61 protein-coding genes and 1 pseudogene (1 of these 62 cut by a window edge) are annotated in these 57,213 nt (G+C 37.7%); 13 read left to right on the top strand and 49 right to left on the bottom strand.

Features of this window, described 5'->3' with window-relative positions:
- Positions 1–255 precede the first annotated feature (255 nt).
- The 4 genes from MUW56_RS22630 to MUW56_RS22615 all read left to right on the top strand — a co-directional run bounded on the left by MUW56_RS22630 (position 256) and on the right by MUW56_RS22615 (position 4,596).
- Entirely contained in the window at positions 256–1,197 is a 942-nt protein-coding gene (locus MUW56_RS22630) for a type VI secretion system baseplate subunit TssG (protein WP_292015332.1), read from the top strand.
- 54 nt (positions 1,198–1,251) lie between these two features.
- Positions 1,252–2,154, top strand: a complete 903-nt coding sequence (locus MUW56_RS22625) for a TssN family type VI secretion system protein (protein WP_292015331.1) — start codon at positions 1,252–1,254, stop codon at positions 2,152–2,154.
- Positions 2,155–2,181: 27 nt separating this feature from the next.
- Complete coding sequence (locus MUW56_RS22620) at positions 2,182–3,321, top strand: hypothetical protein (protein ID WP_292015330.1); 1,140 nt, start codon at positions 2,182–2,184, stop codon at positions 3,319–3,321.
- Positions 3,322–3,429: 108 nt separating this feature from the next.
- Positions 3,430–4,596 (top strand): aminotransferase class V-fold PLP-dependent enzyme, encoded by a 1,167-nt coding sequence (locus MUW56_RS22615; RefSeq protein WP_292015329.1) that lies wholly within the window; start codon positions 3,430–3,432, stop codon positions 4,594–4,596.
- A 66-nt stretch (positions 4,597–4,662) separates the two neighbouring features.
- Here MUW56_RS22615 and blaIND read toward each other — a convergent pair whose 3' ends face one another.
- Complete coding sequence (gene blaIND, locus MUW56_RS22610) at positions 4,663–5,388, bottom strand: IND family subclass B1 metallo-beta-lactamase (protein WP_292015328.1); 726 nt, start codon at positions 5,386–5,388, stop codon at positions 4,663–4,665.
- Between the two features lie 273 nt (positions 5,389–5,661).
- A complete protein-coding gene (locus MUW56_RS22605) occupies positions 5,662–6,315 on the bottom strand; it encodes a metal-dependent transcriptional regulator (RefSeq protein ID WP_292015327.1) in 654 nt (217 codons plus the stop codon).
- 85 nt (positions 6,316–6,400) lie between these two features.
- On the opposite strand from MUW56_RS22605, the gene MUW56_RS22600 reads away from it, so the two are divergent.
- Positions 6,401–7,432 (top strand): aminotransferase class V-fold PLP-dependent enzyme, encoded by a 1,032-nt coding sequence (locus tag MUW56_RS22600; protein ID WP_292015326.1) that lies wholly within the window; start codon positions 6,401–6,403, stop codon positions 7,430–7,432.
- A gap of 57 nt (positions 7,433–7,489) precedes the next feature.
- Here MUW56_RS22600 and MUW56_RS22595 read toward each other — a convergent pair whose 3' ends face one another.
- The 8 genes from MUW56_RS22595 to MUW56_RS22560 form a co-directional block, all read right to left on the bottom strand.
- Entirely contained in the window at positions 7,490–7,990 is a 501-nt protein-coding gene (locus tag MUW56_RS22595) for a hypothetical protein (RefSeq protein ID WP_292015325.1), read from the bottom strand.
- 1,362 nt (positions 7,991–9,352) lie between these two features.
- Positions 9,353–9,910, bottom strand: coding sequence for a DUF4256 domain-containing protein (locus tag MUW56_RS22590; RefSeq protein WP_292015324.1), 558 nt, complete (start codon positions 9,908–9,910; stop codon positions 9,353–9,355).
- Between the two features lie 303 nt (positions 9,911–10,213).
- Entirely contained in the window at positions 10,214–10,615 is a 402-nt protein-coding gene (locus MUW56_RS22585; RefSeq protein WP_292015323.1) for a DoxX family protein, read from the bottom strand.
- Positions 10,616–10,632: 17 nt separating this feature from the next.
- Positions 10,633–11,211 (bottom strand): YdeI family protein, encoded by a 579-nt coding sequence (locus tag MUW56_RS22580; protein WP_292015322.1) that lies wholly within the window; start codon positions 11,209–11,211, stop codon positions 10,633–10,635.
- Positions 11,212–11,284: 73 nt separating this feature from the next.
- Positions 11,285–11,755, bottom strand: coding sequence for an SRPBCC domain-containing protein (locus MUW56_RS22575; protein ID WP_292015321.1), 471 nt, complete (start codon positions 11,753–11,755; stop codon positions 11,285–11,287).
- Between the two features lie 92 nt (positions 11,756–11,847).
- Complete coding sequence (locus tag MUW56_RS22570; RefSeq protein WP_292015320.1) at positions 11,848–12,180, bottom strand: helix-turn-helix transcriptional regulator; 333 nt, start codon at positions 12,178–12,180, stop codon at positions 11,848–11,850.
- A gap of 586 nt (positions 12,181–12,766) precedes the next feature.
- Positions 12,767–13,192, bottom strand: coding sequence for a DUF6265 family protein (locus tag MUW56_RS22565; protein ID WP_292015319.1), 426 nt, complete (start codon positions 13,190–13,192; stop codon positions 12,767–12,769).
- Between the two features lie 65 nt (positions 13,193–13,257).
- A complete protein-coding gene (locus MUW56_RS22560) occupies positions 13,258–14,070 on the bottom strand; it encodes a helix-turn-helix domain-containing protein (protein WP_292015318.1) in 813 nt (270 codons plus the stop codon).
- 187 nt (positions 14,071–14,257) lie between these two features.
- Here MUW56_RS22560 and MUW56_RS22555 point away from each other — a divergent pair, with 187 nt between their 5' ends.
- Positions 14,258–15,040 (top strand): YdcF family protein, encoded by a 783-nt coding sequence (locus MUW56_RS22555; RefSeq protein ID WP_292015317.1) that lies wholly within the window; start codon positions 14,258–14,260, stop codon positions 15,038–15,040.
- Between the two features lie 98 nt (positions 15,041–15,138).
- Here MUW56_RS22555 and MUW56_RS22550 read toward each other — a convergent pair whose 3' ends face one another.
- Both MUW56_RS22550 and MUW56_RS22545 read right to left on the bottom strand, forming a co-directional pair.
- Entirely contained in the window at positions 15,139–16,008 is an 870-nt protein-coding gene (locus tag MUW56_RS22550) for a DMT family transporter (RefSeq protein ID WP_292015316.1), read from the bottom strand.
- A gap of 197 nt (positions 16,009–16,205) precedes the next feature.
- Positions 16,206–16,601 carry a VOC family protein gene (locus MUW56_RS22545; RefSeq protein ID WP_292015315.1) on the bottom strand — a complete coding sequence of 132 codons (396 nt, stop codon included), beginning with the start codon at positions 16,599–16,601 and terminating at the stop codon, positions 16,206–16,208.
- A gap of 210 nt (positions 16,602–16,811) precedes the next feature.
- Between MUW56_RS22545 and MUW56_RS22540 the strand changes: the two genes are divergently transcribed.
- Both MUW56_RS22540 and MUW56_RS22535 read left to right on the top strand, forming a co-directional pair.
- Positions 16,812–17,015 carry a hypothetical protein gene (locus MUW56_RS22540; protein WP_292015314.1) on the top strand — a complete coding sequence of 68 codons (204 nt, stop codon included), beginning with the start codon at positions 16,812–16,814 and terminating at the stop codon, positions 17,013–17,015.
- A gap of 81 nt (positions 17,016–17,096) precedes the next feature.
- Positions 17,097–17,291: a hypothetical protein gene (locus MUW56_RS22535; RefSeq protein WP_292015313.1), complete on the top strand. Its 195-nt coding sequence runs from the start codon at positions 17,097–17,099 to the stop codon at positions 17,289–17,291.
- Between the two features lie 293 nt (positions 17,292–17,584).
- On the opposite strand, the gene MUW56_RS22530 is transcribed toward MUW56_RS22535, so the two are convergent.
- From MUW56_RS22530 to MUW56_RS22935, 11 genes are all read right to left on the bottom strand, one after another.
- Complete coding sequence (locus tag MUW56_RS22530; RefSeq protein ID WP_292015312.1) at positions 17,585–18,145, bottom strand: hypothetical protein; 561 nt, start codon at positions 18,143–18,145, stop codon at positions 17,585–17,587.
- Between the two features lie 287 nt (positions 18,146–18,432).
- Positions 18,433–19,374, bottom strand: a complete 942-nt coding sequence (locus MUW56_RS22525) for an alpha/beta hydrolase (protein WP_292015311.1) — start codon at positions 19,372–19,374, stop codon at positions 18,433–18,435.
- A 347-nt stretch (positions 19,375–19,721) separates the two neighbouring features.
- The gene (locus tag MUW56_RS22520) at positions 19,722–20,138 is read right to left on the bottom strand and encodes an EamA family transporter (RefSeq protein ID WP_292015310.1); all 417 of its coding nucleotides are present in this window, start codon (positions 20,136–20,138) and stop codon (positions 19,722–19,724) included.
- A gap of 19 nt (positions 20,139–20,157) precedes the next feature.
- Positions 20,158–20,952: a phosphatase PAP2 family protein gene (locus MUW56_RS22515; RefSeq protein ID WP_292015309.1), complete on the bottom strand. Its 795-nt coding sequence runs from the start codon at positions 20,950–20,952 to the stop codon at positions 20,158–20,160.
- Positions 20,953–20,964: 12 nt separating this feature from the next.
- Complete coding sequence (locus tag MUW56_RS22510) at positions 20,965–21,195, bottom strand: hypothetical protein (protein ID WP_292015308.1); 231 nt, start codon at positions 21,193–21,195, stop codon at positions 20,965–20,967.
- A gap of 13 nt (positions 21,196–21,208) precedes the next feature.
- Positions 21,209–23,632 carry a TonB-dependent receptor gene (locus tag MUW56_RS22505; RefSeq protein WP_292015307.1) on the bottom strand — a complete coding sequence of 808 codons (2,424 nt, stop codon included), beginning with the start codon at positions 23,630–23,632 and terminating at the stop codon, positions 21,209–21,211.
- A 134-nt stretch (positions 23,633–23,766) separates the two neighbouring features.
- Positions 23,767–24,201, bottom strand: coding sequence for a hypothetical protein (locus MUW56_RS22500; protein WP_292015306.1), 435 nt, complete (start codon positions 24,199–24,201; stop codon positions 23,767–23,769).
- A gap of 80 nt (positions 24,202–24,281) precedes the next feature.
- The gene (locus tag MUW56_RS22495; RefSeq protein WP_292015305.1) at positions 24,282–25,541 is read right to left on the bottom strand and encodes a HAMP domain-containing sensor histidine kinase; all 1,260 of its coding nucleotides are present in this window, start codon (positions 25,539–25,541) and stop codon (positions 24,282–24,284) included.
- Between the two features lies 1 nt (position 25,542).
- Complete coding sequence (locus MUW56_RS22490) at positions 25,543–26,217, bottom strand: response regulator transcription factor (protein WP_292015304.1); 675 nt, start codon at positions 26,215–26,217, stop codon at positions 25,543–25,545.
- Between the two features lie 293 nt (positions 26,218–26,510).
- Positions 26,511–28,031 carry a phosphoethanolamine--lipid A transferase EptA gene (gene eptA / locus MUW56_RS22485; RefSeq protein WP_292015303.1) on the bottom strand — a complete coding sequence of 507 codons (1,521 nt, stop codon included), beginning with the start codon at positions 28,029–28,031 and terminating at the stop codon, positions 26,511–26,513.
- A complete protein-coding gene (locus MUW56_RS22935; protein WP_367118576.1) occupies positions 28,018–28,539 on the bottom strand; it encodes a phosphatase PAP2 family protein in 522 nt (173 codons plus the stop codon). Before MUW56_RS22935 ends, eptA begins: the two co-directional genes overlap by 14 nt.
- Between MUW56_RS22935 and MUW56_RS22930 the strand changes: the two genes are divergently transcribed.
- The gene (locus MUW56_RS22930) at positions 28,460–28,696 is read left to right on the top strand and encodes a hypothetical protein (protein WP_367118577.1); all 237 of its coding nucleotides are present in this window, start codon (positions 28,460–28,462) and stop codon (positions 28,694–28,696) included. The two genes, MUW56_RS22935 and MUW56_RS22930, sit on opposite strands and share 80 nt — an antisense overlap.
- A 155-nt stretch (positions 28,697–28,851) precedes the next feature.
- Here MUW56_RS22930 and MUW56_RS22475 read toward each other — a convergent pair whose 3' ends face one another.
- The 15 genes from MUW56_RS22475 to dapB form a co-directional block, all read right to left on the bottom strand.
- Positions 28,852–31,890 (bottom strand): efflux RND transporter permease subunit, encoded by a 3,039-nt coding sequence (locus MUW56_RS22475; RefSeq protein ID WP_292015301.1) that lies wholly within the window; start codon positions 31,888–31,890, stop codon positions 28,852–28,854.
- A 4-nt stretch (positions 31,891–31,894) separates the two neighbouring features.
- Positions 31,895–32,818, bottom strand: a complete 924-nt coding sequence (locus tag MUW56_RS22470) for an efflux RND transporter periplasmic adaptor subunit (RefSeq protein WP_292015300.1) — start codon at positions 32,816–32,818, stop codon at positions 31,895–31,897.
- 3 nt (positions 32,819–32,821) lie between these two features.
- Positions 32,822–34,084, bottom strand: a complete 1,263-nt coding sequence (locus tag MUW56_RS22465; protein ID WP_292015299.1) for a TolC family protein — start codon at positions 34,082–34,084, stop codon at positions 32,822–32,824.
- 53 nt (positions 34,085–34,137) lie between these two features.
- Entirely contained in the window at positions 34,138–34,803 is a 666-nt protein-coding gene (locus MUW56_RS22460; RefSeq protein WP_292015298.1) for a phosphatase PAP2 family protein, read from the bottom strand.
- A gap of 174 nt (positions 34,804–34,977) precedes the next feature.
- Positions 34,978–35,175: an outer membrane beta-barrel protein gene (locus MUW56_RS22455; RefSeq protein ID WP_292015297.1), complete on the bottom strand. Its 198-nt coding sequence runs from the start codon at positions 35,173–35,175 to the stop codon at positions 34,978–34,980.
- Positions 35,176–35,365: 190 nt separating this feature from the next.
- On the bottom strand, positions 35,366–36,166 hold the full coding sequence (locus MUW56_RS22450) for a type II CAAX endopeptidase family protein (protein ID WP_292015296.1): 801 nt from the start codon (positions 36,164–36,166) through the stop codon (positions 35,366–35,368).
- 199 nt (positions 36,167–36,365) lie between these two features.
- Complete coding sequence (locus MUW56_RS22445) at positions 36,366–37,652, bottom strand: HAMP domain-containing sensor histidine kinase (protein ID WP_292015295.1); 1,287 nt, start codon at positions 37,650–37,652, stop codon at positions 36,366–36,368.
- Between the two features lie 10 nt (positions 37,653–37,662).
- Positions 37,663–38,340, bottom strand: coding sequence for a response regulator transcription factor (locus MUW56_RS22440; protein ID WP_292015294.1), 678 nt, complete (start codon positions 38,338–38,340; stop codon positions 37,663–37,665).
- 222 nt (positions 38,341–38,562) lie between these two features.
- Positions 38,563–38,967 carry a hypothetical protein gene (locus MUW56_RS22435; protein WP_292015293.1) on the bottom strand — a complete coding sequence of 135 codons (405 nt, stop codon included), beginning with the start codon at positions 38,965–38,967 and terminating at the stop codon, positions 38,563–38,565.
- Positions 38,960–39,202, bottom strand: a complete 243-nt coding sequence (locus tag MUW56_RS22430) for a hypothetical protein (RefSeq protein ID WP_292015292.1) — start codon at positions 39,200–39,202, stop codon at positions 38,960–38,962. Before MUW56_RS22430 ends, MUW56_RS22435 begins: the two co-directional genes overlap by 8 nt.
- 124 nt (positions 39,203–39,326) lie before the next feature.
- A complete protein-coding gene (arsB, locus tag MUW56_RS22425; protein WP_292015291.1) occupies positions 39,327–40,358 on the bottom strand; it encodes an ACR3 family arsenite efflux transporter in 1,032 nt (343 codons plus the stop codon).
- A gap of 4 nt (positions 40,359–40,362) precedes the next feature.
- The gene (locus MUW56_RS22420) at positions 40,363–40,971 is read right to left on the bottom strand and encodes a protein-tyrosine-phosphatase (RefSeq protein WP_292015468.1); all 609 of its coding nucleotides are present in this window, start codon (positions 40,969–40,971) and stop codon (positions 40,363–40,365) included.
- Positions 40,972–41,001: 30 nt separating this feature from the next.
- Complete coding sequence (locus MUW56_RS22415; protein WP_292015290.1) at positions 41,002–41,475, bottom strand: DUF6428 family protein; 474 nt, start codon at positions 41,473–41,475, stop codon at positions 41,002–41,004.
- Between the two features lie 53 nt (positions 41,476–41,528).
- Complete coding sequence (locus MUW56_RS22410; RefSeq protein ID WP_292015289.1) at positions 41,529–41,852, bottom strand: helix-turn-helix transcriptional regulator; 324 nt, start codon at positions 41,850–41,852, stop codon at positions 41,529–41,531.
- A gap of 177 nt (positions 41,853–42,029) precedes the next feature.
- Positions 42,030–42,830: a 4-hydroxy-tetrahydrodipicolinate reductase gene (gene dapB / locus MUW56_RS22405; protein ID WP_292015288.1), complete on the bottom strand. Its 801-nt coding sequence runs from the start codon at positions 42,828–42,830 to the stop codon at positions 42,030–42,032.
- A 286-nt stretch (positions 42,831–43,116) separates the two neighbouring features.
- Between dapB and MUW56_RS22400 the strand changes: the two genes are divergently transcribed.
- Positions 43,117–43,722, top strand: coding sequence for an alpha-ketoglutarate-dependent dioxygenase AlkB (locus tag MUW56_RS22400; RefSeq protein ID WP_292015287.1), 606 nt, complete (start codon positions 43,117–43,119; stop codon positions 43,720–43,722).
- A 63-nt stretch (positions 43,723–43,785) separates the two neighbouring features.
- On the opposite strand, the gene MUW56_RS22395 is transcribed toward MUW56_RS22400, so the two are convergent.
- The 3 genes from MUW56_RS22395 to MUW56_RS22385 all read right to left on the bottom strand — a co-directional run bounded on the left by MUW56_RS22395 (position 43,786) and on the right by MUW56_RS22385 (position 47,099).
- On the bottom strand, positions 43,786–46,194 hold the full coding sequence (locus tag MUW56_RS22395; RefSeq protein ID WP_292015286.1) for a TonB-dependent receptor: 2,409 nt from the start codon (positions 46,192–46,194) through the stop codon (positions 43,786–43,788).
- A gap of 216 nt (positions 46,195–46,410) precedes the next feature.
- On the bottom strand, positions 46,411–46,695 hold the full coding sequence (locus MUW56_RS22390) for a hypothetical protein (protein ID WP_292015285.1): 285 nt from the start codon (positions 46,693–46,695) through the stop codon (positions 46,411–46,413).
- A gap of 263 nt (positions 46,696–46,958) precedes the next feature.
- On the bottom strand, positions 46,959–47,099 hold the full coding sequence (locus MUW56_RS22385; protein ID WP_292015284.1) for a hypothetical protein: 141 nt from the start codon (positions 47,097–47,099) through the stop codon (positions 46,959–46,961).
- Positions 47,100–47,130: 31 nt separating this feature from the next.
- On the opposite strand from MUW56_RS22385, the gene MUW56_RS22380 reads away from it, so the two are divergent.
- The gene (locus tag MUW56_RS22380; RefSeq protein WP_292015283.1) at positions 47,131–47,916 is read left to right on the top strand and encodes a LexA family transcriptional regulator; all 786 of its coding nucleotides are present in this window, start codon (positions 47,131–47,133) and stop codon (positions 47,914–47,916) included.
- An 88-nt stretch (positions 47,917–48,004) separates the two neighbouring features.
- On the opposite strand, the gene xth is transcribed toward MUW56_RS22380, so the two are convergent.
- The 5 genes from xth to msrB form a co-directional block, all read right to left on the bottom strand.
- Positions 48,005–48,781, bottom strand: coding sequence for an exodeoxyribonuclease III (gene xth / locus MUW56_RS22375; RefSeq protein WP_292015282.1), 777 nt, complete (start codon positions 48,779–48,781; stop codon positions 48,005–48,007).
- 431 nt (positions 48,782–49,212) lie between these two features.
- Positions 49,213–50,025 (bottom strand): ferritin-like domain-containing protein, encoded by an 813-nt coding sequence (locus MUW56_RS22370; RefSeq protein WP_292015281.1) that lies wholly within the window; start codon positions 50,023–50,025, stop codon positions 49,213–49,215.
- 24 nt (positions 50,026–50,049) lie between these two features.
- Positions 50,050–50,763 carry a ferritin-like domain-containing protein gene (locus tag MUW56_RS22365; protein WP_292015280.1) on the bottom strand — a complete coding sequence of 238 codons (714 nt, stop codon included), beginning with the start codon at positions 50,761–50,763 and terminating at the stop codon, positions 50,050–50,052.
- An 84-nt stretch (positions 50,764–50,847) separates the two neighbouring features.
- The gene (locus MUW56_RS22360; protein ID WP_292015279.1) at positions 50,848–51,417 is read right to left on the bottom strand and encodes a fasciclin domain-containing protein; all 570 of its coding nucleotides are present in this window, start codon (positions 51,415–51,417) and stop codon (positions 50,848–50,850) included.
- A gap of 118 nt (positions 51,418–51,535) precedes the next feature.
- Positions 51,536–52,006 (bottom strand): peptide-methionine (R)-S-oxide reductase MsrB, encoded by a 471-nt coding sequence (msrB, locus tag MUW56_RS22355; RefSeq protein WP_292015467.1) that lies wholly within the window; start codon positions 52,004–52,006, stop codon positions 51,536–51,538.
- A 135-nt stretch (positions 52,007–52,141) separates the two neighbouring features.
- Between msrB and MUW56_RS22350 the strand changes: the two genes are divergently transcribed.
- Together MUW56_RS22350 and MUW56_RS22345 are read left to right on the top strand one after the other, a co-directional pair.
- Positions 52,142–52,711: a sigma-70 family RNA polymerase sigma factor gene (locus MUW56_RS22350; protein ID WP_292015278.1), complete on the top strand. Its 570-nt coding sequence runs from the start codon at positions 52,142–52,144 to the stop codon at positions 52,709–52,711.
- A 1-nt stretch (position 52,712) separates the two neighbouring features.
- Entirely contained in the window at positions 52,713–53,534 is an 822-nt protein-coding gene (locus MUW56_RS22345) for an anti-sigma factor (RefSeq protein WP_292015277.1), read from the top strand.
- A 108-nt stretch (positions 53,535–53,642) separates the two neighbouring features.
- Here the strand turns inward: MUW56_RS22345 and MUW56_RS22340 are convergent, their stop codons facing one another.
- From MUW56_RS22340 to MUW56_RS22330, 3 genes and pseudogenes are all read right to left on the bottom strand, one after another.
- Positions 53,643–54,803 (bottom strand): phosphatidylserine decarboxylase family protein, encoded by a 1,161-nt coding sequence (locus tag MUW56_RS22340; RefSeq protein ID WP_292015276.1) that lies wholly within the window; start codon positions 54,801–54,803, stop codon positions 53,643–53,645.
- A gap of 394 nt (positions 54,804–55,197) precedes the next feature.
- Positions 55,198–56,592: pseudogene (locus tag MUW56_RS22335) on the bottom strand (alkaline phosphatase).
- A gap of 77 nt (positions 56,593–56,669) precedes the next feature.
- Positions 56,670–57,213: the 3' end of a GTP-binding protein gene (locus MUW56_RS22330; protein ID WP_292015275.1), read on the bottom strand. Its footprint extends 659 nt past the window's final position; 544 of the gene's 1,203 nt are visible here — the last part of the coding sequence; its start codon lies off the right edge, out of view; the stop codon is at positions 56,670–56,672.

The following is a 57,213-nucleotide window of genomic DNA, read 5'->3' as shown; positions in this document are numbered from 1 at the left end:
ATTTGACTTGAATTTACTATAAAACGCTTAATATGTCAGTACAGGGCAATATGTTTTAATGATTTGATTTTGAGTACTAAATTTTACATATGACCGTTGTACAGCTTGTTTTTTACCGTATTTTTACGGAATTTGAATGGAAGTATTCTTTTTAGTGTCAATAAATTAGTATTTTTAGAATAAAATTATTGTTAAAATATTTTTTCAAACTTATGAGAAATATTATCTTTACAAGTCATAATCACAGGAAACACTATGTATGAGAATAATATTGTAGATATGCATTACAATAAGCTGCAGACAGACTTTAAGGCTGAGGCTGTAGCGGTTAATCTTTTAAAATATCACCGGGCAGTAAGCAATATATTTATTGAACGGATTGGCGTGAACGACCGTGCTTACCTTAAAGATATCAAAAGTATTTCGAGCAGTTATTTAGGGTTTGACGAGGAAGTATTCACTATTGAAAGTTACAGAGAAGGAATTTATGATTACCTTCCTGAAGGACTGTTTCATCCGCCGTCACTTGGAGCTTCCAGGAAAAACGTAGATACTGTGGTAAGAGAGATCCGTAAACAGAAAAGAGTAGAGGATGATGCACGGAAGTTTTTCCGCCCTTTTGAGCTTGAAGTATTCTTTACCGAAATCAGTGCCCTGCTTAAAGAATCTGAATTTGATATTACAAGTAATACGGATGCACTGCTGGAAACACTAAGTGAGCTTTGGCCGCTGATCAATATGCTTGACAGGCAGAATGCCTATATTTTCATGCATATCTTACCTTTTTTCCACCAGATCAGAGGGAGTAAGAAATGGTTTGAAAGATGCATGACTGCTTTTTTACAGGTCCCTGTTGAAGTTACTTTTTCTCCTAATATTATTGAAGGAATAGAAAAGAATGACGATTCAATGCTATTGGGGAATTCGAGATTGGGGGTTACCTATATTCCAAGCGGAAGGCATATAGACGGGCAGAGGAACTGGGTGGTCAATATCGGTCCTATTCCTTACAGGGAAATGAAAAAATATATTCCCGGAAGTCCGTTCAGAAAAGTGCTGCAGGCTCTTTATGATTATTTCCTACCCGTAACGGTAGATGTAGAAGAGAACTTCGTTACAGAAAAACAGGAGTATTCATTCAGTCTTGAAGATGAAGAAAGAAATGCCAGCCGCCTTGGATACTCTACCTTCCTCTAAATTATTTTATTATATTTACAACTACCAACAAAGTATAAATTCGAAAAGAAACAAATGGAAATTTCTTCAGTAAAGGGTATTTTTTTAAGGTATATCTTAATGCCTTTAATCGCAGTTATTATGATGGTTATACTAGGGATCATCAGACGAAATAAACCTGCGATAAAAATTAAAGTAATTATCGTATATGTCCTTCTATGCAGTTTATGCCTGGCTATTCCCGGATTTTTTGGGTTTGCCGGCAATCTTTTTAACCCGTACTGGTATCTGATCGCACAGGTTATTTACCTTATTTTTGGGATTATTCATGTTAATCTACTGCATAAATATTTTAAAAAGCATATCGATTCTCTGGCGATGAGCATTCTGTTTGAATCTATACTTTCATTGACTTGTATCGCTTTCGGAGGATATCTGTTCACGTTGATTTTCAACTGGATGAGCAAAGGAACAGGGTATGCTGTAATGGCCGCTACAAGTATGGTGGTCTTTATCGTACCCATGGTATTTTATTACTGTTATATCCAGCTGATCAGTATTCCTTTTGATATTTATAAAACCTGGAGGTATTCTCCTGAGCAGAAGCTGCCTGACTTTGAAGGCGCTGATTTTGACAGATTAATGGTATTGAATGTTGAATTGAGTAAGAATTTAGAAGATACCAACCGATTCAGAATTAAAGCTAAAACACTTCCTACAGGAGTAACTTTTGGAGATTGGTTCTATAGAGTAGTGGATGATTACAACCATAAAAATCCAGGCTCTGTTATTCACCTTTCAGATCAGGATAAGGAACCTTATTATTGGATCTTTTACACTAAGAAATCATTTTTCAGCTTTAGAAAATATATTGATTTTGACCAGGATATTTCCACAAACAGCATTTCTGAGAATGAAGTGGTGATTTGTAAAAGAGTCATTCAGCATGAAGAGGAAGGGGTTTCAAGAAAATCATAATCACAGAAAATTTAAAAAGTATTTAACATGATACAGCCTATTAAACATTTTGCAATCAATTGGGTGGATGGGATGAAAGTTTCCCAGAGACACCTTAATGATCAGGATAATTTCTTAATTGATACCATCAGAGATTCCAATTCCCTTGGGATTACTACATATAATTACGGACTTCTGCCAATCTCTGCTGAGTTTACAGACCGTACTATTTTTGATGTTCACAATACAGCAACCAATGACGTACAGCTGGTGATCAAGCGATGCAGCGCTGTGACGATGGCGGGATACCGTATTGAACTGACCGACAGAAGAATCAGCGTAAAATCATTGGCGAAATCAATGAATGAAGAGCAGGCAGATGGAGACTATTATATTTTAATTTCTGTAAATCCATTTGATAAAGTGCCTTTCGGAGATATTGATCCGGAAGAGATTCCGCCACGCCATCCTAATGCACAGCCGAACCACCATATTGAATTGCTTCCTGTGACTTCGCTTAACAGCAGCTACTCAGGAGGGAATTACCTGATCATTGGTAAAGTGGACTTAAAAGGGAATATAGCGCAGGTAGATTCCAACTTTATTCCGCCTTGTGCATCTGTTCAGAGCCATCCGGCATTAGTAGATTATTATGGCAGCTTTGCAAAGTCTATTGGTAATTTGCAGCAGTATGCTTTTAAAATCATTCAGAAAACCTCTCATAAAAATCAAAATACGGCATTGGCACAAAACGTTAAGTTCCTGTGCAGTACTATGGTGAATACCTTTGGAGATATGTATTTCCAGTTCAGAAATATTACGCCTTGGCAGCCGCCTGTATTTTTGATCGAATCTTTTGCAAAACTGGCCCTTCATTTATACAATTCAACCCAGCTTCTCGTTCCTGCCGAACTGGAAGAAATGCTGAACTATAGTCTGGAGTGGAGTGAAATTGCGCCTCACACTTTATTGAACCAGCTTTCCATTGTGGCAGAAACCAATTATGATCATCATAATTGCGGGGAGCCGTTGCTTTATATCCAGCAGATGCTGAGAAGTCTGGAAACGATCTTCTCCAAGCTGAGCGAACTGGATTATATCGGTCAGAGAAAAGAGAATATCATTGTTAATGAGCAGGAGGTTTCTTCCAATACGAATCCGAAAAGAGGATGGAGCGTTTTAGATTAATATAACGTATTACAATATAGTCCCGGATGAAAATTCGGGATTTTTTATTAATATTAATGGATCATATTAAATGAAAATTGGCTTAATAAGCCTTAAGATCAATAGAAAATGAACTTGGATTTGATAAGACAGGACACGATCGGATGTTCTGATAAAATATTTTTAAACAGTGCCGGATCATCGCTGATGCCTAAGGTTGTCGTAGAAACTATTGTTGATTACCTGCATGAAGAACAACAATTCGGAGGATATGCAACAGCAGGCAGAAACTCCGGTACAATCAATCAGTTTTATGAAGAAGCGGCGAAGCTGATCAATACTCAACCCTCTAATATAGCTTTTACCAATAGCTCTACCGATGGGTATTTCAGGGCATTGTCCTGTATTTCTTTTAAGGAGGGTGATTCTATCATTACGACCAATGATGATTATATATCGAATCAGATCGCTTTTATTTCCTTACAGAAGAGATGTAATATTGAAATTATCAGAGTGGGGAACCTGGAAGACCATGAGCTGGATCTCGATGATTTTGAACGGTTAATTAAAAAGCATGCCCCTAAATTAATTGCCGTAACCCATATCCCAACGAACTCCGGTTTGGTTCAGAATGTAGAAGGAGTGGGAAGGCTCTGCCGGCAGTATGATATTCTTTACCTGGTAGATGCCTGCCAGTCGGTAGGTCAGATGGTTGTGGATGTTACAGCGATCAATTGCGACTTTTTAACGGCAACGGGCAGGAAGTTTATGAGAGGGCCGAGGGGAACCGGCTTTTTATATGTTTCAGACCGTGTTTTAGAGCAGGGTATGGCTCCTTTGCCTGTAGACAGTAACGGAGCCCAATGGACGGAATTTAATGATTATCAGTTAAATGAAACGGCAAAAAGGTTTGAGCTTTTTGAAAGATCTACAGCCTCATTGCTGGGGTTTAAAGAAGCGTTGCAATACGCCAACACCATAGGAATGCATCATATTGAAAATTACAATCGGGGATTGGCAGAAAAATTGAGGGACGGCCTTCAGAATCAAGGTTTCAGAATATTGGATAAAGGCAATAAATTAAGCAGTATCGTCACGTTCTGCCAGCAGGATGGCAAGATTGAATCCGCTTATAAAATACTGACGGAGCATAATGTATTTTTTACAGTAAGCAATAAAAACAATGCTTTAATCGATTTTACCTTAAAGAATGTAGATCATGCCATTCGTTTGTCACCTCATTATTTCAATACCCCGGACGAAATAGAAAAAATAATTCAGTTGTTGGCCCAATAAGAAGCTGCTGAGTGTTAAAATAGAAAAAGGCCTGACAATTTTATCAGGCCTTTTTCTATTGAGATTCTATTTTTTATTCTTGTTCAAAAGCTCAAGGGTATGTTCTACATGCCCGCCGCCTTTCCATTCATCGTGGCCTGGGATGACCAGGGCTGCCCGGGCATATTTGGATTTCAGTTTTTCCATGGTTTGCGGCCATTGTGCAACGTTAGCTTCTCCGGTATACCCCAGATCGGTTGCGGTTCTGCTTTTTACCAGGCATCCGCCATCCAATATGTTATATTTTGGAAACCATACCACTACATTATCAACAGTGTGGCCTTCTCCTAAAAAGTCTACTATAAATTCTTCACCACCAATACGGTAAGGTTTTCCCGTTTTGATGATTTCCGTAGAAGTGGCTTTTCCTTCTTTTTTCAATAGCTCATTGGTTTTGGCTGTTGCATAGGTTTTAATTCCCTTGTTATTATAAAAGCTGAGGTCTCCGGCTCTGTCCTCATGTGAATGGGTGGCAAATACAGCAATCACCGGCAAATTGTGGCGTTTTTTTATGGTATCCATCAGGCTTTGGTACTGTGTTTTCTGCCATGGTACATCAAATAGAACGACTCCCTTTTTAGTAATAAGATATGCTGCATTGGTAGAATATTCTTTACCTCCGAACACTCCAAACGTTTTGTAAATATAGAAGTTGGGCTTAATTGGGGGTTCAATCACAAAATCTCTGACCTGAGCACCGGCAAGAGGACTTAACAGCATCGAAACAATAAAAAACTGAAGGCTTTTTTTCATAATTTTTTTTGGTAATAATTAAAGTTAGTATTTGTCGGAAAGACAAAGTCTGTGGAAAGTTTGCAAACCTAGTTAAAAATAAATTTTCAGATATTTCAGGAAATGGAGTTTAACCGTTTTTTAACAGTTATAGAATAACAGGTCATTCATTTTTTTGAATGAGACCGGAATCTTACTTGAAAAGGCTCAGAATGACAAAGGTTTAATTTTTTCACTTTTGAGACGGCCTCCTTTTTGCAGGTCAATTATTACTCATGTAATGGTGTTTACCTTTTATTTCTTAACCAATATCTTCTCAGTTGCTTTTTTACTTAAAATTTCTGTTGTACCATCGATCTCTATGGTCATTGATTTATCAAAATTTTCGATTTTGGTTACTTTTACCTTGGTATTGAGAAGAAGTTTCCTGTCATTTAAATAACTTAAAAAAGCGTCGTCAGAGAGCGTTACTGAAGCAAAAACAACGGTTTCTCCAACCTCACAATTGCTTAATCTCTGCAGATCCTGTGCGATGATATTTCCATCTTTGTCGGGGATAGGCTCTCCGTGAGGATCAAATTTAGGATAATTCAGGATTTCATCCATCTTATCAAAGAAAATCTGGGAGTGTACATGTTCCAGCTGTTCCGCGATCTCATGAACATTTTCCCAGCCAAAATTCATTTTTTTAACCAAAAACATTTCGGTTAGTCGGTGCTTGCGGACGACCAGAGCTGCTTCGCGTCTACCGCTTTCTGTAACGATCAAAGGTTTGTAGGTTTCATAAATGACCCACTTTTTTTCTGCAAATTTCTTCATCATGTTATTGACACTCGGCATTTTTACATTTAAAAATTTGCTGAGCTCATTAATCGTCACCTTTCCTTCATTGTCAACTAAATGAAACAAAGCTTTCAGGTAATTTTCTTCTGTTAGGGTTGTTCTCAAAATGTTAGATGATTTTCTATACAAATCTAACAAAATAAAATGGAAAGTTGGCTCTTGTTATTTTAAGTTTTTTTAATTTTACTCTATGAAATTTTCATTTAAAAACGACTATTCCGAGGGATGTCACCCGAATATATTACAGGCCCTTTTACAAAATAATACAGATCAGCAGGCCGGCTATGGTGAAGATGAGTATTCTTTAAAAGCAAAAGAACAGATCAAAACAAAAATGAACAAAGCAGATTCAGATATCTACTTTGTTTCCGGAGGCACACAGGCCAACCTGATTGTGATTTCTTCTGTCTTAAAGCCTTATCAATGTGCCGTTTCTGCTGCTTCAGGGCATATTCTCAACAACGAAACCGGAGCTATTGAAGCCACAGGCCATAAAGTCCTGAGTATCGAAACCGGAGACGGCAAACTGAGGCCGTCAGATATTATTCCGGTGCTTGAAAATCATAAAAATGTACCGCATCAGGTGATGCCAAAGCTGGTCTACATTTCAAATTCTACAGAGCTGGGAACAATTTATCAGGCAAAAGAATTGGAGGAACTTTCGGATTTCTGTAAGCAGAATAACTTATATCTGTTTATGGATGGAGCAAGGCTGGGGCACGGACTGACTGCTGAGATCAGCGATCTTACCCTGGAAAGAGTAGCGGAACTGACAGATATATTGTATCTGGGAGGAACCAAAAACGGAGCGCTGATAGGAGAGGCCATTGTGATTAATCATCCTGCTCTTCAGGAAGATTTCGCTTTTAATATCAAGCAAAAAGGCGCACTGCTGGCCAAAGGAAGACTGTTAGGAATACAGTTTTCAGAACTGATGAAAGATGATCTGTATTTTGATCTGGCCAAACATGCCAATCAGCAGGCCATGAAAATCAAACATGCCCTACAGAAAAAAGGAGTACAGTTTCTTTCAGATACGCATACCAATCAAATCTTTCCCATTTTAAGCAATAAGGTGATAGAAATCTTGTCTGAAAATTTTGAATTTTATGTCTGGAAAAAAATAGACGATCAATCTTCTGCTATCCGTCTTATTACTTCCTGGAACACAGGCGATGATCCGGTAAACCGGTTTATTGAAATTATTGAAAAAGAATTATAATGCATAAAAAAACAGCCTTTACAACAGGCTGTTTTATTTTTTAAACCGCAGATCAGTTTACTTTAAAGCTTTATTGACCGTTTTACAATCTGCTGTGTTCAGCTTTTGCCCGTCTTTATAGCTGATCTTTTTTTCGTCTGCATATCTTGATTGTCCGTCTTCCTCTTTGTGATCGCCAATTCCTTCTGTTAAAGTGTTGTCTTTCTGAAGGAAATAAATATCTCTCTTGCTTTTTTTGCCTTCAGAGGCAAATTCATAAGTCAGTTTCAGGGTGTCACCGGATTTAAAACCTGTTACATCGCCTTTTGAGCTGTCTTTTTCACTGTTTTTATACGATAATTTTCCGGTAATCGTGCCCAAATTATCATCAATAGATGCAAAAACACTGTCTTTTCCTGTAACTCCTATGTAGCAGAATGATTTGGGTCCCAGCGTATCTACCACAGGTTCGGCAACAGCTATAGTGTCAGCTTCAACTTTCGGAGCCGGAGTTTCAGTTTTTTTGTTACAGTTGATCAGAAAAGCTGATACAGCGCCCAGTAAGATTAATTTTTTCATATCCTTAATTGTTAGAATCAAATTTCTTTGCTGCTAAATTAATAATAGTATTTGTATATTGAAAATAGGATGTGAACAGATCATGATTTTATGATATAAATTAATTTTTAAACTGGGGTTTTTGACCACAAAAGTTATAAATACTTAAGTAAAAATGAAGGTATATGCTAACTGGGTAGAAATACGCATAAGTTTTTACGATCAACCACAAAAGTCACAAAAGCTGTAAACAATTAAGTAAAAATGAAGTTACATGCTAACTGGGTAGAAGTACACCTAAGTTTTTAAAAATCTCTGATTTTCTTACGATTACTTTTACAATTTCAAATTGTTTTTCTCTGAGAGTTCAAATGGGGATATTTTATTTCAAATGTTTTAATTGCTGCGGAATGAGGATGAACCACAAAAGTCACAAAAGTTGTAAGCACTTAAGTAAAAATAAAGGTATATGCTAACTGGGTAGAAGTATGCATAAGTATTTACGATCAACCACAAAAGTCACAAAAGCTGTAACCACTTAAGTAAAAATGAAGTTAAGTGCTAACTGCGTAGAAGTACACCTAAGTTTTTGAAAATCTCTAATTTTCTTATTATTTTCAAATTGTTTTTCTCTGAGAGTTCAAATGGGGATATTTTATTTCAAATGTTTGAATTGCTGCGGAATGAGGATGAACCACAAAAGTCACAAAAGTTATAAGCACTTAAGTAAAAATGAAGGTATATGCTAACTGGGTAGAAGTACGCATAAGTATTTACGATCAACCACAAAAGTCACAAAAGTTATAAACACTTAAGTAAAAATGAAGGTATATGCTAACTGGGTAGAAGTACGCATAAGTTTTTACAATCAACCACAAAAGTCACAAAAGTTGTAAGCACTTAAGTAAAAATAAAGGTATATGCTAATTGGGTAGAAGTACACCTAAGTTTTTACGATCAACCACAAAAGTCACAAAAGCTGTAAACACTTAAGTAAAAATGAAGTTACATGCTAACTGGGTAGAAGTACGCATAAGTTTTTACGATCAACCACAAAAGTCACAAAAGCTGTAAACACTTAAGTAAAAATGAAGTTAAGTGCTAACTGGGTAGAAGTACACCTAAGTTTTTGAAAATCTCTGATTTTCTTACGATTACTTTTACTATTTCAAATTGTTTTTCTCTGAGAGTTCAAATGGGGATATTTTATTTCAAATGTTTGAATTGCTGCGGAATGAGGATGAACGACAAAAGTCACAAAAGTTGTAAGCACTTAAGTAAAAATAAAGGTATATGCTAACTGGGTAGAAGTACGCATAAGTTTTTTGAAAAATCAAAGATTTTCACTCTCAAACGCTCAAACTCACAGACTCTCAAACTTTTTTATACCTTCAGCATTCCCCTAAATCCTCTCGCCGCATAATAAGAATCGGCGCCGTTATGGTACATAAAGACCGTATTGTAACGCCTGTCGCAGAATATCGCACCGCCAAGTTCTCGGATAGATGCCGGGGTATGTACCCAGCTTGATGTTTTCTGATCAAATTTTCCCAATTCCTGGAGCTTACGGTATTGCTCTTCAGTTAAAAGTTCGATGCCCATTTCGGCGGCCTTGTCGATGACGTTACTTTCCGGCTTGTTGGCCTTCCGGGCATCCCAGGCGTGATAGTCGTAGCAAAGGCTTCTGCGTTTAGGACTTTCAGGCGAACAGTCGAAGAAGAGGTATTCATCTGTTTTTTTATCATAATCTACCACATCGGGTTCACCTTCCGTTTCTTCCATTTCATGCAAAGACCGGAGTTTTTCAGGCTGGGCTTCCAGTTTGGCCTGTATTTTTTCCCATTTCAGGTCTTTGTGGCGGTTTATATTTTTTTCAAAGCGGCTTTTTAATACTTTTAAAAGGGCTTCGCTTTGCTCTGGTGTTAATGGTTTCTTTTTCATATTACATTTTGTTTTATCAGGAAGACTGTTTTTATAGTTGGTCAATTGCAAAGAGGCACATTATGAACTTATTTAAATTTTTTACAGATTTCCAATCCGTAAACATCATTAAATTAATGAAACTTTTTATTTTAAAACACTTAAGCTCACTTTAGTAAGTTTAAAATAAGAGCGGATCATAAGTTTATTCAAGAGAAAGATTTTTTTAAACTTAAGTGCTCTTATTATGCATATCACCCGTCTCTTAAGCTCACTTAAGTGCCTGGTCTTTTCAAAAAAGTATACATAATTCCAAGAGTAAGATTAATAATTAGTCATAGAAATCTTTCTGTCAGCAGGTCTGAAATACCATGAAATGATAACCAGAGCAAATAATAATACGGCCGGGAAAGTTCTGCTGGCTGTGTCTCCAACAATAAGGTGAGAAATGACGGCTCCCGACATGACGAAGAAAAACCCGGCATAGGCCCATTCTTTTAACAGCAGACGCTTAGGGATCAGTATGGCTGTAACTCCCAGGAGTTTCCAAACCCCGAGAATGCTCATCAGATAGGCGGGGTAGCCCAGATTGGCAAAGTTGGCGAGTTCGTCCTTATTTTTTATGAGCTGGACAATGGCTGTGGAAACCATTCCCAAAGACATCCATAATGTGAAGATCCAATAGATGATCTTTCTTGTTTTCTCTGATTTATTTTGTGTTGACATGTTGGTGGTTTTTAGGATTAATCATTGAGTCCTTTTCCGGTAAGGATGTACGGGATGTATTTTTCAATTCTTGCTTCCCTGGTTTTAGGCTGTTTGGCTGAAGAGAAATGGAGCAGGTAAGCTCTCTGGCGTCCCGGTGTTAAAGCTTCAAAGGCTTCTTTCAATACCGGGTCCTCATCGAGTTTATTCTGAAATTCTTCAGGCATTTCAAATTCTTTGGTCTTTTTCATAGGAACTTTCACTCCTGATTTTTCTACTTCTACCGCTTCATATACATAGGTTTTGATCACTTTTTCCAGGTCTGTGATTTCTTTCAGGCTGGTAAAACGGATTTGCCGGGCAGCCTGTACATTTTCGGTCTGCTGGATCAAGATCTGTCCGCTGTCCTGTAATAAAGCACCTTTGAAGAACAGGAGCGCACAATATTCCTTAAATCCATGGATCAGCACAATATTCCTGTCATGATAGGTGTAGCAGGGGCATCCCCATTTCAGGTCTTCTTCCAGTCCTGTATCAAGGAGGACCGTTCTTAATTTTTCAAATTCTTTCTGCCATTGTCTGGCTTTATCAAAGAAAAAATCAGTTTTTGGATTCATATTTTGAATTTGAGGGTTTTGAGAGTATGAGCATGGGAGAGTATATCAACTTCTAACTTCCATTATCTGACATCTAACCTTTACCTTCTTTAAAAATCTCCTGCAAGCGGTTGTGTGCCATGTTAAGTCCCTGTGCAAATGGGAGTTTCAGCATCTGGTCTCTGAAGTCGACCGATTTGTAAACGGTTTGAATGGTAATTTTGCTGGTGGTATCCGTTAATTTTTCAAATTCCAAGAAATCCATCTGAACGGGAAAAGGAGTATTTTCCATTTGAAAAGTTCTTACGATTCTCTGTTCAGGAACGAATTCATGAATGGTTCCGTTGGCTCTGAAAACAATGTCTCCCTGCGGATTAGTAGTTTCAAACTGATAACCGCCGTGCTGTTTGTTTTCAAGCTTCAGTACCTTGGTTCCCATCCATTGTTCTACCAATTCAGGTTCTGTATACGCTTTGAAAAGTAATGCTACGGGAAGGTCAAATTCTCTGGTGATAAAGATTTCCTGTTGTCCGTCTTCAGCATTGATTTTTGTTTTGAGTTCCATATTTTGGGTATTTGGGTGTTTCTTAAGTTTGAGAGGAGTAGAGTGGGGAGAGTTTTAGGGTTTTAGAGTATAAAATTAGTACGTATTGCCCGTTACTCATTACTGATCTTTTTCTGATAGGCTTTCATGACGCTTTCCAGCTTGTTGAATTTATCATCCCACATTTTGCGGAAAGGTTCTATAAAATCGGCTATTTCTTTCATTTTATTGGGATTAAGGTGATATGTAATTTCACGGCCGTTTTGTTCGGATCTCAGCAGTTCACATTCTGTAAGGATCTGAAGATGTTTGGAAACGGTAGGCCTTGCCGTATCAAAATTGGAGGCAATGGCTCCCGCCGTCATCGACTGTGCCGCCACCAGCATCAATATAGATCTTCTCGTAGGATCTGCTATCGCCTGAAATACATCTCTTCTTAAATTCATTGTGTAGTTATTTGACTACAAATATATGTGTAGTTATTTAGCTACGCAAGTTTTTTGTGAGAAAATTTTATTGAACTAGATTTAAATATTGATTGTTAACGAACAGGTGGAGAACTTAATATTCTCCATTTCAATTATCAAAATATAGCTTTTGTTTGTTTTTAATATGATTATAAAAAGAAGTTAATTTTAGAAAAAGAGATGATTTATGAGTGAATATTGCTAAAGAGCAGTTTTAAACGGTCTATGGTATTTGCAAGTACATAAAATTTGTGATATCGATGGAATCTGCGCGAGAAGCAGCTTAAAAAAGGTATAATTTCCCACAGATCTCGCAGATTTCACAGATTATTGAAGATATGGAAGAGTAAAAATTTTGGAAGCCTTATATTCTGAGGAGCTGAGAGCGCAAATGAACTTGCCTGCTAAAGTGGAATGGATAGTTTCGGCGGCCGGAGGCCGCCGAAACCCTGTTATTTTAAGTTAAGAAATATTATGTTTATTGATGGAAATAAAGATAAATAATCCTCATTAAAACTCTATTTTATTTTTCTCATAGGGAATCCCTGTCTTGACATTTTTCCGTTCATGATGCCGGAAATTTCTGCAAATAAAGAATCTTTACCCACTTTTTGTAGGTAATAACTTGTGGGAAGTCATGCTGCAGGTTTTCAAATACTACGGAGGCAGGTTCTTTCACCATCTTGGAAACAAAATCTACGGGAAGTTCGTTATTATGTTTCTTCACGGAAACGATATAGTGCAGCTTTTTATCTTTTTCAACCAACCGGACAGATTCAAAAAGGAGGGTATCTTTTTTGTTGAGATAGTAGCTTTTTCCCTGAAATTCCGTATTGCTTTTTCTGGTCCAGGTTTCATAAAGGCTTCCTTTGGAGGTTTTGGTTTCCCAGGTTCCGAGAAGCCATTCCAGTCTGCTGATTTCGCTTTGCTTTTGGGCCCAGCTGCCTGCAAGGAAAATGCTGATAAGGGCAAAAATTAGTTTTGTTTTCATTGTGGTCTATTTTATTTCCGCAAAGTTCAACAGATCGGCAAAGTCAAAATTGTAAAAATGCGACATCAGGAGCCTTTTCCGTAAAAGAGGAACGACATTTGAAGGTTGTCCCCATAAAACTCTTTGGGGGTAAGCCCGGTAAATTCCTTGAAATCTTTAATAAAATGGGCCTGGTCGTAATACTCAGATTCGTGGGCGAGGGTAGTAAGGCTGGTATATTCTTTATTGAGAAGATGTTTGAGCGTAGCTTGGAGGCGGATTGTTTTGGAAAGCTGTTTGGGACTTAAGCCAATAGCCGAAGAGAAGCGGCGTTCCAATTGCCGGCGGTTGATATTGGTTTGTGCAGACAGTTCATGTACAGATATTTGTCCGTTTACCTTCAGCAGGAGGTCTACCGTGGACTGTACGATCCTGTCAATGGTTTCGGTATTGAGTCTTTCCAGTAAAAATGCTTCCACAAAATCTATTTTCTCTTGTACCGTGGAGGCATAGAATACATTTTCTTCCAGCTCGGTTCCGGTAATTCCGAAGAGTTTTTCAAGCGGGACAGCTTTATCATCCATCTCTTTAATAGGAATGGAGGCAAATGGAACAAAGCCATCGTGATGGAAACGGACAGAAAAAATACCCGTAATTCCTGTTGGCTCAATCTTTAAAGGTTGGGTAAGCTGTCCGAAAACACAGCTTCTGGGCTGTACAACGGCTTTTCCGTCAATATATTGATGGTAAAGATCGCCATAATGAAAAATCATTTCCATGCAGCCATCCGGAACAATGGTTTGTACCTGCGGAGTAGCCTCCCTGGGGCTGTCCAGAGTCCAGTAACATTTTATAAAAGGGGCCAGATCCGCACTAGGCTGAAATGTTTGGTAATCCATGGTGTATCAATATTCTGATCCTATAAAATTATTAAATAAAAAATGAAATAATAGAGTATTGCAGAGAGAAAGAAAAAGCAATTTCATCTCAGGCAGATCGTTGAAATGTATTGGGAAAAGCAATACTTAGGGAAATTCTTTATCTTTGCGGATCCGATGTTTTCTACATTAATCAATATTATCATAGATGAAATTTTTACTTGACCTTTTATTTCGTGCTTTACAGCTTTTTACAGAACCTTATTTCTTATTATTTCTTGCGATCGTTATAATAACCTTGTTGAAAAGAAAAAATAAACGTAGAAATCTGAGAACAGGAATTGGCATAGCGGTAGTTTTAATCACGATCTTCATTGGAAATGGTTTTCTGGGTAAATTAACTTCCGGATATCTGCAGAAAAGTTATGTTAATACTCAAGTGAGTAAGAATACGGCTTCTCAAAATCCTGTTATTGTCGTGCTGGGCGGCGGGGTTGTAGATTTTGACCATACCGAAAAGCTGCATACAATGTCTTATTCCAGGATGGTTACAGCCTATCAGCTGTATTATGAGTACAGGAAAAATAACCAGCCTTGTAAAATATTAATTTCCGGAAAGGGAAGAGGGCATACAAGTGAAGCAGAATTATTCAGTGAAAACTTTAAACGGATGGGCGTATCTGAAGCTGATATTATTAAAGAAGATAAAAGCATGAATACGTATGAAAATGCAAAATTCTCAAGTCCGATATTAAAAAAGATGGCACCCACCAGTGTTTATTTAGTGACTTCCGGTTTTCATATGAAAAGATCTGTTGCTCTTTTTCAGACCTTTGGATTAAAACCTGTTCCACAGGCTTCAGATTTTATAGATACTGAAATAACAGTATTTCCCAACAGCTATAATGCCGCATTTACTTTTGTGATGCTTAAAGAGGTATTGGGAATATGGCAGGTGCAGTTGTATAACAGTTTGGGAATGAATAAGTAGGATTTTTATTTTGTTCTGAACTTACAATAAAAAAAACCGGACCCTTAAGCTAGCCTAAGGGTCCGGGTTTGATTTAAATAAAACGGTTCAAACCATTATTATTTTGCTTTCTTCAGCGAAATGAATGTCTGTAAAACTACAGAAGTAATAATAAATGTCAATCCTATATAAAACGAAAGATTAACTTCTTTGCTTTCATCGAAAAATAAAAAGGCAATAATAATAGCATATACCGGCTCCAGATTGAAGGTTAAATTAACCGTAAAAGCCGGAATTTTCTTTAAAACTTCTGCAAATATCACGTATAAGCCTACCGTACAGAAAAGCGATAAGAGCCCCAAATAAGCCGTGTCTTTTAATCCAGGAACTATGCTATCTACTTTGAAATAGAGGAGGTATACGGGCAAAATTGCTCCAAGGCATACAGTACCGGCTAGCATCTGATAATAGTTGATAATAATGCTGTCAAAACGCTGAACCAGACGCTCGTTATAAATGGTATAGAGCGCTGCAACAGCAGAAGAAAATACTCCCAGAATAATTCCCAGCTGGTAAGACGCATCAAAGTGGAAGATAAGACTGATTCCTAAAAGCGTCAAAGTACTGAGTCCCAATTCTGATAATCTGAATTTCTGCCGGTCAATAAGGGGTTTCAGTAAAGCCGTAAAAAAGCTGGTGAGACAATAGCATACCACCCCAATGGATATATTGGAATATTTGATACTTGCATAGAACAGCACCCAATGTAAGGTAATAAGAAGTCCTGCCCGGGCGATTTTCAGTTTTTCTTTTCCTGAAGCGGTATTTGGAATTTTAACTATTTTCAGGATAAAAAATAGAATAATAAAGGAAAACAGAACTCTGTACCAGGTTAAAAGCCCTTCATTAAGCGATATCAATTTTCCGAATACACCCGTAAATCCAGCCAGTATGACGGCCAGATGCAATAATAAATATGATTTTTTCATTGATAATGAACTGTAAAGATTTGAATTAATATTTTTGTTAAAATGAGAAGCATAACAATTTGGGCCGTTAATGAGTTAACGGCATAAGTACACTTCAGATTAAATTGAAAATATTAAGGTACCGGAGGAGGCAGACAGTTCGCGCGGTTCATATGTATCTGTTGAATATCAAATATAGGGAAAAATATTCTTTACACCTACATGCAAAATACATTAAACTTGTGTCCGTCAGGATCTGCGAATACAAAACCGTAATAGTTTTCTCCAAAACTTTCAGGTTCTGAAACAATGGTTCCGCCTGCATTTTTTACTTCTTCAGCCCATTCATCTGCCTGTTCTTTGCTTTCTGCAGAAAGGGTAAATATAATCTCATTCCTGTGTTGAGAATCCCCGAATGTAACGTTCTTTACATTGCTTTCTATGACGTTTTTTAAGAAGAAGTGAATGATCAATTCATTTCCCGCTGCAAAAAAACTCACCAGTTCATTAGAACTATGGGGATTATTGGGTTTGAATCCCAGTTCTGTATAGAATTTCTGTGTGCGCTTAAGGTCGGCTACGGCCAGATTGGCCCAGATCATTTTAGGTTTCATATTATTTTATTTTTGGTTAGGATAAAGGTATTCAGTTTCATTATTATAAAAGCTGTCATGGGGCAAGATTTTGTATTTTTAAAATGGAAATAAAGATTTACAGCCTAAATCAAAATGAGATCGCATAATGATCCATTTATGAATTTAACATAATATAAGTGGAATTATAAATAATGCATGAAAATATGGTTAAGAAAATCAATAAGTTAGGTGGCAACAAAGCTGTACGTATTGACAAAAATTTTGCTTAAAACTGGCAGAGCATCAGATTTGATCATCATCTTTGACAAAGATTGGGAGGTCTGCGGCATTGATCAGTTTTATGAGAATAATAAAACGCTGTATACGGATGATAAAGAAAAATTTTACAGTAAATTGCTTGACCATTATTTTTTTGATCATGAGCTGCTGTAAGGGCAATATTTTTTCAGAGAATGGATGTTTACGCCATTTAAAGAAATACAGCAGATTACGGAGAGCCTGAAGGGTTTGTAGATGAACAAGACGCTAAAGAAATTGTACAAGGCTCAGAAATCGAGTTTATCTGTCTGTTTTATTTTTATGAATATCCTGTTTTTTGATGAGGTCGAAAATAAAGGAAGCCTGGAAGACGTTCCGGACAGGGTTATGACCAGGGAGAAGTTCTTAGAAACGGTTAAAGAATATCTATTCGGAAAATGGGGAGAATAAAGGAATCTCATGGATTAGGGCCTCTATTCTCAGGATTATTATTTGTCCTATAATTTATATTATGTTAAATTGTATATGATTGCATAATTAGATTCATTCTCTTCATATATTCCAGAAAACGTTTTCCCTTTTTCATTTATTAAGTATATAATTTCGCCATATTTTAAATTATAGCTCTCTACAAGTATATGGATTCATATTTTATTATTTAATTTCTTCATTTGCATGATATTGTAGCACTACATATATTTGGATAAATATATATAGTCCAATGTCCTGTTGTATACAGTACATTAATAAGAAATAGTAATAAATTGTCCAACAATCTTCATTGCATCATTTGCAACATTACTAATGTGATTAAAGACCGTGTAGTCTTGTTGAAAACCTGCACAAGTTGGATATACCTTTATTGAATTAATCCGATCAACAATCTCTTGTGATAGTGTAACCCTTGAAACAAATACTTCTTCTCTAAATCCTCCCGGCATCTTTCCTCCTATACCCATTGTGTTAGTAGTTAGTTTATCAAAAGATTTTCCGTCACTTCCCAAAAGGTATACTTCAGCATAACCCATAGGTCCAGCATGTGTAGCATCTGTTTCAAGTTGTAAGTAAACTGAAATTGTTCGGGTTCCTCGATCCAATTCAGCTTTTGCCCTTACCCAACTTTCCGGATAATTGCTACAATACATATATGAACAATAACCTCTATCCCAACCTGGCTTTTTTTCATCATCTCTGTAACCACCAATGCATCCAACAATTTGACCACTTACTTGCCAAGAAGTAAAAAAAGTAATAATCATGCACATAACTTGAGTTGTTAATCTGGAAATAAATAAATTTTTCATGGTAATTTTTTTTAAATTTAAAAATATCTATACAAATAAAAAATCACCCATATGGGTGATTTTAAAACCTCTTTAGTACAATAAGTTGACACTATCTTAATCAATATTTCTTTTCACGATCGTTTTTTGAGATTTAGTTATATCTATTATTAATGTTTTTCGGCTTGGCGATGTGGCGGATAAGAAAGTAAAGACTTTCAATAATCACAAAATCGTTTTAAGAGGAGATAAACTTCGATTTAGCACTAAACCTGCCATATTGCCAAACCGATGTTAGCAGTAGTTTTTCACCTATTTTTAGTTGAAGATAGGCAATTTTCATATGTTTCAATTAATGCATCTGCTACAATTTTTGGATCTTGTTGATGGATTCCATGACTGTAAAGTGGCAATAAAATCAATCTACTGTGTTGGTTATTTTTTATCATTTCCGCATAATGATCAATTCTAAGATAATCTAATTCTTTCCACCAAGGAATTAGATTGATACCCAAGTTCAAATTTTTATTCATTTCTATTTCGTAATCTTCTATATGCTTATTATAAGAAATCATTATTGTTACGGGAATATCTTTGAGTGGTGATAAAGATTTGTATCTTTTAAAGAATACAGGTGTACTTTCATTCTTTTCCCTTTCAACTTCAAATCTAAATCCATTTGAGATTGAAGTGTCTTTTAGTATATAATCGTAATTTTTTATAAATAATTCTCTGTATCCCGACTTGCTCAAAGTATTTAATTTTACTCTATCATCTTCTCCCTGCGTTAGCATAAAATCTGTTGGATCTATGAAGAACAAACCACAGACATCATTCGGATAAATTGAAGCATATAAACGAATAAAAGGTCCGCCAATGGAATGACCGACCAATAAATAAGGCGGCTTAATTTCTAATTTTGTTAATAAATCGTGAAGTCTTTTCATTACGTCTGCATCAGTTTTTAGGGAAGTATCGATTTCAGAGTCTGCAATTCCGTTTCTATCATAAACAATACCCGCAAATCTTTTTTGAACAAATGAAAGTAAACCGCCATAACCCCCACCACCAGAACCAAGTCCTGCTTCAAAAACTACAACTGGCTCATTGCCTTTTCTATTTTCAAGACCGAAAGTTTTATATGCAATTTTTTTATTGTTAATTGATACAAATTTTCTTTCAGACGTTTGCGAAAAGACCAAGTTATTTGAAAAGGAAATTATGGATATAAAAATTATTATTGATTTCATCACTTTTTATTACTAATGTCTGTTTTTAAAATTACCGCTAACGTCCAAATTTAGGCAATGCGCAAATATGAACTATACATAATTGCGCTAATGTTGTTTTAATTTCAATTAAAATTTACTAATCATTAAGTTAAAATTTGTCATATTTGGATAAAAGCATAAATTTAAATTAGAATTGAAATAGTTAATTTTAGTTCATACAATAAATATAGCTAAGAATTAAGTTATTCATTCTAAGCTAAAAATCTTATTTAGCCCCGCGTTTTTACGTAGAAAAATGCCCCAAAAAGTCAACCCTTTTTGGAGCAGTCCAATTCGTATCTTTTTTATTGATCATTCAGTCCAATTCATTTTATGGCAAACAATATCGTTCCGCTAATGATCAGCAAAGCTCCTATCGCCGTTTTCAATGTTAAGGTTTCTTTAAAAAACAAGACCGACAATAAGATGGCAATGGCGACACTAAGTTTATCTACAGCCGCCACCTGAGAAACCTTCCCGACTTGTAGGGCTTTAAAATAAAACAGCCACGACAATCCTGTTGCAACGCCCGAAAGAACCAGAAAGATAATATTCAGCTTCGATAATGAACGGATATCTTTGGCCTCTCCCTGTACAAAAACAATACTCCAAACCAGCACCAGAATGATAATGGTTCTGATTCCTGTAGCAAGATTGGAACTGACATTTGAAACGCCTATTTTAGCAAAAATAGCGGTAAATGCCGCAAATAAAGCCGATAGTAAGGCATAGTAGAACCACATATTTATTTTCCGGTATTAATTAAAAGTTTTTAACAAAGCCTATTCCCACACTCTTGTTCTGATAAAAAGGCATTACCATGGCTGCAGAATTTTTGTTTTTCCCTCCTAAAAGCTTATTAATTTTAGGATATAACCAATAGGCCAATTCTGTAGAAAGAATCCCAAAACCGGCCCCACCTACAACATCTCCGAACCAATGCTTATCATTTAACATTCTGTAAACTCCTGTAAAAATAGCAAAAGAATACCCTGAAATTCCTAATAAAAAGTTGGTATCCTTGTATTCTCTGAACATAAATTGCGCAGAAGCAAAAGCAATTGCAGTATGGCCGGAAGGAAATGAAAGATTATTGGACTGATCCGGTCTTTCTTCTTTTACCATATGTTTCAAAGGAACTACAAACGCGGATGTTATCAGCATCGAGGTTCCATAGATTATTGTTCTGTCTCTGAAATTATGCTTTCCTTCCACTCCCAATGCATTTAATCCATATACCAAAGCGGCGGGTGCGAATTGTGTATAATTATCAAGGTTGATATGATCCGGCTTGTGTTCATTAATTTCGTCTCTGGTAGAGAAGTTCAAATCCTTCAGGCCTTTCACGCTTAAACTTGCCACTCCGTAACCTATAAGAGCCGCAGGAATGATTAACTTTTTATAGTTTAACGTATTTTTTTCTGTATATACAACAGCTGTACTATCTTGTTTAAATTCCTGAACCTGGATGGTATCAGTATTTTGAGCTGCAACTTTCCCGAAGACTGATGCCAAGATGAAAAGGCTCACTGCAGTTTTTTGATGGTAATTTGACATTTTGTTTGTGTATTAAAATTTGTGGGAACAATTCAGTAGCCGGACATTCGCCTCCTTACATTTTGCGAGGCTATTTTTCCCGGATTCTGTAAAAGTAAGTTCGGGATATTTTTCGAACTTTAGTCTTAGAGCTTTTTCATACTTAGATACAATTATTTCCTCTTCAGAAGGATACTGATCAGAAAGAATTTCCGAAAGAAATAATATCCCATCATTATTAACAGCTTCTATTAAATTATTCACGATTATTATATTTTTAAAATTTATAGCTATATCCTAATCTTACAACCTGAGTTTCGTAATAGTCATCACTTGTGTAAGCGAACCCGTTCCCCTGAATTTTCTTTTTAATGACCATTGTATTCAGCAAATCGGTAGCATTCAGGAATATTTCGCCTTTTCCGTTTTGAATTGATTTTTTCACGCCCAGATCCACTGAAAACCTCGACCTTATTTTCCCTTGCGGAATAATATCCGGAGCCAGGTAAACGGCTGTTAATTGAGCATCAAATCCTTTAGAAAGTTTGAATGTATTGTTCACTTTTACATTTCCTGAAACGCCTGTTTCCCGATCGGCAGAAAATATATTGGGTTGTGGATACAGGTTGGCTACCGAAAATGCACTGATCTGATTTCTGTAGATATTTCCGTTGATATTAAAGGAATATACTTTTGAAACTTTCTGATTCCAGATCATTTCCAACCCTGAATTGTAACTTTTTCCGGCATTTTGAAATACAGCATAAATCAGTGTGCTTTCAGGAACAATACTTGAAATTCTGGTAATCGTTCCGTTAGCAAAACGATGATAAAGAGCAGAATACAGATAGCCGTTATCCCAGTTATACTTGTGTCCCAGTTCAATCGAATTGGTAAACTGAGGTCTTAATTGCGGATTCCCGACTTTTATAATTTCTGCGTCATCATATTTCGGGAAAATCCGGATATCAACTTCATTCGGACGGTCCACTCTCCTGTTGTAAAATACGGATAACTTATTGTGATCGTTCAGTTTATAAGCTATCCTCAGATTCGGAAACGGCTGTGTATAATTGTAGCGGTCACTTTTATAGATCGGATGATCCGGATTGACAGCATATTGAACTTTCACGTATTCCAGTCTCACCCCAAGCTCCGCTTCCCATTTTTCATTTTCGAAAACATAATTTCCATACACCGCAGGGATCAATTCTTTATACGTTGCCCAGCCCCCTGCATGGGCATCTAAAACAGAATTTACCCCGGGAATAAAATTCATATCCGTAGGAATGCTTCTGTTTCTCAGTTTAATTCCTGTCTCAATTCTCCCATATTTTAAAGGTTTTATATAATCAATAGTAAAATCATACACCTGCTCATCCGATAATAATTTAAAAGCATCGGTTCCTGTTGAAGCCGGTAAATAATTGTCGTAGAAATATTTTTCATCTTCTCTGTGGAAAGTATAATTGAATCCGATATTCAATACATGTCCTGCATCTTTGAATTTATGCTGATAAGAAGCCGTTCCCATGATCGTGGTTTTCAGCTCATCTTCCAAAAACTGCCAGAGACGAAGGCGTTGAGACCGATCTCCGTTAAAAAATGGCTGATCTCCGCGGTCAATAATTTTCTCACTTCCGTAAAGCCCTGAAATAGTCAAGGTATTCTGAGGATCAATATTCCAGTCGATTCCGGCTTTTGTGGTAAGATAATTCGTATTTCTGTTTCTTTTTAACTGTGAATTAATAATTGTTCCGTTGTCATAGGTCCGGGTTACAAATTCATTTTTATTCAGTGTTTCCGTATATAAATTATCAGCCTGAAGGAAAATATTGACTTTCTCTTTTCTGTAATTGAGAGATACGGATGGATTTATTTTTGGCGTAATCGTATATTGAGGTCTTATGGTCGGCAGATTTTCTTTTCTTACCCAATAGGAACCCGTACCATAAGTAAAGCCGATTTTTCCGTTCCAGCCGTTCTGCTTGTTTTTTTTCATCATAATATTGATGATTCCGGCATTTCCGTTGGCATCATATTTTGAAGAAGGATTGTTGATGATCTCGATCTTATCAATAGCAGAAGCCGGAATAGTATCCAGTCCGGACTGGCTTCCAAAACCTGTAAGGGCAGTTTGTTTCCCATCAATTAAAACCGTCACTTTATCGTTACCGCGCAGCTGTACTTTTCCGTCCTGAACAGTAATTCCCGGAAGATTTTGCATGCTTTGCAGGACAGAGCCTCCGCTTTGGCTGATATTATCAGCGACCGAATAGGTTTTTTTATCCAACCGATTGCTGAGTTCATTTTTTTTGGAAGAGGTCAGAATAACTTCTCCAATTTTTGTTTCCTGAGCTGATTCCGGCTCAAGTTCTATGGGTGGGATCTCCAAAAATTCAGATAAGCTTCCCACAAAAAGGAGCTGCGTTTGCCTTCGAAATCCTGAGAGCGAAAATTCCAACTGATAATTTCCCGGTGTAATTCCGGTTAACGAGAATCTGCCATCTTCATTGGTAATCGTTCCGGCAACAAATGCAGTATCTTTTTCAGTTTTCGCCAAAATATTTGCATATGACAAAGCCAGCTTGTTAGATTTATTTTTGATCATACCGGAAATGGTTACTCCCTTTACCTGCGCAAAAGACATTCCGGGAAATATGATTGAAATAGAAAAAAATAACAGTCCCACTCTATTCATTACTTTAATTTTTAAACAAAATTCTGTAATGATTTAGAAGAAATTTAGAATTTACCGGATCATCCGTTTTTTTTCTGTAAAAAAAGCCACCTTAATTCGTGGCTTTCTCTAATCATTCTTACTTCTATGCAGATTTAATCTTTCTGCAGTTTCACAAAATTGCCATGGGCATCAAACAGAGCGTCTCCGCTGGCCACTTCGGCTTCATACATGACCGTCCCGTTGGCTTTGGTGATTTTAGAGGCTTCTTTAATTTTACCTAACTGTTTTTTTGCCACATACGAGGAAGCCAGAGACGGAAGCTGGCTCACTTTGATCTCCATTTCTTTTTCTTCCAAAACACCCTGCGCATTATAAAGAATGCTCATTTCCTGTCCTTTGTATGTGAAGCCTGCTTCATAGTTGCCATCTTCATTTTCCCATTCAGCTTTTACATTCGGATAAGCTTTCTGGAAAGCTTTTTGTACCACTGCAGGCACTTCAGTATCTTTTTCCTTACTTTCTTTTTTTTGAGAATAAGCCAGGGTACTTAGGCATACTAAAGACATTGCTAACAATAATTTTTTCATTTTTAAATAATTTTAGATTAATAGGGTAAAGTTGAAACCTGATTCTGTAGAGATGTTGAATTTTAGCGCTGAAATAAAAATTATTTGAAATAAATGGTAAAAAAATGCCGATTGTCTGCAAAGTCATACCCAATTTTATAATGATACAGATCAGCTATTTTTTTACAGATTTCCAGCCCCAATCCGAGACTGCTGCTGTCATTCGACTGTTTCTTAAAACGCTGAAACAGGTCTGATTCTGCAAGTCTTCCGGCACCGTTCAGAGATTCATTACTTACACAAACCGAATGATCGGACAGGTCTACTTTTATTGGGTTCTTTTCTTCTGTGTACTTGAAAGCGTTTGATAAAAGGTTTCCGAATAAGATATCAATCAGAATAGGATTTGCGGTAATTTCGGGCTCAGTGTGAGAAGAAATTTCCAGGCTCACATTTTTTCTGAGTAAGATGGTCTGATATTGTGTGATAAGGTTGGCAAAAACTTTTTTTACGGCTATTTTTTCGGTATCCGGAAACTGATTATTCTCGATTTTTGTCAACAATAATAACGTTCTGTTGATTCTCTGCATCCTTTCACCCGATAAGAAGAGTTCTTCTATCAAACCGGCCTGTTCTTCGGAGATGGGTGCGGTCTGCATCAGCAGCTCCAGCTTGCTATGAAAAACAGCGATCGGCGTTTGCAGCTCGTGGGAGGCATTTTCCGTAAATTCTTTCTGTGATCTGTACAATGTATTATTGCGGTCTACCAGTTCACTTATTGAATTTTCCAAATCTTTGAACTCTATAATGTTGGTCGGCATAAAATGAAGCCCGGCAGAAATATCAACACGGTAGTTCTTCATTTTTTTTACGATATCGTTAAATGGAAGCCACAATTTTTTTGATATCGAAAAATTGATCAGTCCTAAACCGAGAATCAGGAAAAAGATAAAGACCAGCTGCAGCATCAGGATACTTTTAAGAAGATCTTCATCCTCAATCATTGATTTCTGAATGCGGACCGTGTAATTCTTACCGTTGACAGTCATATTGGAAAGCAAAACCCGATGCATAACAACTTCCTGATCAGTCTCTACAAATACCGGTTCACTGAAAAAAACATCTGATTTTTTTGAGCTTTTAGAGAGCGTTACCGTTACATTATTCTCAAAAGAAATGAAATCTTTCGGAGAAACTTTGTTTAATTTCTTTTCTATCCAGTTCTTTTGCTGTTTCATTTCTTCATCCAGGCCTTTCAGCAGCAGATGCTGCAATGACAGATAAAACAAGGGAACCGCAATGATCGAAATAATTGCGGAGTACATAATATATCGCCCGGATAGGTAGTGAATCAGTTTCATTTCAGATTTCAAATTTGTAGCCCATTCCGTACACTGATTTTAAATAATCATCAGCTCCGGCTTTTGACATTTTCTTTTTAAGATTCTTGATATGGGCATAGATAAAATCGTAAGTATCGTGTAAATAGGCATCTTCGCCGGATAAATGCTCCGCAATTGCAGCTTTGGAAAGGACACGGTTTTTGTTCACTGCGAAATAAAGAAGCAGGTCATATTCTGTTCTTGTCAAATCTGCAAATTGATGATCTACAGCAACCGTTTTTGCGACAATATCAATGGTAATTTCCTTGAGGATCAAAATGTTTTCCCCATTAAACCTTCTTCTGCGAATGACCGCAGCAATCCTGGCGCTGAGCTCTGAAAGATGAAAAGGTTTCGGCAGATAATCGTCAGCACCGAGTTTTAATCCTTCAATTTTATCTTCGATAGAATTTTTAGCTGAAATAATAATAACTCCTTCTGTTTTATTGTTTTCTTTTAAAAATTTTAATACCGACAGGCCGTTTCCGTCAGGCAGAGAGATATCAAGAAGTACACAATCATAATCATAAGAATCCACCTTTTCAATAGCGTCATTGAAACTGCCGGATACCTCACAAAGGTAATTTTCAGACTTTAGATAGCTGACCATACTTTTGCTTAAAGCCCATTCGTCTTCTATAATAAGTATTTTCATATTTCTTATTAAATTAAATGCCTTCACTGCAAAGCCTGTGGAAAACAAAAGGATCTTACAAAAAAGCATTATTATTCAGTAAAGATCAAATATAATTTTGTAGAAATTCTGAATTGATTAAGGATCTTACCTGCTGCTGGAACCTGTATTTAAAACGACAACCGGAGAACAAATTGATATTCATAAAAATAAAATGATGGGCTGAAATTGGGATAACCTAAATGGTATATTGCAAAGAAGCAATAGCCTCAGGTCACTTCTTTGCTGGGCGCACAGGATGCAAGCGGCGGCATTTATTTGAAAATATTCATTTTTTCGTCATAAACAGGACTTTGTAGGCCCAAAAAATTTAAAACACTGTGAAACACATGATGCTGAGACAATATTTTATTGGGTTTAAGCTGTTTTGAACCATCAGATACCCAAACGATAAAAGGAATCTCGTATTGTTCTTTAGGAGCCATACTTAAAGGTAATCCATGCATATATAGATTTTTTTCTCCTAAAGATTCTCCGTGGTCTGAAACAAAGATCATGGCACTGTTATACTCTTTGAGTTGTTTTAAATCATCAATTACCTCAGATAAAATATAATCGGTATAAACGATGGTATTGTCATATGCATTGACCAATTCTGTCCGGGAACAGTTTCCCAGTTCAACGCTGTTACAAACGGGTTTAAAAGTCTCGAATCGAGCCGGATATTTCTTGCTGTATGTAGGTCCGTGACTGGTGCTGGTGTGTAATATGACAAGTATTTTATTTTTTTTACTGGCTGCTATCTGGTCCTTTAGCCCGGTCAAAAGAATTTCATCATAATTACATCCTTCGCCTTTGCAGTTTGGCATTAAAAACTCCCTGTTCTGATAATTTTTTATATGAACTGGCGGCTCTCCCCAGTTTGTGGTTCTCCAAATAACCTCTACATTATTTCTTTCTAAATAATTCGGCAAGATTTCATACAGGTCACCGGTATTTTTATATTCCAGAATACTCTTGACGCCTGCGGTGGTATAGGTGGCATCAGAGGTAGCATCAAAATGAAATACATGCGGTATTTTGGAAAGCAGCGGATTTGTATTCTTCCTGTATCCATAGAGAGAAAAATTCTGGCTTCTTGCAGATTCTCCGATAACCAATACCATTACCGACTTCTTGTTGTCTCTTATCGCTGCATCGGGTAATAAAATTTCTTTTTCATTTTTTTGGCTTTTATGAATATAGAACAGAGAGATATTCACTGAATATGACCAGGGCATCGCAAGTCCGCCTAATGTTTTTGAATTTTTATCAATCCACAGCCAATGGCTTGCATTGGCAAATACCATAGTGAGCATAAATAACAGGCTAAGCGAAATGGTGATTAAAAACCTCTTCAAAGGTACAGTGGCGACTTTAGTTTTAATGATGTAAATACCTGGAAGAATACCGAGCACAATGATGTATACTATCAATTTGACGGAAAAAAAACTGCTGGATTCTGAATAATTGGTATTGAGCACATTACCGATCATACTTTCGTCTATGACGACACTGTATGTATTGATAAAGTAAACGGCAATTGCATTGATGATAAAAGTTAAAACCAATAAAAATTTTCCTACAAAACGCGACAGAAAATAAAAAAGGTAGAATGCAAAGGCATTGGCCACCAACATTAGAATCATTAAACTCATAATGAGGATAATGCCGTTCAGACTTTTATAATCGACATTTTTAAAGACAAAACTGTAAAAGGGAAAATGAAACAATAACAAAGTAAGAAAACTCATCAGCAAAACAAAATGAGTTAGTTTTATATCATTTTTTAACATACAGCGCAATAATTTTATAAAGTGAAACAACTAAGCTAATAAATGCCAGATAAAATATGGTCAAATTTTCATTAATTATTTTGTTGAGTATTGCAACACCACAAATCAGAAATAACAAAATAAAAATGGGATAGTATTTTTTATGATTAATCCAGGACCAAATTCTGTATTTTCGGCTGAGAAAGATCCCCGTAAGCCCGGAAATATACCCCACGATACCGCCAATAATGACATCAAGCGGATAATGTGCTCCTATACCTACTCTCGTCAACACAAGAATCAGCCCGGTAACGAGTACGAAAAAAATCCATATTATTTTGCAGATCAGCTTTTGGGGGCTAAAGGCAAACATGAGAACTGTAAGTACCGCCAAAACTGTAATCGAATGTCCTGATGGTACACTGTTGTGTCCGGACAATGTTTTTCCGATGATCACAAAACTATTGTTATCAAATACTGCAGCAGGTCTGGGTACGGCAAATATTTTTTTAAGTACATTAGAAAACAAACATGATACAAGAGAAGCTGATAGTAAAGATTCCCACATTTTAGGGGCATATACAATGAAAATGGTTAAGAATGATAAAAAAACCAGCGCATCTCCCAGCTGGGTAAGATTATACTGTATATCTGGAAATTGTGACAATTCTGAATTTAAAAAATAGAAACAGTTCTTCTGGTTCTGTATATATTTATCAGCAGATAAGGCGTCTTGATAATAGAGATATAAAAAAATTATCATCAAACAAGACAGCGGTAAAAAAAATAAAGAAAGCCTGAGCTTTGAATAATGATTAATAACATTTGTGTTCATTGTGTTTTATTGATTATTTGTTTCTTTTTGTTTTAAATTGATTGTATTGAGCAATGTCGGCAAGACAATGAGCAGAAGCGGTAATGCAACGATAAAACCACCGATAACAGCGATGGCTAAAGGCTGATGCATTTGAGCTCCCGTTCCGATTCCCAATGCTAAGGGCAGTAATGCGATGATAGCTCCCAAAGCGGTCATTAATTTCGGACGAAGCCTTGTACTGATGGCATAAATGACAGCCTGTTCCTTGGTTTTCGTTGCCAGACTTTCGTGGAATTGCAGATAGGTAAAAATGGCATTTTCCCCGATGATTCCCACCATCATAATGAGTCCTGTATAACTTCCGACATTCAATGGAGTGTTTGTCACATACAGTAACAGAATACCTCCCGAAAGTCCCAGAACTGAAACAAATAAAATGATTAAAGCCACCAGAACATTCCTGAACAAAAACAGCATCACCGAAAATACCAGCAAGCTGGAAACCACCAAAATAATCAGCAGTTCTTTAAATGATTGCTGCTGTTCTGCATATGCACCGCCATACACCACAGAATATCCCACCGGCAGTTTCATTTTCTGATTCATTTGTTTCTGAATTTCCTGGATTGTTCCCCCCAGATTTCCATTATCTAATCTTGCGGTTACGATACCTAACGTCTGCAGGTCCTCTCTGTTTATTTCGGCAGAACCGGAGATTACATTTACGGTTGCAAATTCGCTCAGTGGTTTCAAAGTCCCATTGGGTAAAGCAATCATACTGTTGCTGATGTCACTTAGAGACTGGTTGCTTTTCTCGTTGTACAATAACCGTATCGGCGTGTACTGAACGTTATCAAAAATATTTCCGGCTACGTTCCCGTCCAAATTGGCCTGCAGCTGGTTCTGAAAATCAGGTAAAGAAATAGTATACTGTGCCAAAACAGGCAGCTTAGGATGGACAACCATTGAGGGGCCGGCAATGACAATTCCATCGAATACATCGGCTGTACCATTGACTTTTCTTACAATGTCCGCGATTTTCCTTGAGTAACTTTCTATTACTTTCTGATCTGTTCCGAAAACTTTAATTTCAATGGGCTGTACACTGCTCATCAGATCACCGAGCATGTCGGTAATCACCTGTCCAAAATCTACGGTTAAAGGTAACCCTGAGGCATCAATTTTCGCCCGGATATCATCTGTAACTTCATTAGTCGTTTTACTTCTGTTCTTCTTTAGCTGAATCAAATAATCTCCCCTATTCGGTTCCGTGATAAAGAACCCCATTTGGGTTCCTGTTCTTCGGCTGTAGGCCTGGACTTCAGGAGTTGAAGTGATGATTTTTTCAACCTCTTTCAGTTCTCTGTCGGTTTCTTCCAGTGAAGTTCCCGGTGGTGAATTATAGTCTAAAACAATACTGCCTTCATCCATATCAGGCAGAAATCCGGTACTGATATTGGGGAGAATTATCGCCGTTACAACCATAAGGATTCCTATGAATACATAGCTGTATAAAGGTCTTTTAATGAAGAATCCCACCCATTTCCTTTCTTTTACATCGTGATGCTGAAGATTTTTTTCTTTTTGTTTTCCTGACGATAAGAATAAGTAAACGATAGGCAATAATATCCATGTCGCCAAAAATGAACAGACCAGAGTGATAATCATGGTGTCCGTCATCACTTTAAAATAAGCTCCCGCAACACCACTCATCAGCATAAAAGGTAAAAAAATGACAATTGTACTGAGTGATGAGCCGACCATGGCTTTCAGAAGATAATTAATCGCTTTTTGTACTAAAGTTTTTGAAGATTCCTCGGGATGTTCCTCGTGGGTTCTATGGATTTGTTCAACCACCACAATCGCATCATCAATGATTAATCCTATTGCAGCGGCAATGGCTCCCAACGTCATAATATTGAATGTTTGTCCCATTGTATACAAAACAAGCATCGTAAGACTTAAGGTGATCGGAATCGTGATTAAAATCACGGCACTCGCCTTCCACGAACGGAGGAAAATGATAGCAACAATGATGGCCAAAACCAATCCGATCCATAAAGCATCGGTAACACTTTTTATAGAATCATTCACAAAATCTGCCTGGACATAATATGGTTTTAAAACCAGATCTTTCGGTAACGTTTTTTGCAGTTCGGCAATTTTTGCTTCCATTGCTTTGCTCAGATCAACTACATTCGCATTGGGTTGCTGTATGATCGCAATGAGGATACTTTCCTGTCCGTTGGCATTCACTTTAATATATTGTTTCGCATTGTGAACATTGATCTGGGCAATATCACTCAATAAAACGATGCGGTTTCCGTTATTGCTTAACACAAGATTCTTCAGCTGGCCTTCATTGCGGATCTGGGCATCGGTAAGCGTTAAATAGAGATACCGGAAATCTGAAGAATAACCATTGGATTTAATGAAATTGGAATTATTAATTGCCTGTTCAACCGAAGCGGGTGTAATTCCCAATCTTGCCATTATCGCCTGATTCATGACCACCCGGAATTCCTTGTCCTGTCCGCCGATAATTCTCACCTCACTAACTCCCGGAACCTGTGAAAGAAAAGGTTTGATGGTATAAAGTGCCAATTGTTTCAGCTCAATAGGATCTTTTGAGCCGGAATTTAAAGAATACCCCATCACCGGAAGAATTGAAGGGTTCATTTTTTCAACAGAAATATTCACATCTGTCGGTAGCTGGTTTCTTACTTCATTGATACTGCTTTCGATCTGCTGTTTGGCTAAATCTACATTTACATTCCAATCCATAAATGCGGAAATTTCGCAACTTCCTCTGCTGGTTGTGCTTTTTAAAACCTGCAGATCCGGAACTTTTTTCACGGCACCTTCCAAAACTTTGGTTACGCCTACTGTCATTTGATTCACAGGCTGCTGTCCCGCATCTGCAATGATCTTTATTTTCGGAAAAGTGATCTGCGGAAATAAAGCCGACTGAATCTCAGTATAAGAATAGATTCCGCTTGCCAATATCAAGAAAATCAACACCAGCAAAGGACTTTTATAGGTTACAAAAAATGATTTTTTCATAACGTTATGGTTTTTGTATTTTCACTGTTGCTGTATCGCTCAACCCGAAATTTCCGGAGATAATAACCCGGTCTTTTGTCGTCAAATTCCCGGATTTTATCTGGATATACTGATCCGTTTCTATCCCTTTTGTAATATCTGTTTTTACAGCTGTTGTATCATTGATTAACTTCATGACCCAGAAAGAAGACTGGGTTTCATCACTTATAACCGCCATTTTAGGTACCGATAAACCGTATGCAGACGTTTTGGAAAAACTTATTGTACCAATCAGATTTTCAGGAATATTGCTATTGGGAACCTGCAGCAAAACTTTTACGGTTTGAGAAACCGCATCCACAGAAGGCATTACTTTTGCGATTCTTCCCTGCAAAACCGTATTGTCAGGCAAGGTAATCGGTAAAGAGCCTTTATTTTTTATGATTTGAAGGTATTCATAAGGCACATCTACCACAAAACCAAAACTGCCTGCATCGGTAATGGTTGCCAATACTTCCCCATCCTGTACATAATCCCCGATCTGATGGTTCAGCATAGCGACATATCCTGTTGCAGGACTCATTACCGTCGTTGTTCCATTGAAGCGAAAGGATTGATCCAGTTTATTAATGGTATTTCCCAGCGCTCTGGCTTCTTTGGTCTGCAATCCGAAAAGTACAGCTCCTTTCCCGACGCGGTCTGCCAGCTTGATGGTCATTTTTGTAATATAACCGTTGCTGTTGGCTTTTACATCCGATTTTAATAGATAAGTTGCCGTTGCATTAAGCGTCACCATAGTGTTGAGTTGAGCTGTATCAGACGGATAAGCCACCGTGACAAGTGTTTTAGGGTTTGCATCAGGTCCGGAAGTTGCAGGAACACTTCCGTCCGTTTTCTTACAGCTGAAAACAGCAAAAGAGAGGATAAAAAAGGTGATTATTTTTTTCATAATTTATGGAATGATTAGGTATTGCAGCTGGTTTTTCAGGTTGAGTAAAGTGGTGTTATACCGGATCATATTTCCTTTAAGACCAAGTAAATTATTAATGGATAAAATAAAGTCCACCATTCTTACATCTCCCGTCGGAAGCTGTTTGGCGTTGGCTTCAACTAAAGTTTTGGCATAAGTAATCTGTTGATTCGCGGTATTGATCATGTTATCATACTGTTCCATCTGATTTTTAACCTGAAGAATCTGTTGCCGATATTGTCTTTGTGTCTGTTCAAGATATTGTTGGCGGGTTTGCAGTAATAATTGGTTTTGCTGCAACAGCATTTTTTTCTGATGGCCGTCATAAATCGGAATGGTGACACCGACGCCGACACTCATTCCAAAATTTTTATAGGGAGTAAGCGTAAATGAAGACTGGTAACCGCTGTCAGAAAAGGCCGTGATCTTTGGGTGATAATCATACTGAATGATTTGGGCATCATTCGCAAGTTTTAGACTGTCAGCTTTAAAGGCTTTAGCATACATACTCTCATCAAAAGAAAGAGGATTGAGTGTTTCTTTAAACTGAGGTTCTTCAACGGGTTCGAAGGTATTATCTACAATTCCGGACAAATATTTCAACAGGGAGTAATTGTTCTGCCAGTCTGCTTTTTGCTGTTCCAGCATCAGTTCGTTTTGTTGAAGGGTAACTTTAAAAGTCAGATAATCTGTCTGTTTGAACACCGCAGCCTGTGTCAGTTTTTTTAATACAACGTCTTCCTGATCCAGCAGATGTATGATTTCCTTATTTAGATTATATTGCTGCTGGCTTGCATAGGTGGCAATGTATTGATCTGTAATCTGTTTATTAAGCGTTTGAATACTGATGTTTTTTTGTGCTAAAACCTGTGCAATACTAGCATTAAAACCTGCCAGCCGCGTATTCAGATTGTTGCGGCTGATGAATTCTTTGGCAACTCTTACGCCCGCAAAAAGGGATTGCCCGTTTGTCAATGCGCTGTCATATCCCCAGCCTTTACTATTCGGAGAATAGCCAGCGCTGCCCTCTCCTGTTACGATAAAGCCGTATGTTGCTCTTAATTTTAAACTGTCAATTCGGTTAGAAATTACCTGATTGTTGTAATCGTTTAAAAGCGGACTGTTGGCCCGGGCTGCTGCAAGAAAATAAGACAGTGTGTTGGGCTGCGCATCTATTTTAAAACATCCCCCAAACAGCATCAACCATACAAAACCACGAAGGAGATATGTACGAAGAGTATCCATATTCTATCAATTATAGGGTAAAGATGCGATGCGATTTTGTAGGAATTCTGAATTTATATTTTCAGGAATATTCTTTCATTTTTAATATAGAAATACCCCGTTATCAAAACGTAGAAAATACCTAAAATAAACCCGCCTAAAACGTCTGTAAACCAATGCGCTCCGAGATAGACCCGGGAAACCGCTCCTAAGAAAATCATTAAAAGACAAATGCTGGTGAGCACTATCTTAATGGGAGATTTCATCTTTTGAAAGTAAAGAATAATTAAGATTAATGTTCCAAAAAATACGGTGTAAAATAAAACGTGGCCGCTCGGAAAACTCTGGTATTTCGTTTCTTCCAAAAGCACCACAAGATCTTTGGGAGGGCGCGGCCTGTTGATCAGTATTTTCAGGCCTAAACCCAAAACACCGGAAAGAAGTGTCGATAAAACGAGTAAAGCTTCCTTTTTTAAACGTAACATCAGGAAAAAAAACGAACTTAATCCCACCATAACCATCGATATAGGGGTTCTCCCCAACCCGCTGATCCAGATCATGAGTATGTTAAGATTCCGGGTCTGAGTTTCCTGTATTTCCTCAGAAATATGAATATCAAGATATTCCGGCGGTTCAAGCACTACAAAACAGCTTAACAGTACAAATGCAATCAAAAGCGTGGCAAGTACAGCACAGAATAAAATTCTTTTATGAGTTTTAATAAATGGGATAAGTCTCATCAGTCAAAAATTAATGAATACAAAATAATATCCTGATTCTGAATTTATTTTGAATTTAATTTACTTGTGAAGCTTCATTCAAATAATCGTTGCTGATATCTTTTACTTTTTTAAAATTCATTTTCCCGAATTTATAACTGAAGCTGATCCCAAAAGAACGAATCGGTAACTGGCTCACGGAATATGAACTGTATTAAAAGGGTTTGTTGCTGTCAATCCGATACTCGCCTTTTTATTCCAGAAATGTTTTCTGGCAGCAATGCTGTAAATGATGGAATGGGGATTTTTTCCCTGAATATTTTTCGCGGCAGAATTATAATTCCCAACCACTTCTACAATAAAATCTTTTGAAAGCTGATAGTTGGGCAACATTATAGATTATTTTATCAATTTTATTTTCCACAACCGCTTTTTTAACAACGATGATGACTTCCTGAATGGTTTTAAGCCGATTTCCTTTTAAGGAGTCAACTATTTTGTTGCTAATTGTTCCTGAATTTGTATTGAAAATATTCATCCATGTAAATATCGTATTTAGTTTATTTTCAGCTGCTTTATCTTTTTAAAGTGTTATTTTTTTAGAAGATATGATGTAAATAGTCAAAATCATTACGAATACGAAAGCACCTAACCCTACATTTTCTGTCTGTATTTCATATCCCTTATCAACGATCGTATACCAGCTGCCAGATTGGTTTTTAAAACCTGTTATCCATTGTCCAAAATTCCATGCTGTATGAAGTGCAATTGGCAAAGCAATGCCTCTTGTCTTTAATGCGGCAACTCCAAATAATAAACCTCCTAAACCGGAACCAATGATTGACATTTTCCAACTCGTACCCGCTAAAACATGTTCAAAAATAAAGAGTACAATCATTACAGACAATGCAAATACTGCTTTAAATTTATTGTCCAATGTCCTCAATACATAAGAACGGAAAACCAACTCTTCCCGAATGGCTATCAACAAATAAAAGAATAAAGAAAAAACAACTGTTCCCAAATGGACTTTTGGATTCATTATTAATTTTAGGTGCCCAAAAGCCATTACAATCAAAGCTTGGAATATGGCTAATAATAAACCTATTATAAAGCCTGAAAAAAGCCTTTTTAGCGTAAATATATCCGGCTTCATTCCAATATAGGCAAAGCTTATCCTATCCCATTTAACAAATAAGACTATCACAAAAAAAGTAGCTAAAATGGCTAATAAAACGGATATAAAATCGACATTTTGTTTTGATAATTTTTTTGACAAGTGTGACGTTGATATCAGTATTATTATAGTACAAACATAGAATAACAATACTTTTGCAAAAGCCTGTATATTCTCTTTCCGAAAATTTATTTTTTTATCATCCATATTGAATGTAAGCTTTACAAAGTGTTCTTTTTAAATTATTTGCCTTTCATTTTTCCATTTTTAATCTCTTTTTCATATAAAAATGTATGAGTTCCAGTTTAAATATTCAAATACAGTAGACATTAGATCTATTTGTGAAGTTGCGAGACAATTTTTTCAGACTGCTGATTAAGATTATAAATAATTGCAGGATTAGAGTTTATATCATCACAGAAAAAATATGGGTATTATTTTCAAATGTATAATTAATTTTCCATTGATGGAATTTACATATTTCGCTGATAATTGCTAGTCCCAAACCGCTGCCGCTATGATCAGCTGACAGCTTTGAAAACCTTTTAAACAATAGGTCTGTATTTAATTTTTCTGTTCCTGAATTCGCTATTTCAAACAATGAATCCGTTAATGTAACTGAAATTGATCCGTCAGGCGGAGTATGCCGAATGGCATTTAATATCAGGTTATTGATTAAAACCTCGGTTAAGCTGCTGTTTCCATTTACTTTTACAGAAGATGAAATATTTTCATTAACCGAAATATTCTTCAGTTCGAAATGTTCCTGCAGTATTTCCATACTTTGATGAAGCAGTCTGTCAAAATAAATAATTTCTGTATTGTCAAACTGGCTGTTATCAATTTTGGCTAATAATAAAAGGTTTTTATTGATTCTGGAGCTCCTTGTTAAAGCTTTGTTCATCTCTTCTGTGATCTGATACTGTTTTTCCGTGAGATCTTCGTCCTGTAATAAAATATCCAGCTTATTCTTCAGGATTGCCAAAGGCGTCTGTAATTCATGAGAGGCATTTTCCGTAAATTCCTTCTGTGTTTTAAACACTGAAATATTATGTTCAATCAGCTTGCTTAAGGATTGATTGAGTTCTTCAAATTCTGAAATATCTGTGTTATCAAACTCAATTTTGGTCTGATTATTCAGGTTAAATGTTTTTAGCTGATCTAAAGTATGGCGGAAAGGTTTCCAGATTGATGTCGAAAGCTTTTTATTTAAAAATAATAACCCGACAACAATAAGAACAAAGAAAAAAACAGTTATTAAAGCGATTGCAGCAACGGTTTCCTGAGATTCCTCAATATTGGTTTCTACAGTGAAAAGATAGGGAGCATGATGGATATAAATTACTTTTTTCAGGCATCTGTATCTTTCAATTTCTGGCTTGGAAGCAAAAGTTTTTTGCTTTTCAACAGTGAAAAACATATCTTTTTTTACATGATTAAACGGTATTTTTTCAATATCCGTTCCCGGTTGGATTTGATTCCAGAGGGCAATGCTTTTTTCTAATGCTGCATCAGAAAGCTTTAAATTATTGAATTCATAAGCCGTTTTTCTCGCAATAGTAGTGTTGTGTTCATCCAGCTCTCCTTTCCAGATTGCATCCACTACAAAGTAATACACGGGAATACTGATGACCAGAATAATAAGGACATAAATAATAAACGGCTTTGTTGTTCTGCTTAATAATGGTTTCATAGATAGGTCTTTAATTACTTTCCCATTTATAGCCAGTTCCATATACCGTCTTCAAGTAATGTTCACATCCGGCATCATATAATTTTTTCTTTAAATTTTTGACATGAGCATATACAAAGTCGTGGTTATCCAGCATATCAGCAAAATCGCCGGAAAGATGTTCTGCTAACGTACTTTTAGAGATTACTTTGTTTTTATTTCCTACAAAATAAATCAGAAGGTCAAATTCTTTTTTTGTGAGGACGATCGTTTTGTTATTGATGCTTACTGTTTTAGCCAAAAGATCAATTTGTAATTCATTTTGTTTGATAACATTTGAATTATTAAATTGTTTTCTACGGATAATGGAATAGATTCTTGCCATTAACTCCGAAAGATGAAAAGGCTTCGTCAAATAATCATCTGCACCCAGTTGTAATCCGCTAATCTTATCATCCAACGCATTTTTGGCCGAAATAATGATCACACCATCCTGTTTATTCTGCCTTTTGAGTTCTTCTAAAATCGTAAGACCGTTTCCGTCCGGAAGCATAATGTCAAGCAAAATACAGTCATAGCTGAAAAATTCTATTTTGTTCATTGCATCGTTATATGTGGATGCAAACTCACATAGATAGTTTTCTCCGGAAAGATATTCAGAGATACTTTTTGCTAATTCTGTTTCGTCTTCAATAATCAGGATTTTCATTCTGCTAATTTATAGATTCAATTTTGAAGAAACTTTGAATTAATATATAAAAAATAAACCGGACTATATGGATTAAAAATTATGGATCATCTTTTCATATTCATGATATCTTGTAACAATAGAAATTCATTGCATCTTTCCGCAATCGTGGCATTTTGTATATATGCTTTATATTAACCTCTAAAAAAACCTCTTTTAAAATGTTTTAAAAGAGGTTTTTTTTTATTTAAATTGTCCGTAAGGTTTAAATTCACAGGGTTGTGTCTGAGTAATATGGTCACAGCCTAATGAATTACTTTGTGCTCCTGGTTTTAATTCAAAATAATGCATTTCGCAAACATCATAGTTTTCATAACCGCTGTATTTCCATTTTTTTACCACAAAACCTTTTATAGTCTTATTGGGGTGTATGTTTTTATAAAATATTTCTTTACCCCAGGTAGCGCCACATCCATACTGTATTTCCTTTGATATTTTCTGGAGATATGCAGATTCGCTTTTGGTATTATAGCCAGCTGTATTTATGGTCTCACAAACAACTGTTTGGGCCCGGTACTGCATGGATGGTCCAAAAACAATCATCAGGAATATAAGCAGAGTTCTGACAGGTACAGCTGTATTACTCATTACACTGTGCATTTGTTTTATACCATTGGCAGCCGTAGCCACTCGGTGCATCGATCAGTACCCAAACCCAACCTTGATAACAGATCTGCCGGCCACAAGGTTCATTGTCTTCGATTCCTGCTTTTTTCAATTCGTCAATTTCTTCCGGAGTGGCAGGAACGCCTTCAAACGCTTTTCCGTCAATAGTGAAAACATCATTTTTCCACGTGATTGCCATGTCATTTACTTTTTTCATAATAGTAGTTTTATAGCGGGCGCCTTTATTGGTTTTCGGCTTCCCATTGTTTATGATAACAAATGTCTTACTATTCATCATTATGTAAAATACCACTTTTGTGGTATTTTTTCCGGGTTTATCATCAAGGGTAATACTTTCTTTTCAGGAATAAGCTTATTCGTACAAGCAAAATTAAAACAGGCACTTCCACGAGGGGCCCGATTACTCCGACAAAGGCCTGTGGAGAATGGATCCCGAACACTGCGATAGCTACGGCAATGGCTAATTCAAAGTTATTTCCGGTGGCCGTAAAAGCTATGGCTGCATTTTTATCATACGGAACATTGCTTAAGGTATTGATAAAGAAACTTATAAAAAACATCAGGACAAAATAGATGATAAGGGGTACTGCCACTTTTGCCACATCCAATGGTAATGCCAGTATTTTATCTCCTTTAAGGCTGAACATCAGGACAATCGTAAATAATAAAGCATATAACGTCAATGGGGAGATGGCTGGAATGAATTTCCTGTTGTACCAGTCTGCTCCTTTTAGCCTCATCAGGCTGTAACGGCTGAAAAAGCCTGCGAAAAAAGGAATTCCCAGGTAGATCAGCACACTTTCTGTGACGTCTTTCATGGATATGCTTACCTTAAAATTGGCCAGACCCAGCTTTTCCGGCAGAACATTAATAAAAAGCCAGACCATGAAGCTATAACTAAGGACCTGAAATATACTGTTCAACGCCACAAGCAGGGCTGCATATTCACGATTCCCTTTTGCCAGATCGTTCCATACCAGTACCATTGCAATGCATCTGGCTAAGCCGATGAGAATAAGGCCGGTCATATAATCGGGTTCATTCCTAAGGAAAACAACAGCCAGTAAGAACATTAAAACCGGGCCTATGATCCAATTGAGCAGAAGCGATATTCCTATGATCTTTCTATCTCTGAAAGCTTTTGGCAGCAATGAATAATCAACTTTTGCCAATGGCGGATACATCATAATGATTAATCCTATGGCTAAGGGAATATTGGAAGTTCCTATGGATAATGAACTGGTCATATGGGCAATATTGGGAAAGAAATATCCCAGGCCTACTCCTAGAAACATCGCCAGGAATATCCATAATGTGAGAAACCTGTCAAGGAATTTTAATTTGGGCTGCATTTGACTATTTGATCTGTGAAAAAACATAAAACATTTCTGCCCCTATCTGTAAGCTCCTGTCATGGTATACAGCCGCTTGTTCAGGGGTACCGTCAGAAGCTTTAGGATCCCCGAAAGTGACAGGAATACGCTGGTCTGCTCCTGCAATGAAAGGACAGCCGCTGTCTGCCTGTGAACAGGTCATAACGGCAGCAAAGCCTGAAGCCGGGTTAAAAGGATGATCATATTTTTTTGAAAATCCTATAACCGGATGCCGTTGATCATCATACTTTATCGCATATACAGGGTTTTCATGACGGGATAGCGTAATGATCTGGCATCCCTGGTCCTGTAGCGTTTCCACTACTTTGGGGAACATTGCTGTTTCTTCTGTTCCTCCGGAATAGCACGTAACTTTTGGAACTCCATAATAAGCACTTGCAATCTGTGCCCAGACCTGGGAAAGATGGCTCCTTCTTGAATTATGAGTACAGATAAAATTAATATCGACTGCCTGTTTACCTTCTACTCTTTTCTGAATAAATTCAATCAAAGGGGCCAGGACCGCTTTCCGATCCTCTCCTATTTCTTGATGATTGAATTGGTCTATTGTTTTTATGATTTTAGGGTACATCATCGCTGGAAAGATTTAGAATATTGATTTTTAGCAGCATCCTGAATCCGGAGTACAGCAGGAAGTTTTAGCAGGAGAAAGTTCAGACAGTCCCTTTTTTTGTTTTTCTGTTGGAATCCCACAAGATTCCTGAGCCAGGCAGGCCGTTGTCTTGTTTTTAAGGATGAAGTTTTTTCCGTTAAATTCTAAATCATACTTTCCGATCGTTAGATTCTGATACTCCACTTCTATTTCATCATCTTCAATTCCCAGTTTTTCTTCTGACAGTTGAATGATGTTTAGAAGCTTTCCCGGTTTTAATCTATGCTCAAAATCATCAGCATCCCACAATTGAAAGTTGACCGCCTTTTCCTGACGGATCGTTCCTCCGCAGTCAATGAAATGCTTGGTGACTGTTCCCACTTCTGTTACATGGAAGTGCTCGGGAACAAAAGTTCCGTTTTCCAGTTGAAACTCAACATTATCCAATGTTGGCAAAATTTTCTTGATTTCAGATAATTTCATAACTTTTAATTTATTTATTGCAATATTACGATATATTAGGATAAAAAAATGCATTAGCAGCATTTTTGATGAGAAGCCTGTATTATTTTTGAAAAATAATCCTTCAATATTCCAAATGTATTTTCGTCAATACAGTAGCATATAGAAGTTCCTTCAATATTGCCTTTTATCAGACCGGCATTCTTCAACTCTTTTAAATGCTGGGAAACTGTGGCTTGTGCCAAAGGTAATTCATTGACAATGTCTCCGCAGATACAAGTGTCAACTTTTAACAGGTATTCGATGATAGCTACCCTTGCAGGATGCCCTAATGCTTTGGTAATTGTTGCGATCTTATTTTGCTCTTCAGTAAAATGATCTGTTTTGGTGACTCCCATAACCTGAAATATTTATCGCAATATTACGATAAATATTTCAGATAAAAGTATTTTTTTCAAAATTTTTTAGTACGTTGCCTGTAAGCCAGCGATATAGATTTCCGGTGTTTGGTTTTTTACGATTCCGAAAGCGGAACGACAATACTCAGTTAATAACCGTTTATTAAGCATGATTCCTCAGAGATCCATCACGGTATCTAGTCCGCGTTGTAACCCTTTGAATCTTCCTGCCTTTTCTATGGCTAATAAGGCTCCTTTGACATACGGCTCCGCACTTGATCCGGAATCATGTCTGATCGTTAGTTTTTCATCTTTTAATCCAAAAATCGTCTCAATGGAAATAACATAGCCGGGCAGTCTTACCGAATGCACCTGTACTCCATCTAAATTAGCTCCCCGACTGTCTTTCTCTCCAACCAGTTCATCATTCGAAATAGGTATAGCCGGTTTTTGAACCTGTGAAAGCCGGTGTGCCAATTCCCTTGCAGTACCACTCGGGCTGTCGATTTTATCTTCTTGTGCGTAATCTATAATTTCAAAATTGGGAATGTATCTGGCTGCCATTTCCGAAAATTTTTGGAGAAGGACCACCGTTAATGAAAAATTTCCTACTGCTAAAACAGAAGAATGGTATTCATCGGCTACCTGAGCTATTTCCGAATAATCTTCAGAAGTTAATCCCGATGTTCCGATCACTACTTTTTTTCCTTTTTTTAAGGTAGAAACAGTATTCTTCTTGCAGATATCCGGGCTGGTGTAATCTACCAATACATCAAAATCAACTTCTGATAAAGCGGTATCAATGTCGCTATATATTGGAATTTCAGCATTTCCTAGTCCTAATATCTGTGCAAGATTTTTACCACTGCTTTTTCTGGATAAACCGCCTACCAATTCCATATTCTGGGTTTTATAAACTCCTTTGCTTAATTCTGAACCAGCCCAGCCGGTGGCTCCTGCAATAAAAACTTTGATCATTTTACTATTTTTTGATTTTTAATTAATGTCATCCGGCTGAATATCAGCTCGACATTTTTAATGAGACCTGGTTATATAAAGATATCAAAAAAAACATAAACCGCTATATTTCAGTGGAAAATAGAGCTTTTATGACTGCTGTTTGTAAAGCCTGTTACAGTTTTGCAACATAATTTGTATTTTTGTTGATATAATTTGGATCAACGTTTGTTTTTAAGCTGCTACCAATCTGCACTCTCTCCTGTTTACAGAGAGAAATACTTGCGGTGTACCAATAATTGTAAGAATGAAACAACTTAGTTTATTTAATACTGAAGAATATTATCAGTTTCCCACGGAACTTTTGGAATATACCGAACATTTTTTGTCTGAAAATGAAGCTTCGGAGCTTGAGGAATTACTGATAAATACGGCTCCCTGGAAACAGAGGTCCCAGAAAATGTATGATAAAATGGTTTTGACACCCCGTTTAACCGCGTGGTACGGAGATGATGCCAGAACGTATCAGTTGGGAGGAACCCTTTTTCCGGTCAATCCATGGCTGCCGGAATTATGGAGTTTAAAACAGAAGATTGAGAATGCTTCAGGTTATCAATTTAATTCCGTTTTATTAAATCTTTATCGTGACAGGAATGATTCCGTAGCCTGGCATCGTGACAAAGAAAGTGAATTGGGGAACCGTCCTGTGATCGCTTCTGTAAGCCTTGGACAGGTAAGGAATTTTGATTTCAGAAAGGTGGATGACCATTCAAATAAATACAGCCTGCCTCTTCAGCATGGTTCATTACTGATTATGAAAGGTGATCTTCAGATAGACTGGGAACATCGTATTGCCAAGTCTGTCTTTCCCATGAGACCAAGGATTAATTTGACGTTTCGGATGATCCGGTAAATTCACTGTTATCTATTTTTCAAAATGATGATCAGACAGATAACAGTGAAAATATAGTGAGTGTTATATCTTAATCTTTACTCCTGCTGAAATGTTGATTCCGGCCAACGGACTCAGGAATTTAAGCTGGGAATTCTGAAGCCTTGCTTCTGTATTCAGCAGATTGTTTCCTGTAATATAATATTCGATACTGCCCATTTTCAGGCTGTCATCTTCATAGGAAATACGGGCGTTAAGAAGGGAAAATGCAGGCATCGGAAGTTCCGGATTGATATTTTTCCCCAGGTATTTCTGTTTCATATAATGGTCTAAAGCGATATTGAAACTCATTTTTTGAACCGTGCCTGTAAGGCTGAAACCAAAACGGCTGGTCGGCATATTGGGCATATAATCTCCGTCACTCCACTTTCTGATGGAACTGTCTGCAGTACTGATGTTTTTGACCAGGTCATAATACCCTCCGATCTCCCACCTGCCGAATCTTTGAAGGTCCGCTTTATAACCCGCTTCAGCTTCAAATCCATTGATCTCAGTGTCATCAGAACGCCATTCTTTTACAAGGAAAATTTCCCGTGAAATTCCGGTGTGAGCGAGGTAAATATAGTTTTTATAAAGGGTATGGTACCAGCTGGCTGAGAAACGAAGGTTTTTTAAATTCATTCCACCTCCTATTTCCCAAGTTTTTGCGGTTTCCTTATCCAGTTTATCATCTCCGTTTTCTTCGGTCATGATGGCAAAATGATTGTTGCCTGCGTAAAGTTCATTGACTTCGGGTGCCCTTTCCGAATGGTTGTACTGTACTTTCAGATAAGCTTTTTTGAAAATATTCCACTGGGCAGCAGTATGGAACTGATGGAGGGTGAAATCCCGGTCAGAAAGTTGGCCTCCCGAAAGGCCGCGACTTCTGATGTATTGTTTATCTTCATCCGCTCTGCGTTGTACATGATCATTTCGGTATCCAAGATCAAACTCAAGAAAATTAAAATTCAGATGCTGCATAGTGAATATCCCGATTTCACGGCTGATCGTATTGGGAAGATACCTCTGGTTTCCGCTTCCTTCCATATTCCTGTATTGGATTTCCACTCCGGTAGTTCCGGTTAGAAATTTCATTTTTTGCTGGGCGATTTCCAGGCGGCCGTTGTGCTGCTGTACATTGAACTGATTGGCTCTGTAGCGGTCAAGAAGTTCCTTGTTTTTAGAAAATACACCCATATAATTTAATTGTATACCGGCTATTGGAAAATCAGAGAATGTATAGGCCGATTCAAACATTGCTTTATGAGAAAGACTGTTGATATTGATCGGTAAATACTCGGGCTGTTTCTGAGGTTTGCCGTGGGAATGTGCTGGGATCTTAAACAGTGCATACCCCGGAACTCCAAAATACGAATATGAGTTTTGATAGGTTCCTCCCAGGTACAATGACTTTCCGATATAACTTGTTCCAATGTAAAAGGAATTGCTTTCAGAATGGCTGTTCGGGATGAGTCCGTCTTGGGTGGGAACAATATCCTGAATGCTGTTGACTTCACTTCTGTAGCGGTCTTTTACAGGGTCCTGGCCCGGAATATATTGGTCATTCTTGGGATTAGGGTAATGTTTGCCGTCTGCAGGGTTATAATAGGTAGGGCTAAAGGTGTACAGGTCTCCCTGGGAAAGGCCGTATTCTTCCATGTGATCAATGGCAAACTGACTGATATAAGGAAAAAGACTGGTATTGAGTACATTTCTGGAGTCTACATTGAGCTGGCAAAGGGATTGCAGGATACTGTTGAAACCAACCAGGTCCGGATCATAACATCTGCTGTCTTTGGATTTCCCGGGGATCCGGACAATTTCCTGTTTTTGATTGCTTCCTCCTATCGTCCATACCCAGTTTTTATCGATGCTCCCCCGGGCAGAAAAAGCCTGCCTCTGCCCACTGTTGCTTCCTCCTTCAAGGAGCGCTTTCAAATTGATTTTTTTGGATGGGAGCTGACGGGCCACATAATCGGTTTCTATATCCACAGCTCCCCCGATGGCTTTGCCGCCATAAAGAACGGAGGCTGAACTTTTATAGATATTGATTGTCTGTACATTATCCATTTGAATATCCATACTAAAGTCCGGACTGATTCCTGAAAGGTCATTAACGGCGACCCCGTTTTCCAGTATTCTTACCCTGTTTCCGCTCAGACTTCGGATCACAGGAGCTCCGGAGTTGGGCCCATAACCGGAATTTTGGATACCCGGAATTTTACTCAGCGTTTCACCTAACGTATAGGACTGGATAAAATCAAGAGTTTTTCTGGGAACACTGACCACATCATGATTCTGTTTTCCCTGTATCTGAATGGATTCAATGTCTTGTATTGTTTTTTTCCCGGAACCAGTTTCTGTGCTGTAAGAACTGAAGGGTAAGAAATAAGTGAGCTCCCCATCAAAAAAATAACGGTCTTTTTCATGTGCATATGCTTTAATAAGGGACAAAGCTAAATAATTTAATTCATTAAAGCAACTATGTTGCGTTAATGAGTTAAACCACATCTTCACTTTAAGTATCGTAAAAAGGCCTAATAGAATGAATAAAAGGTTATTACAATCAATAAGCCTGCACGGGAATTTCCATGCAGGCTCTTCATTATTAATCATTCATAAAAAAACCACTCTAAAAAGAGCGGTATGCTTTATAGTATCTGGTTTATCCTAGCAAGTAGATCCACACTCAAGTAATCTGATATGGATAACACCGTTGATTACACACTGTGTCTGGCATAATGTCTGTCCTACTAAAGTACCTGTAGCGCCTAATGCACCACCTACTGTAGAACCTACGCCGCCAATCACACCGCCAACGATAGTACCAACACCACCCACTACACCACCGATTACGCCACCTAGGCCACCGATTAATCCTCCGATTGGATCAAGTAGTCCGTTACCTGAAATAGTTTTTAACTCGTTTCTGTCTAATTTTTTTAAATTTTTCATAACTATAATTTTATATGATTATTACATCACTAATATAGGAATATTAATAATATGTTTTTAATTTTTCTGAAAAAAATAACGAATTAATTTTATAATTTAATATTTCGTTAATATAAAGCTAAATTGATGAATTTATCACTTTTTATGGTATCTGATTGATTCTCTAAATGTTAAAGAATATATTTCAAATTCAGAAATTTAGAGTTAATAATTTAAGAGAAATATTGTTTTTTTATGATGATTCCTCAATACTTAAAAATGCCTTATTCTGCCGGATTGATGATGAAGAATTCATGGGATAAGCATTGCTTTTTTAGTCCAAAATTCTGATTGTGCTCTTCAAAATAATGAATTTCCTGAATTTCTGGTGTAAAAGCGGGAGCGATCATTGATAACGAATTCAAATTTTGTATTTTTGCCGACATACTTTTATCAATGTCAATTTTTTCAAATAATATACGCTTTTTAAGAGCTAAGAGAAAGCTCTCCCAGCAAAATGTAGCCGACGAATTAGCAATCTCCCGTGTCCGGTATTCTAAATACGAAAACGGAATATCTGAGCCTCCTATTGACCTTCTGGTTAAAATATCCAAATATTTTCATGTCAGCACAGACCTCTTGCTGGCGGTAGACATTGAGAAACATCCGACAGACGAAATGCTGAAACTTCCGGATAACAGAATTGTTCTTCCGGTGGCTGTAGACCACCTGGGAAATGATACCATTGAAATCATTCCGCAGAAAGCGTCCATGGGATATCTGGAAGGATACAGCGACGTAGGTTATATTGAAAGTCTTCAAAGGATTGCCCTGCCCTTTTTGAATAATGGAAAATACCGGGCTTTTCCGGCAGACGGAGATTCTATGCCTCCGTTTAGGAACGGTTCTTATATCGTAGGGAAATATGTAGAGGGAATCAGTGAGCTGAAGCCGGGGAAAACTTATGTTTTCATTACTCTGAATGACGGAATTACCTACAAACGTTTTAAAGAAAGAAAAGAAAATACCATCTGTGTAAGTGCCGACAATTCATTTTATGAGCCTTATGAGATCCCGTTTGACGAAATCGTGGAAATATGGCAGTATGCATCGGGAATTTTTCCGGAAGACTTTGAACCCGGTGATTATGAAAGCTATAATTTCAAAGAGATGTTCCGTGAAATAAGACAGGACATCAGGGAGCTGGACCGCAAGGTTTCGGGCCGCCGCCGCAAGTCTTGATAATAGATCAACGTGAAAGACTGTAAGGTCTGTTGATGGCAAATGAAAACTGTCGGTTCCGGGAGGAACTTACAGTTTTTACCTGGGTCTATTGAGGAGCCAGCTGAATCCATACCGGTGCATGGTCACTGCTTTTTTCCCAGCCCCGGACATGAGTGTCTACTCCGCCCGACTGCAGCCGGGCGCTTAGATAGGGACTCAATAAAATATGGTCAAGTCTCATTCCTGCATTCCGGTCATAGGCTTTGTATAAATAGTCCCAGAAGGTATAGATCTTATCTTCGGGGTAAAGGGTCCGGATAGAATCAAGCCAACCTTTTTTCTGTAATTCCTGGTATGCTTTTCTTACTTCGGTTCTGTACAGGGCATCATTTTCCCACCGTTCGGGTTTGTAAACATCGATGGGGGCAGGAATAATGTTGAAATCTCCGATAAGGATAGCGGGAAGGTCCATTTTGATCAGCTGGCTGGTCCGTCTTTTAAAACGTTTGATCCAGGACAGTTTATAATCGAACTTAGGTCCCGGATAGGGATTACCGTTGGGAAGATACAAACAGCATATCACCATCTGATCAATAATAGCTTCTATATATCTGCTCTGAAAATCATCCGGATCACCTGGCAAAGTCCGCTGTACTTCTTTGATTTCCAGATTTCTGGCCAATATGGCCACTCCATTCCAGCTTTTCTGGCCATTCCATATGGCCTGGTACCCGGCATTATTGATTTCTTTTAAAGGAAAACGTTCCTGTGGCGCCTTAAGCTCCTGAAGGCAGACAATATCCGGTGATGCCTCTTTCAGCCACCGCAGTAAAACAGGCAGCCGGCCGTTTATTCCGTTAACATTATAAGTTGCTATTTTCATGGTGGAAATGGGTTAGAATGAACAGATGTTTAGATCTACGGCAATAATTATTCCATCAGTATGGGTTAAATTACAACTTGTCAGATGATAGGGTAAGCAGCGGTTTCAGTTCTGAAAGAATAGACACGGTTAAAATCCCAAAATATCTGTGGTATTGAATATAATTGATGGTTTTAATTTTATGATACAGGCAAACGGATTATTATGGTCCTGTCAAATAATCTCTGGAATTCAAAGGCTTAAGATTCTTTACCGCATTCCATTTCGTTCAGAATGGCACGTTTGAGACCGCTTCTTAAAGATGAACCCTGATGAGTTGCTGATGGTATGTTTTTAAGGTCCTGTAGCTGTTATAATGTCTTTTGAGAAAAAAGCCCTTTTTCAGATAACCTGAAAAAGGGCAACACCACTTCACCATCACTCAATCACAATTATACTATAAATAGAGAGGCAATAGTCTGTGCGTCGCTGCCACTCAAAATTTCGTCATATGCAGCAGAACCTGCCGCTGCTCCAAATAAGGTTCCTGTATTATATCCGGCCTGGTTGGTATTGTCTTCCCCGGCATAGACAGGATTAGTTGCTGCCGGCATATTTCCACCGTTGGCAAGCTCGATCCAGCCTTTATTGGCCCTCATTCTTCTTACCTGTGAGGCATGTCTTGCCTCTACGGAATGGATCTGCAAAGCAGCCTGAAGTACAACTTTATTGGACATTACGTTTCCGGCCTGTCCTTTATACGCTCTTACCCCGGTATCTTCAAAAGCCTGGGCCAGGATCAGAAATTGGTTGTAATCTGTAAAAGGGCTGAATTTTCCGTTCGCCGTAAAATCAAAAGTAGGTTTGGCTCCCGGCGTTGTCCCTAACGAAGTAAGGGTATTTTTCAAAAAACTGACATGAGCGGATTCATGTTTTGAGATCTGCATAAAAACAGTTCTGTCGGCACTGGGAATAAGTCCGGATGTGGATAATCCGATACTGTAATATTCATTTTCAAGATATTCCAGGACCAATGCCAGCTGTAAAGCATCTGTCAGAGTACTTTTTAAAGTGCTGCCTGTTACCTCTCTTTTGGTTGGCTCTGCTTTGGCGGAAGTAGCCATCAGAGTTCCCAGTCCAAGCGGTACAGCGGCTACAGCTTTTTTTCCGGATAATGCCCCATTCGTAATGGTTTCCAGTCTTGATGCTTCCGTTGTAAAAAACTTATCATAGGAAAGCTTGTCTAATAATCTAAGAATGTTCATAATGTGAGTTTTGAAGGTGAATGATCAGTTGATGCCTCTTTCTTTCCAGGTAAAAGGCGTTTTTATAAACCCTCCGGCAGCCATTACGATATCTTTGGGTTCTTTAGCAAGGTCAAGCCCGTTCGCATCTATTATATCATCACCTGAAAAATCAGCCGATCCGGGATTGATTAAATTTCTGATTGCAGAAGCATGCCTGGCTTCCACGGATACTATTTTACCGGCAATAACAAGGTAAGCCGCATTGGAAATGTATTTTCCCGCGCCATTGTAGGCTGCCACTCCGGTATCTTCTAACGCTTTTGCGGTAGCCAGTACCGAATTCCTGTCATTAAAATTCACATTCGGATACTGAAATTCGAGTTTAGGAAGAAGGTGGTCTGTAGCACCGCTGATCACTGCTTTGAAAAAATCCCGGTGAATCACTTCATGATGATAGAGATCTGTAAAAACTTCTTTTTCAACACTGGAAATTCCGGTGTAAAAATTATTGACCACTTTCGTGTAAAAATCTGCTTCCAGCTGCTCAAGGGCGTATGCATAATTTAATACGCCTATATCGCCTGTTCCCAGATCGTAGATTTGATGATCGTCTATGATCTGAAAATCATCATCGTCATTACAACCTATTAAGGTAAGCCCGGCGATAGCCAATCCTACTCCACTTAATTTTAAAAAGTTTCTTCTGCTTGTATCAAGGGTTGCTCCCTGATTAGAAACATGAATCGTTTTTTTCATAATATTAATTTTTTTAGTGTTCAGCTAAATAGTAGGAAGAAAAAACAGCATACTGAGATATGCTATTTGAAATCTTACGACTTATTAAGGCATCAAAACCGTATCTATCACATGGATCACTCCATTAGACTGGTTCACGTCAGCGATGGCCACTTTGGCACTGTTTCCTTTAGCATCTTTGATGTAGAGATCTTTACCTTTTGTCCAGAAGGTCAATTCTTCACCCTGTACCGTTTTCATCATCGCTTTCCCGTTTCCTGCCTTTACAGCGGCCCAAATTTCTTTTGCACTGTATCTTCCGGGTAGGACGTGGTACGTTAATATGGTAGTGAGCATAGCTTTATTCTCAGGCATTACAAGGTTTTCTACCGTTCCTTTCGGAAGTTTTGCAAATGCAGCATCAGTGGGAGCCAGTACGGTAAAAGGCCCGGTTCCCTGCAATGTTTCTACCAGCCCTGCAGCTTTTACTGCAGCTACAAGCGTCTTATGATCTTTGGAGTTTACGGCATTTTCAATAATATTCCTGGATGGATACATAGGGGCTCCTCCCACCATTACTGTTTTTTCTTTTGTCATTTGTGCGGTTACCTTCCCGCTGAAAGCAAATGATAAGGCTACCATTGCTAAAACTGTGAGTTTTGATTGTGTGTTCATTGTATTGATTTTTTAATTAATTATAATTATCTGTGCTTTTAATGTCATTTACGAAGTTGGTTGTATTTTGGATTGAAAAAAAAATAAAATTTAATTTAAACATCTGTAAATCAGATTGTTATTTTTTATCAGGGATAAATTCAAGACAGATGGAATTCATACAGAACCGTTTCCCTGTTGGCTTTGGACCGTCATCGAAGATATGCCCAAGATGAGAATCACATCTTCCGCAAAGCACTTCTGTCCGTTCCAGGTGATAAGAGGTATCTTTACGGTATTTGACACTGTTTTTACGGATAGGCTGATAAAAAGAGGGCCAGCCGCAGGTAGTGGCGAACTTGGAGGTAGATAGGAACAGAGGATTTCCGCAGACTGCACAATAGTAAGTTCCTTTTTCATCAAATTCGTAGTATTTTCCGGTAAAAGCTGTTTCTGTTGCTCCTTCTCTGGCAACCTGATAGAGTTCGGGTTTTAAAATCTTTTTCCATCCGGAATTACTTACCTTCAGCGGATTTTGAGCAGTATGTGAGTAATAGGGATTTTTAATTTTAAAAAGAGGGGTTTGTGCTTTACCGGTTCCGAGGGACATTGCGATACAAAGGAGAAAGATTCCTCCTGAAGTTATATTTTTCATATTTACTATTTTTTAATGATCTTCTTAAAATCATGTACGAAATAAAAGATGATCTGGATTTTGTTGGGAATATGTTTTATTTTATTACATTTGGCTAGAAAAATAAAAGCTATTAAAACAACCTATTCGGAAGAGGAACTTCTCGTTTTATTAAAAGAAAAAAACGAAACTGGGTTTCATTATCTGTATGACCACTATTCTGGTGCGCTGTACGGAATCATCCTTCGAATCGTTCAGTCTAAAGAATATACCGAGGAAGTCATTCAGGATGTTTTTGTTAAAATATGGAACTCCATCCATCAGTATGATGCTTCAAAAGGAAGATTTTATACATGGATGATCAATATCGCCAGAAATACGGCTATCGATTATTTAAAATCTAAAGGGTTTCAAAATGAACTTAAAAACCAATCACTTCCGGATTTCGTATATAATACTGCAGAACTTTCAACGATCAATAATTCATCCGATTATATCGGCTTCAGCAATGTGCTTGAAGGGTTGGAAGTTGATAAGCAGGAACTTATCAATCTGGCTTATTATCAGGGATATACCCAACATGAAATATCCGAAAAACTGAAGATACCCCTGGGAACGGTAAAAACGAAAATGCGGAATGCATTGATGAAATTAAAAGATTTGCTAAAAGACTATCAATAAATTGGACACTAAAGAATACATATCATCCGGAATTATAGAATCTTATATTCTTGGCCATGCTTCTCCTGAGGAAGCAGGGATTTTGGAGTGTGTGATGAAGAATAATGCTGAAGTAAAAGCAGCTTTTGAAGAAGCACAGAAAACTTTGGAAAATCTTGCTACGGCTCAGGCTGTAACGCCTCCAAATGATTTGAAATCTAAGATCTGGAACAAAATTCAGCAGGAACAGCCTGTTGAACAAATATCTTCTGCTGTTTCTACAGCTATTCCTGAATCAAAAGAGGACAGGGAAAACCTGATCCCTGAGAATGTTCAGAGAAATACCGGCTGGAAAACGTATGCAATTGCTGCATCTGTGTTGTTCCTGATAAGTGTTGCCGGAAATCTGTTCTGGATGAATACCCAAACTTCCCATCAAAAGGAAATGGCTAAGCTGGTTGCGGAAAAACAGTCTCAGGATGAAGCCATGCAAAAAATGAATCAGAAACTTGATATGTTTTCCAATCCTGATATGCAGATGGTGATGTTGAAAGGGGTAGAAAAACATCAGGATGCCAAAGCAATGGTTTTCTGGGATAAAAAAACAAAAGAAGTGTATCTGAATGCAGAAAAACTTCCAAAGGCTCCTACAGGAATGCAGTATCAGCTTTGGGCCATTGAGGATGGAAAGCCCGTAAGCGCAGGAATGTATACTGAAGATAAAGACAGCAGGATTGTCTTGGCTAATATCTTAAAAGCCCAGGCTTTTGCCATTACTCTCGAAAAAGAAGGAGGCAGCAAAGTGCCCACGATGGAAAACATGTACGTCATGGGTGAAGTATAAACTTCTCTTATTTTTAATTGATCTTTCTGTAATGAAGATATTATAAAAAATCAAAGAAGTAGAAAATACACTACTTCTTTGAATATAAATACTCACAGGCAACCTTATCTAGCTAGCTACCACACCAATTCTTGCTTTCACAGGAATGTTATAGGTATTTAAACATGGAGTTTGCCCGTGAAAATCAAAATCAATATTGACTTCAGGCCTGAAGATCAGACAATGGGTAGATCCGCCAAAATGGAAGGTACCAATAGGATCTCCTTTTTTAACATGGTCGCCTTTTTTAACAGTAATTTCGCAGCTGGAAACTTCCGCCATCCCAATAGCTACGAAGCACATCAGCCCTATTTTTTCATTATCTGACTGGATGAATATCAATGCGCGCGCTGCCAGTTCCGTAATATATCCCTGAGAATCATTAGGGCCCGAAGGATCATACCCTTCAATAGGAGCTTCGGCATAATAGGTTCCCGGAACATTCTGAATCGCTACAATGGTACCATCTACAGGACTGTTCCACCGATGATAGGTTTTTGCACAAAGAAATGCCTGATAAACAGTACTGTTATCACCGAATTGGCTGGCTAGTTCATGATGGTTCATAATATCCAGTAAGGAATAAGGCTGTCCTTTCATCCAGAATTTATCTTTCATCTGGGCATTGGCAACACAATTATAGGGTGCTGATTCGCAGGCGTTGACAATTACCGAAGGATCTTTATCCTCATCGCTTACTTCTCTTACCCCGGGGTTGAATTCTCTGGTAAAAAAAGCATCCCAGCTCTTAAATCCGAAATAAGGCTGGTCAGGCTGGCACTGATAATTGTAAATGAAATTTTGCAATGGATCTTCGGGATTATTTCCTTTTCCTCTAAGCGGATCCATTGCAGCAATAGCTTCCAGGGCTTCCGGGGAAAACCAGCCTATGGGATTGGTATAATCCGGTTGCGGTTGATTTACAGGACCGTTCACCAGGACATATTGTGATGCCGGAGATTCCAGAAATGCTTTCCATTCTCCTAAGATAGCGCTTAATTTTTGGTTGACCACAGGATGAAGAAATGTTAAATAGCCTGCCTGGGTCCCCATTGCCCAGTCTACAATAGCATTGATGGGAAAACCTACCAGTCCTACATTATCTTCTATGGTACTGTAACAAGGAGCTTCCTGCAGAACCTGATTAATGATAAGCAGCATGGTCTCAAAGTTTTTTACCGGCTCATTGTAGCCCTGTGGAATTTCATCATACATACTGGTGAAGCTCATATATAAAACAGGATCATTATATATAGCGTCTCTAAGATCAGCAACAGCAGGATTTAACGGAAGTTTGTTGTTTCTGGCCTGATCTACTTTTTTCTCAACCAGTTATTCAGAAAATTTCTGTCTGAGGGAAGCCATTTCCCTACTCTGTATTTTACATGGTTCATAAGATGAGTATTTTAAGGTTATTTTTTTGTCACCTACTATAAAGTTACCTCTATTTATACAATACGGCAATAGTATTTCTACTTAATGTGAAATAGGTAGAAATACATAGAATACACCCTGTAATTGACTGAAAATGGAACGGATATACAATAAAACAGAGTGAATACCATTCACTCTGTTTCCAAAACCTGTTAAAAATGTAATATATATGAAAAAAAATATTTTTGGGTTATATCTGAGACGCTTTCAGCATTAAATCATGCAGCTCTGTATTTTTGACAAAAGGCTGCAAAAGCTCCCTTCCGGGGCCATAGGCTGCCACTTCCACATAATCTCCGGAATGGTCCATGCTGATCCACCCCACCGAATTACGGCTTTTCTGAATTTCAGAATAGAGTTTAAAAGGAAGCTTTTTATAATTATAGAGTCCTTCCTCTTTTTCAAGTCCGTTATAAAAACTCAGCAGATGTTTGGCTTCATCATCATTCAGAACCAGCTTATTGGCTTCGTAGATCCAGTCTTTAATATCTTTTACAGAATAATCTTTGTGAATTTTATTCAGGATATATTCATTGGTATATTGATAAGATGAGATACTGTTGAAGTTACTGGTTGCCTCCGCTCCGTAAATGGTTCCCGGATTGGCATTTCCATGATCTGTTGTGATGATGACCAGGGTATTCCCCTCTTTTTCAGCAAAATCTATCACGGTTTTTACGGCTTCATCAAATGCCAGCTGATCATGAATCAATGCTGCCACATCATTGGCATGGGCAGACCAGTCTACCTTTTCCGCCTTCTATCTGGAGAACGAAACCTCCGGGGTGCTCTTTCATCTGGTCAATGGCCGTTTTTGCCATCTCCGCTAGCGTTGGCGTATTTTTAAATTCAGGAAGATGGGTCCTGTCGATACTGTAGGGTAAAGCTCCGGTACTGAAGATTCCTAATATTTTTCTCCTTTTTTGATATCTTTCAGGTCAGTACGATCTTTCAGAACCTGGTAGCCTTTTTTCCTGTAAACGGAATAGAGATCTTTTTTATCTTCTCTTTTTTCCGGATTAAAAAATTCATCACCGCCTCCCATCAGTACGTCTAATTCAAGTTCTGCATACATTTCTGCAATTTGGGGCTCTGCATTTCTCCTCGCAGAATTGACGCAGAAACCGGCAGGTGTTGCATGGGTAATCGTAACCGTTGTTACACAGCCTGCTTTTTTTCCGGCCTTTTTGAACTTTTGCCAGACGGGAAGATGCTTTTCCCCATTGGCTCCTATATTCAAAACGCCGTTTTTCACCCTTATTCCACCTCCGAAAGCTGAGCTTGCGGCTGCTGAATCTGTTACAATAGAACTGACTGAAGCCGTGTCCATCAATGCCCGTGATACCTTTTTCTCATGATACAGATTGAGCCAGTTGCTTCCCCTGCCCAATATATTCCTGGAATAGAGATCAGCCATTGAAAGGGTTCCGAGACTCATCCCGTCGCTCACCATGAATATGATGTTTTTGGCTTTTCCAAGATGAGGCTGCTCCCTATTTTTTTGGAAACTCCAAAGCTCTGATGGAGATAGGGCCATTAATCCTGAAAGCAATGCTGACCCTTTTAGAAATTTTCTTCTGTCCATAGGTTGTAAAAATAATGCGGCAAGTTATTGTATTAAGTTAATTATTGAAACTTTGTTGCATTAATTAAAGGTTAATTTTAAATGTTTTCCGGAAAAGGATCTTCAAAGTCTTGTTTCTGTTCGATCCGTTCTTTTTCCTGATCAGTGATCAGGCAATTCTGAAGGTCTTGCTGCATTTGGTCTTTATCCAGATGCTGCCCGATAAAAACAAGTTCATTGATCCTGTCGCCCCAGTCTTTATCCCATCTGCTTTCAATAAAATCCTGATTTTCTATAAATGAAGAATACTGTGCCCGGTGATTCATAGGCATGCTGCACCACCAGACTCCCGCTTTTTCTAAACGGAAAGAACCTCCGGCCTGAGAAAAATTCAAGGCATCAGCCGGTCTGGAAGCCAGCCAAAATAAACCTTTGGCTCTTAAAATTCCTTCAGGATAGTGATGGTTAAGGTATTCCCACAGTCTTACAGGATGGAAAGGCCTTTTATCTCTGAATACAAGAGAACTTATTCCATATTCTTCGGTTTCAGGATTATGATGGTCAGATTGTAGTTCCTTTTGCCAGCCGGCGGAAGATTGTGCTTTATCAAAGTCAAAGAGCAGGGTATTTAAGATATGCTTG

It is taken from the genome of Chryseobacterium sp., assembly GCF_022869225.1.
GTDB lineage: Bacteria > Bacteroidota > Bacteroidia > Flavobacteriales > Weeksellaceae > Chryseobacterium.
This window is presented reverse-complemented; position numbering and strand designations above follow the sequence as displayed.

What these genes read in the sequence shown, in the direction of transcription:
- MUW56_RS22630 (WP_292015332.1), top strand. Translation starts at nt 256, where the DNA reads ATGTATGAGAATAATATTGTAGATATGCATTACAATAAGCTGCAGACA.
- MUW56_RS22625 (WP_292015331.1), top strand. Translation starts at nt 1,252, where the DNA reads ATGGAAATTTCTTCAGTAAAGGGTATTTTTTTAAGGTATATCTTAATG.
- MUW56_RS22620 (WP_292015330.1), top strand. Translation starts at nt 2,182, where the DNA reads ATGATACAGCCTATTAAACATTTTGCAATCAATTGGGTGGATGGGATG.
- MUW56_RS22615 (WP_292015329.1), top strand. Translation starts at nt 3,430, where the DNA reads ATGAACTTGGATTTGATAAGACAGGACACGATCGGATGTTCTGATAAA.
- blaIND (WP_292015328.1), bottom strand. Translation starts at nt 5,388, where the DNA reads ATGAAAAAAAGCCTTCAGTTTTTTATTGTTTCGATGCTGTTAAGTCCT.
- MUW56_RS22600 (WP_292015326.1), top strand. Translation starts at nt 6,401, where the DNA reads ATGAAATTTTCATTTAAAAACGACTATTCCGAGGGATGTCACCCGAAT.
- MUW56_RS22595 (WP_292015325.1), bottom strand. Translation starts at nt 7,990, where the DNA reads ATGAAAAAATTAATCTTACTGGGCGCTGTATCAGCTTTTCTGATCAAC.
- MUW56_RS22590 (WP_292015324.1), bottom strand. Translation starts at nt 9,910, where the DNA reads ATGAAAAAGAAACCATTAACACCAGAGCAAAGCGAAGCCCTTTTAAAA.
- MUW56_RS22585 (WP_292015323.1), bottom strand. Translation starts at nt 10,615, where the DNA reads ATGTCAACACAAAATAAATCAGAGAAAACAAGAAAGATCATCTATTGG.
- MUW56_RS22580 (WP_292015322.1), bottom strand. Translation starts at nt 11,211, where the DNA reads ATGAATCCAAAAACTGATTTTTTCTTTGATAAAGCCAGACAATGGCAG.
- MUW56_RS22575 (WP_292015321.1), bottom strand. Translation starts at nt 11,755, where the DNA reads ATGGAACTCAAAACAAAAATCAATGCTGAAGACGGACAACAGGAAATC.
- MUW56_RS22570 (WP_292015320.1), bottom strand. Translation starts at nt 12,180, where the DNA reads ATGAATTTAAGAAGAGATGTATTTCAGGCGATAGCAGATCCTACGAGA.
- MUW56_RS22565 (WP_292015319.1), bottom strand. Translation starts at nt 13,192, where the DNA reads ATGAAAACAAAACTAATTTTTGCCCTTATCAGCATTTTCCTTGCAGGC.
- MUW56_RS22560 (WP_292015318.1), bottom strand. Translation starts at nt 14,070, where the DNA reads ATGGATTACCAAACATTTCAGCCTAGTGCGGATCTGGCCCCTTTTATA.
- MUW56_RS22555 (WP_292015317.1), top strand. Translation starts at nt 14,258, where the DNA reads ATGAAATTTTTACTTGACCTTTTATTTCGTGCTTTACAGCTTTTTACA.
- MUW56_RS22550 (WP_292015316.1), bottom strand. Translation starts at nt 16,008, where the DNA reads ATGAAAAAATCATATTTATTATTGCATCTGGCCGTCATACTGGCTGGA.
- MUW56_RS22545 (WP_292015315.1), bottom strand. Translation starts at nt 16,601, where the DNA reads ATGAAACCTAAAATGATCTGGGCCAATCTGGCCGTAGCCGACCTTAAG.
- MUW56_RS22535 (WP_292015313.1), top strand. Translation starts at nt 17,097, where the DNA reads ATGAACAAGACGCTAAAGAAATTGTACAAGGCTCAGAAATCGAGTTTA.
- MUW56_RS22530 (WP_292015312.1), bottom strand. Translation starts at nt 18,145, where the DNA reads ATGAAAAATTTATTTATTTCCAGATTAACAACTCAAGTTATGTGCATG.
- MUW56_RS22525 (WP_292015311.1), bottom strand. Translation starts at nt 19,374, where the DNA reads ATGAAATCAATAATAATTTTTATATCCATAATTTCCTTTTCAAATAAC.
- MUW56_RS22520 (WP_292015310.1), bottom strand. Translation starts at nt 20,138, where the DNA reads ATGTGGTTCTACTATGCCTTACTATCGGCTTTATTTGCGGCATTTACC.
- MUW56_RS22515 (WP_292015309.1), bottom strand. Translation starts at nt 20,952, where the DNA reads ATGTCAAATTACCATCAAAAAACTGCAGTGAGCCTTTTCATCTTGGCA.
- MUW56_RS22505 (WP_292015307.1), bottom strand. Translation starts at nt 23,632, where the DNA reads ATGAATAGAGTGGGACTGTTATTTTTTTCTATTTCAATCATATTTCCC.
- MUW56_RS22500 (WP_292015306.1), bottom strand. Translation starts at nt 24,201, where the DNA reads ATGAAAAAATTATTGTTAGCAATGTCTTTAGTATGCCTAAGTACCCTG.
- MUW56_RS22495 (WP_292015305.1), bottom strand. Translation starts at nt 25,541, where the DNA reads ATGAAACTGATTCACTACCTATCCGGGCGATATATTATGTACTCCGCA.
- MUW56_RS22490 (WP_292015304.1), bottom strand. Translation starts at nt 26,217, where the DNA reads ATGAAAATACTTATTATAGAAGACGAATGGGCTTTAAGCAAAAGTATG.
- eptA (WP_292015303.1), bottom strand. Translation starts at nt 28,031, where the DNA reads ATGTTAAAAAATGATATAAAACTAACTCATTTTGTTTTGCTGATGAGT.
- MUW56_RS22930 (WP_367118577.1), top strand. Translation starts at nt 28,460, where the DNA reads ATGATCACAAAACTATTGTTATCAAATACTGCAGCAGGTCTGGGTACG.
- MUW56_RS22475 (WP_292015301.1), bottom strand. Translation starts at nt 31,890, where the DNA reads ATGAAAAAATCATTTTTTGTAACCTATAAAAGTCCTTTGCTGGTGTTG.
- MUW56_RS22470 (WP_292015300.1), bottom strand. Translation starts at nt 32,818, where the DNA reads ATGAAAAAAATAATCACCTTTTTTATCCTCTCTTTTGCTGTTTTCAGC.
- MUW56_RS22465 (WP_292015299.1), bottom strand. Translation starts at nt 34,084, where the DNA reads ATGGATACTCTTCGTACATATCTCCTTCGTGGTTTTGTATGGTTGATG.
- MUW56_RS22460 (WP_292015298.1), bottom strand. Translation starts at nt 34,803, where the DNA reads ATGAGACTTATCCCATTTATTAAAACTCATAAAAGAATTTTATTCTGT.
- MUW56_RS22455 (WP_292015297.1), bottom strand. Translation starts at nt 35,175, where the DNA reads ATGTTGCCCAACTATCAGCTTTCAAAAGATTTTATTGTAGAAGTGGTT.
- MUW56_RS22450 (WP_292015296.1), bottom strand. Translation starts at nt 36,166, where the DNA reads ATGGATGATAAAAAAATAAATTTTCGGAAAGAGAATATACAGGCTTTT.
- MUW56_RS22445 (WP_292015295.1), bottom strand. Translation starts at nt 37,652, where the DNA reads ATGAAACCATTATTAAGCAGAACAACAAAGCCGTTTATTATTTATGTC.
- MUW56_RS22440 (WP_292015294.1), bottom strand. Translation starts at nt 38,340, where the DNA reads ATGAAAATCCTGATTATTGAAGACGAAACAGAATTAGCAAAAAGTATC.
- MUW56_RS22435 (WP_292015293.1), bottom strand. Translation starts at nt 38,967, where the DNA reads ATGAGTAATACAGCTGTACCTGTCAGAACTCTGCTTATATTCCTGATG.
- MUW56_RS22430 (WP_292015292.1), bottom strand. Translation starts at nt 39,202, where the DNA reads ATGAAAAAAGTAAATGACATGGCAATCACGTGGAAAAATGATGTTTTC.
- arsB (WP_292015291.1), bottom strand. Translation starts at nt 40,358, where the DNA reads ATGCAGCCCAAATTAAAATTCCTTGACAGGTTTCTCACATTATGGATA.
- MUW56_RS22420 (WP_292015468.1), bottom strand. Translation starts at nt 40,971, where the DNA reads ATGTACCCTAAAATCATAAAAACAATAGACCAATTCAATCATCAAGAA.
- MUW56_RS22415 (WP_292015290.1), bottom strand. Translation starts at nt 41,475, where the DNA reads ATGAAATTATCTGAAATCAAGAAAATTTTGCCAACATTGGATAATGTT.
- MUW56_RS22410 (WP_292015289.1), bottom strand. Translation starts at nt 41,852, where the DNA reads ATGGGAGTCACCAAAACAGATCATTTTACTGAAGAGCAAAATAAGATC.
- dapB (WP_292015288.1), bottom strand. Translation starts at nt 42,830, where the DNA reads ATGATCAAAGTTTTTATTGCAGGAGCCACCGGCTGGGCTGGTTCAGAA.
- MUW56_RS22400 (WP_292015287.1), top strand. Translation starts at nt 43,117, where the DNA reads ATGAAACAACTTAGTTTATTTAATACTGAAGAATATTATCAGTTTCCC.
- MUW56_RS22390 (WP_292015285.1), bottom strand. Translation starts at nt 46,695, where the DNA reads ATGAAAAATTTAAAAAAATTAGACAGAAACGAGTTAAAAACTATTTCA.
- MUW56_RS22380 (WP_292015283.1), top strand. Translation starts at nt 47,131, where the DNA reads ATGTCAATTTTTTCAAATAATATACGCTTTTTAAGAGCTAAGAGAAAG.
- xth (WP_292015282.1), bottom strand. Translation starts at nt 48,781, where the DNA reads ATGAAAATAGCAACTTATAATGTTAACGGAATAAACGGCCGGCTGCCT.
- MUW56_RS22370 (WP_292015281.1), bottom strand. Translation starts at nt 50,025, where the DNA reads ATGAACATTCTTAGATTATTAGACAAGCTTTCCTATGATAAGTTTTTT.
- MUW56_RS22365 (WP_292015280.1), bottom strand. Translation starts at nt 50,763, where the DNA reads ATGAAAAAAACGATTCATGTTTCTAATCAGGGAGCAACCCTTGATACA.
- MUW56_RS22360 (WP_292015279.1), bottom strand. Translation starts at nt 51,417, where the DNA reads ATGAACACACAATCAAAACTCACAGTTTTAGCAATGGTAGCCTTATCA.
- msrB (WP_292015467.1), bottom strand. Translation starts at nt 52,006, where the DNA reads ATGTCCCTCGGAACCGGTAAAGCACAAACCCCTCTTTTTAAAATTAAA.
- MUW56_RS22340 (WP_292015276.1), bottom strand. Translation starts at nt 54,803, where the DNA reads ATGAGCTTCACCAGTATGTATGATGAAATTCCACAGGGCTACAATGAG.